We start from the raw sequence: 57,671 nt of genomic DNA, 5'->3' as shown, positions 1-57,671 counted from the left end.
CGGCCCGACGGCAACCAGAACTTCGACATCCCGACCGGTGCCATCGAGGTCAACGCGACCAAGCTCGAGGTGCTCAACGAGGCTGCGCCGCTGCCGTTCCAGCTCGACGACCAGGCCGGTGAGGAAGCGCGCCTGAAGTACCGCTACCTCGATCTGCGTCGCGAGGGACCGGGCAAGGCCATCCGCCTGCGCAGCAAGGTCAACGCCGCGGCCCGCGCGGTCCTGGCGCACCACTCGTTCGTCGAGGTCGAGACGCCCACGCTGACGCGTTCCACGCCCGAGGGCGCCCGCGACTTCGTCGTGCCCGCGCGCCTGCAGCCCGGCAACTTCTACGCGCTGCCGCAGAGCCCGCAGCTGTTCAAGCAGCTGCTCATGGTCGGCGGCATCGAGCGGTACTACCAGATCGCCCGCTGCTACCGCGACGAGGACTTCCGCGCCGATCGCCAGCCCGAGTTCACCCAGCTCGACGTCGAGATGGCCTTCGTGACCCAGGAGGACGTGATCCTGCTGGCCGAGGAGATCCTGCACGCCCTGTGGCGGCTCGTGGACTTCGAGCTCGAGACCCCGATCCCGCGCATGACCTACGCCGAGGCGATGCGCCGGTTCGGTTCCGACAAGCCGGATCTGCGTTTCGACATCGAACTCGTCGAGTGCAAGGACTTCTTCAAGGACACCACCTTCCGGGTGTTCCAGGCCGAGTACGTCGGCGCCGTCGTCATGCCGGGCGGCGCCGGCCAGCCCCGCCGCCAGCTCGACGCCTGGCAGGAATGGGCCAAGCAACGCGGCGCGAAGGGCCTGGCCTACGTCCTGGTCGGCGAAGACGGCGAACTGTCCGGTCCGGTGGCCAAGAATCTCACCGACGCCGAGCGCGCCGGCCTCTGCGACCACGTCGGCGCGAAGCCCGGCGACTGCATCTTCTTCGCCGCCGGCCCCACCAAGCCGATGCGCGCCCTGCTCGGTGCCGCGCGCGGCGAGATCGCCCGCAAGCTCGACCTGATCGACCCCAAGGCGTGGGCGTTCGTGTGGATCGTCGACGCGCCGCTGTTCGAGCCCGCCGCCGATGCCACCGCGTCCGGCGACGTCGCGCTCGGCTCGTCCGCGTGGACGGCGGTGCACCACGCGTTCACCTCGCCGAAGCCGGAGTTCCTCGACACCTTCGACACCGATCCCGGCTCGGCCCTGGCCTACGCCTACGACATCGTCTGCAACGGCAACGAGATCGGTGGCGGCTCGATCCGTATCCACCGCCCCGACGTGCAGGAACGCGTCTTCAAGGTCATGGGCATCTCGGAGGAGGAGGCGCAGGAGCAGTTCGGCTTCCTGCTCGACGCCTTCAAGTACGGTGCCCCTCCGCACGGTGGCATCGCGTTCGGGTGGGACCGCATCACAGCCCTGCTCGCCGGAGTGGACTCGATCCGCGAGGTCATCGCGTTCCCGAAGTCCGGCGGCGGCGTCGACCCGCTGACCGACGCGCCCGCCCCGATCAGCGAGGCCCAGCGCAAGGAGTCCGGCATGGACTTCAAGCCGGAGCCGAAGAAGGACGCGCCGAAGAAGGACGATTCGGCCGTCTCGACCCAGTAGGACCGACCGGTCCGCACCGGGACCTTCGGCCGTGCCGCCGGGACCTCCGGTCCGGGACCCATCGGGACCTGCCGGTCCGTGGCGTGTCGACGACCTGCGCCGACACGCCACGGATCCGGGCGATCCGGGCTCGGCCGGACGGATCCCGCTCCTTCGCGCGCCGGACCGTCGACCGTGACGGACCTGCGCAATCATGCGTCCGTTCCGTGTCCTTCGAACCGAAGGTCCTAGTCGGATCGAGACTTCTGCAGGACCTGCTCGGGCCTCACACCAGGTAGATTGTGAGGCGATGACTGCAACATTGGCGGACCCCATTTCAGAGGTTGTTCAGGCGGCGGAGAAGCTGCTCACCCGGCGTACCGGTGCACCGGTGACCCTCGCCGATCCCGTGGACCTGGGTGGTAGCGGCCTCTCCACCGTGCTCCGCGTGCGTGTCGCGGCCAACCCGTTCTCCCTTCCCCGGACCCTGGTCCTCAAGCAGCTGCCCCGGACCGGCGGTGTCGGGCACGTCGACTTCCGCGGCGCCGAAACCGACGAAGAGGTCGCGTTCCTGCGGGAGGCGGTGTCCTACCAGTTCGCGACCGCCCTCGCGAAGGACAACAGGCCCGGTGCCGAACTGCTCGCCTACGATTTCGAAACCCGCCTGCTCGTTCTCAGTGATCTCGGCGACGCGACCCCGCTCGCGTCGCTGCTGCGCAGCGGCGACGCAGACACCGTCGGCAACACCCTGATGGCCCTGGCGCAGGCGCTCGGCCGAATGCACGCCGCGACCGTCGGCCGCGAAGAGGACTTCGCCGCCCTGCTGCGGCGCGCCGACATCGGCAATGCCGCGGACGTGATGGCCCAGCAGGCGGTGCAGGCCATCCGCGCCGTTCCCGAACTGCTCGCCCGCGACTTCGGGCTCACCGTCCCGCAGTCCGTGCTCGATCGCGCGGACCGGGCCGCCAACCTGTTCACCGGCGGACGTTTCCGGGCCTTCAGCCCGTCGGAGCTGTGCCCCGACAACATCGTCGTCGGCGACGACGGCGTGCAGTTCCTCGACTACGAGTGGGGCGGCTTCCGGGACGCCACCCTCGACATCGCCTACGCGCTCACCTCGTTCCCTGCCTGCCTGTGCACCGCACCGCTGACCCCCGACCGGGTCCGGGCGATGGCGGACGCGTGGCGCGCCGAGGTCGTGGCGATGTGGCCGCAGCTGGCGTTCGACGAAGTGTTCGTCACGCGCCTGCTCGACGCGCAGCTCGCCTGCGTATGGCTGAGTACCGAGCTGTACCTCCCCGAGGACCACGCCCGGATCGCGTCGGTGCGGACACACCAGCTGTCGGTACACCGGCTCGATGCGCTCGAGGCGCGGTGGTCGCTGCTCGCCGGTTTCGCCGCCGCTACCGGACACGACGACGTCGCCGAGCACGCGAACGACGTACTGGCCTGCATCCGGGGTCGTCGCGAGGACGCCTAGACAGGCACGTTCGTCAGGCGCTCGTCAACGCACCGACGCTGCGCTCACCGCACGACACCGCCCAGAGGGGCCGCCGGCTCGACGCGAGCCGACCCGGCGGCCACCCGCATGCTCGCGCCGTGCCGCGCGGGGGTCGCCGGATCCGCCGGATCCAGCACGTACATCCAGTCCATCTGCACCGCGTCGGGCGTGACGTCGAGGACGGCGAAGCCGTGTGAGTCGAGCTCCACATAACGGACGTGGCGGTTGAGATCGCGGATCGCCGACTCGATGCCGGGGGAGGACGTGCGCGGCGGGATGCCGAGAAGGCCGTCGATGTTCTGCGAGGTCACCGACGTCACGACCAGCTCGGTCGCGACGGTGCCCGCCGCCGGATAGGCGGCAGGATCGACCGGGACGTCGCACGCCCACGACGTGTGGATGTCACCGGTGAGGAACACGACGTTGCGGCGCCCGGACGCGGTGACTGCGTCGAGCAACCGCCGGCGGTCGGCGGCGTACCCGTCCCATTGGTCCAGGTTGACGGGAAGTCCGGTCGAGGGGACGCCCACGAGCTCGGTCAACGCAGCCGTGGTGTGCGGATCGAGCGGGGGTACCAGCAGCGGTGAGAACATCACCGGATTGCCGACGAGCTGCCAGCGCGTAGGGGAGCTGCTGATCCCGGCGGTCAGCCACGCCATCTGCTCGGCACCGGTGATCGTGCGGGCCGGGTCGTCGACCGCCCGCACGCCCGAACCGAAGTGGACCTGCGCGGATCGGTAGCTGCGCAGATCCAGCATCGACAGCTCCGCCAGGTCACCGAACCGCAGCCGCCGATACAACCGCGGGTCCGCGCCGGAGACCCGCACCGGCATCCATTCCAGGTACGCGCGGCGCGCCGCGGCGATGCGATCGGCCCAGGGACCCTCGATCGCGGGCTCGTGATTCTCGGCGCCACCGGCCCAGGAATTGTCCGCGGATTCGTGATCGTCCCACGTGACGATCCACGGCAGCAGCGCGTGCAGCGCCTGAACGTCCGGATCGGTCTTGTACTCGCCGTGCCGGATGCGGTAGTCGGTGAGCGTGACGGTCTCGTGCAGCGGAGCATGGCGTCGCACGGGTCCGCTGCGCGGCGCGAACTCGCCGGTCGCGTACTCGTACAGATAGTCGCCGAGGTGCACGATCGCGTCGAGATCGGTGCGGGCCGCGAGGTGCCGGTACGCGGAGAAGTAGCCGTCCTCCCAGTTCGCGCACGAGACGACACCGAACCGGAGCCGATCGGGGCTGGCGTCGTCGGCGGGAGCAGTACGGGTCCGCCCGGTCGGGGAGACCGCACCGGACCCGGGCACGGTGAACCGATAGAAATAGGTGGTGTCCGGGTCGAGGCCGGTCGCGTCGACCTTCACGGTGTGATCGTCCGCCGCGGTCGCGGTGACCGTGCCGGAGGCGGTCACCGCGCGGAAACTCTCGTCGGACGCGACCTCCCAGCGCACCGCGGTGTCCGGGCCCGACCCGGAGCCGGGCGTCGCCTCGGGGGACGGGGTGACCCGGGTCCACAGGATCACCCGGTCGGGAAGCGGATCGCCGGAGGCGACGCCGTGCGCGAACGCGGCCGGGACTGCCGACGCGGGAACGGACGTCCCGAAGGCGGCGACGCCGACGGCGATGGCGCCGGAACGTAGGACGACCCGCCTGGGAACCCGCGGGCCTGGCGAAGTAGGGGGCACCGGCCGATCCGACCACACCCTCGGGCCGAGGTAAAGACCGACACACGGGCGTTCCGGTTGTTCACGCGCGGTGGCGGCCCGTGCCGCGTGTCCGCCGGGCCTTGTAGCGTCGTGGGCGTGAGTGATCTTTTCGGGGCGGACGATCCTGCCGCTTCTCCGGATGCCCTGTTCGAGGCGCCGACGGCGCCGGAATCGGAACCCGAGCCGTCGATCCGCCGCGCGAACCTCGGGCCCAGCGGCCCGGGCGCACCGCTCGCGGCTCGGATGCGCCCGCGCAGTCTCGACGAGGTCGTCGGGCAGCAGCATCTGCTTGCGCCGGGTGCGCCGTTGCGACGGCTGGTGGAGGGCTCGGGTGCGGCGTCCGTCGTGCTCTACGGGCCACCCGGCACCGGCAAGACCACACTCGCCTCGCTGATCTCCGGGGCCACCGGCCGCAGATTCGAGGCGCTGTCCGCTCTGTCCGCCGGCGTCAAGGACGTGCGCGGCGTGATCGAACTCGCGCGGCGTCGTCTCGCCCAGGGCGAGCAGACCGTCCTGTTCATCGACGAGGTCCACCGGTTCTCGAAGACCCAGCAGGACGCCCTGCTGGCCGCCGTCGAGAACCGCATCGTGCTGCTCGTCGCTGCCACCACCGAGAACCCGTCGTTCTCCGTGGTCGCACCGCTGCTGTCGCGGTCGCTGGTGCTGCAGTTGCAGCCGCTCTCGCCCGAGGACATCCGCTCCCTGCTCGAACGTGCTCGCACCGATCCGCGCGGGCTCGCCGGCACGGTCGCGATCACCGACGATGCGCTCGACCACCTGGTGCGGCTCGCCGGCGGTGACGCTCGGCGGGCACTGACGGCACTCGAAGCGTCGGCCGAGACAGCCGTGGACCGGGCTGCCGGCGGCGACGCGGTCATCGATCTGCCGACCGTCGAATCGAGCATCGACAAGGCCGCGGTCCGCTACGACCGCGACGGCGACCAGCACTACGACGTGGCCAGCGCCTTCATCAAGTCGCTGCGCGGCTCGGATGTCGACGCGGCGCTGCACTATCTGGCGCGGATGATCGTCGCCGGGGAGGACCCCCGGTTCATCGCGCGACGGCTGATGATCCAGGCGAGCGAAGAGGTGGGCATGGCCGATCCGACCGCCCTGCAGACCGCGGTCGCTGCCGCGCAGGTCGTGCAGCAGGTCGGAATGCCCGAGGCGCAACTCGCCCTGGCGCAGGCCACGATCCATATCGCGACGGCACCGAAGTCGGGTGCCGTGACCGCGGCGCTCGGCGCGGCGATCGCGGATGTGAAGGCGGGCCGGGCCGGGACGGTGCCGCCGCACCTGCGCGACGGCCACTACAAGGGGGCGCAGGGGCTGGGCAACGCGATCGGCTACCGCTATCCGCACGATCATCCCGACGGGGTCCTGGCGCAGCAGTATCCGCCGGACGAACTCGTGGGCGTGGACTATTACAAGCCCACCGCGCACGGCGCCGAACGGGAACTGGGAGCTCGGGTGCCGAAGCTTCGGCGCATCGTGCGCGGCTAGAGGGCGGTCACGCCCGCGCGTGCCGGGCGGTGATGTCGAGCTGCGCTACGGTGTCGTTCCAGCCGGCCACGATCTCGGTGAGCCGCTGCAGTTCCTGCTCCGGGATGCGCCGGGTCGTCTCGATGTGGTCGAACAATTCGTCGAGCGAGGCGGCGAGTGCGTCCGCGAGGGTTCGGGCCCGGTCGGCGACCCCCTTGTCCGTCTCACGCGTGTCCGTGCGGTGCGCATTCTGTCCAGACACTGATGCTCCAATCTTCGGCACCGACAGTCCGTTATGTCTCTCTTGCCCGAAAGAATAGAGAGTCGGCCTCTCGGGGGAAAAGGCAGTCCCGGTGAGGGGACCGACGGTGCCGTCGGAAGTCGCGATAAGCTGAACGATGGCCGATTCGTCGGAGTCGGCAGCCCCTACCGCGGGCACACACCACACCGCCAGACCCCGAAGGACCATGACGTGCAGACCCACGAGATCCGCAGGCGCTTTCTCGACCACTTCGTGAAGGCCGGCCACACGGAAGTGCCCAGCGCCTCGCTGATCCTCGCCGACCCGAATCTGCTGTTCGTCAACGCGGGCATGGTCCCCTTCGTCCCGTACTTCCTCGGTCAGCAGACACCGCCGTTCCCGCGGGCCACGTCGGTGCAGAAGTGTGTGCGCACCCTCGACATCGAAGAGGTGGGCATCACCACCCGCCACAACACGTTCTTCCAGATGGCGGGCAACTTCTCCTTCGGCGACTACTTCAAGCGCGAGGCGATCACCTACGCGTGGTCGCTGCTCACAGGCTCCGTCGACGAGGGCGGCTACGGCATCGACCCGGAGAAGCTCTGGGCGACGGTGTACCTCGACGACGACGAGGCGTTCGGTATCTGGCGCGACGAGGTCGGTGTGCCCGAGGAGCGCATCCAGCGGCGCGGGATGAAGGACAACTACTGGTCCATGGGCATCCCCGGCCCGTGCGGTCCGTGCTCGGAGATATTCTACGACCGCGGCCCGGAATACGGTGTCGAGGGCGGCCCGGAAGCCGACGAGGACCGCTACATCGAGATCTGGAATCTCGTGTTCATGCAGAACGAGCGCGGCGAGGGCGGTGCCAAGGAGGACTACCCGATCCTCGGACCGCTGCCGAAGAAGAACATCGACACCGGCATGGGCGTCGAGCGCGTCGCCTTCCTGCTGCAGGGCGTCGAGAACGTCTACGAGACCGATCTGCTGCGTCCCGTCATCGACAAGGCCGAGGAACTGACCGGCAGCCGCTACGGCGCCGAGCACGCGTCCGACGTGCGCTTCCGGGTCATCGCCGACCACGCTCGTACCGCCGCGATGCTCATCGTCGACGGCGTCAACCCCGGCAACGACGGCCGCGGCTACGTGCTGCGCCGCCTGCTGCGCCGCATCGTGCGCTCGGCGCGCCTGCTCGGCGCGACCGCCCCGACGATGGCGCAGTTCATGGCCGTCGTGCGCGACACGATGGCCCCGTCCTACCCGGAGCTGGCCACCGACTTCTCGCGTATCGAAACGGTCGCGGTCGGTGAGGAGACGGCGTTCCTCAAGACCCTCGACACCGGCTCGAAGCTGTTCGAGGGTGCCGTCGAGGCGGTCAAGTCCGAAGGTCGGACCGTGCTGGGCGGGGCCGAGGCGTTCACGCTGCACGACACCTACGGCTTCCCGATCGACCTGACCCTGGAGATGGCGTCCGAAGCCGGCCTGTCCGTCGACGAAGAGGGTTTCCGGTCGCTCATGGCCGAGCAGCGCCAGCGCGCCAAGGACGACGCCCGTGCCCGCAAGCACGCGCACGCCGACCTCACCGTGTACAAGGAACTGCTCGACCGCGGACCCACCGAATTCACCGGATTCTCCGAGCTGGTGTCCGAGGCGAACGTCCTCGCCGTCATCACCGGCGGTGAACGCCTGCACGCCGCGCAGGCAGGCCAGGACGTCGAGCTGATCCTCGACCGCAGCCCGCTCTACGCCGAAGCCGGCGGCCAGATCGCCGATATCGGCACCATCACCGCGACCGGACTGCGCATCAAGGTCAACGACGTGCAGAAGATCGCGAAGCAGCTGTGGGTGCACAAGGTCACGGTGCTCGAAGGGCAGGTCACCGAGGGCGACACCGTCCTCGTGCAGGTCGACCCCGATTGGCGGAAGGGTGCCACCCAGGGCCATTCGGGCACGCACCTCGTGCACGCTGCGCTGCGGCAGGTTCTCGGCCCCAACGCCGTGCAGGCCGGATCGCTGAACAAGCCCGGCTACCTGCGCTTCGACTTCTCCTGGCCGGGCGCCCTGTCGGAGCAGCAGAAGCAGGACATCGAAGCCGTCACCAACGAGGCCGTGGTCGCGAACTTCCCGGTCAACACCTTCGTCACCGACCTGGACAAGGCCAAGAAGATGGGCGCGATGGCGCTGTTCGGTGAGAACTACGGCGACGAAGTGCGCGTCGTCGAGATCGGCGGACCGTTCTCGATGGAACTGTGCGGCGGCACCCACGTGCAGCACTCGTCGCACGTCGGCACCGTCACCCTCCTCGGGGAGCAATCCGTCGGCTCCGGCGTCCGTCGCGTCGAGGCATATGTCGGTCTCGATTCCTACCGGCACCTCGCGAAGGAACGCGCACTGCTCGCCGGTCTGTCCTCGACCCTGAAGGTGCCGTCCGAGGAAGTGCCCGGCCGCGTCGAATCGCTCATCGAGCGTCTCAAGGTCGCCGAGAAGGAACTCGAGAAGACCCGCGCCGCCGCAGTCCTCGCGTCTGCGGGCACCTTCGCCGATAAGGCCCAGCGGATCGGCGATGTCCTGGTCATCGCCGAAAAGGCACCCGAGGGAGTGGCGGGCAACGACCTGCGCAGCCTCGCTACGGACGTGCGCGGCCGCCTCGGCAGCGAACCCGCTGTCGTGCTGCTGCTGGGCAGTGCCGACGGCAAGGTTCCGTTCGTCGTCGCCACCACCAAGGCCGCCCAGGAGAAGGGCATCAAGGCCGGCGAGCTGGTGTCCAGCTTCGGACCGGCGATCGGTGGCCGCGGCGGCGGCAAGCCGGACATGGCCCAGGGTTCGGGTTCGGATGCCTCCGGAATCCCCGCGGCGCTCGATGCATTCCGGGCGCGACTGCGCGAGCTGGCCGGCTGACCGTGGCGGCAGTCGCCGGCCCGGATCGCCCGGGCGACGACGACCCCGGACGCGGCCGCCGCATCGGCATCGATGTGGGCAGCGTCCGGATCGGGGTCGCCTCGAGCGATCCCGATTGCATCCTCGCGACTCCGGTGGAGACGGTCCCGCGGGCCAAGGACCGCGGGCCCGACGCGCCCGACATCCGGCGCATTATCCAAATCGTTATGGAATACGAAGCCGTTGAGGTTATCGTCGGTCTGCCGCAGACGCTGCGCGGTGAGCCCGGCAAGGCTGCGAAACTGGCGAGCGACTTCGCGCGCCGGCTTCGGCGGCAACTTCCCGACGTTCCCGTACGGATGGCCGACGAACGCTTCACCACGGTCACTGCGGCGCGAGCCCTCCGCGAAAGCGGAGTCAGCGCGCGCGGTGCACGGCCGGTCATCGACCAGGCCGCGGCCGTCGCCATCTTGCAGGGTTGGTTGGACGAGCGGAGTGCAGCTTTGAACGTGGCCGAGGACGGCGACCAGGGGGGTGGCCGGTGACCGGACGGTCCGACGACGACAACGAGGCAACACAGCAGCATTTCTTCGGTGACGGTTTCGGGGAAGAACCCGTGGACGGTCGCCGGAAGGTCGGTGGCGCCTTCGACAGGATCCGCTCGGAGCCGGAACAGGACCTCCGACCGAAAACACGCCCCGACGACGAGCCGACGACGGTGCTGCGCTTCGAGGAGGGTGTGTTCGACGGCCCGCCGCCGAGCACCGGGACCGCCGACGCTGGTTACCAGGTCGGCGCCGACGGGGTTGGCTACCAGGTCGGCGCCGCCGACGGTGGCTACGCCGCTGAGGGGGGTTACGCCGCTGAGGGTGGTTACGCCGCTGAGGGTGGTTACGCCGCTGAGGGTGGTTACGCATTCGGTACCTCCGACGGTGGCTATGCGGCCGGCGCTGCCGAGGGTGGCTATCCGGTCGGCACCGCCGAGGCCGACTACCGCGGTGACGGGTACGACTACGACCACAGCGGCGACGGCTACGACGACGACGAGTACGTCGGCGGCTATCGCTATGCCGATCGCGCCGAGGTCTACGGCCGGGGAGACAGTGCCGGCGAGGAAGCCGGCTATGCCGACGAGGACCCCTACGCCGCGCCCTACGAATCCGAACCCGCGCTCTGGCCCGACGCCGAGCGCGCCGAACCGGTCGCGGTGGGTGTGTCCCCGGCGCGGCAGGCACACGAACGGGAAGCCGGTGCACGGAAGAAGCGCGGGCGGGTCATCGGTTCGCTCGCCGTGGCGCTGCTGCTCGTCCTCGCCGTCGGCGGCGGCTTCTTCGTGTACAAGAAGATCGTGGGCCCCGACCTGCCCCCGGACTTCACCGGCCCCGCCGGCCCGGCCGTCATCGTGCAGGTCCGCTCCGGCGAAACCGCCGACGATATCGCCGTCGAACTCGCCGAGAAGGGCGTCGTCGCCAGCGCGTCCGCGTTCTTCAATGCCGCCGTGCAGAACACCGGGATGAACTCGCTGCAACCCGGCTTCTACGCCCTCGCGACGAACCTCCCGGCTGTCGAGGCCGTCACCGATCTCGTCGATCCGACTTCCCGGGTCGGTGCGCTGGTTGTGTCCGAAGGCCGCCAGCTGCACGACATTCGCGACGTCAACACCGGTGCGGTCCGCAAGGGGATCTACACGCTGATCGCGGAAGCGAGTTGCTACGAGGACAGCGGAACCACCCACTGCCTGACCTACGACGAACTCAACCAGGCCGGGGCGAGCACCGATCTCGCCGCGCTCGGGGTTCCCGCGTGGGCACGCCAGGCGGTCACCGGTGTGCCGGACCGCGATCGGCAGCTCGAAGGGCTCATCGCGGCGGGAAGCTGGGATTTCGATCCGTCCGCCAGCGCAACCGAGGTGCTCGCCGAGCTCGTGTCGGCGAGCGCCGAGCAGTACGACCGCACGGGGATCGCCGAGGCTGCCGCCAAGGCCGGGCTGTCGCCCTACGAACTGCTCGTCGCGGCGTCCCTCGTCGAACGTGAAGCGCTCCCTCCGGATTTCACGAAGGTCGCGCGAGTGATCCTCAACCGGCTCGCGATCGACATGCCGTTGCAGTTCGACTCGACGGTCAACTACTCGCTCGACGAAACCGAACTGGCCACGACCGATGCGGACCGCGAGCGGGTGACTCCGTGGAACACCTACGCGAGCCCAGGCCTGCCGGCGACGCCGATCTCGTCGCCGAGCATCGGTGCGCTGCAAGCCGTGGAGAACCCGGAGCCGGGCGAGTGGATCTACTTCGTGACCATCGACGCGCAGGGCACGACCCTGTTCGCCGACAACTACGAGGAGCACCTCGTGAACACCGACCGAGCTCTGGAAAGCGGAATTCTCGACAGTGGTAGATGACAATCCGACCGGTGCCCGTAAGGCCGCGGTCCTCGGCAGCCCGATCCAGCACTCGAAGTCGCCGCTGCTGCACCTGGCGGCCTACCGGGCTCTGGGCCTGACCGACTGGACATACGACCGCATCGAGTGCACCGGCGAGCAGCTTCCCGCATTCGTCGACTCGCTCGGCGCGGAATGGGTCGGCTTGTCGGTCACGATGCCCGGGAAGTTCGCGGCCCTCGCCTACGCCGACGAACGCACCGACCGAGCGGTGACCGTCGGCTCCGCGAACACCCTCGTCCGCACCGAGACCGGTTGGCGTGCCGACTGCACCGACGTCGACGGCGTGACCGGTGCGCTCGGCACGATCGGCGTCACCGACCTCACCGGCCGTTCCGCTGTCGTCGTCGGTAGCGGCGGAACGTCCCGGCCGGCGATCGTCGGACTGGCGTCCCTCGGCGTTCGGGAGATCACCGTCGTCGCACGGTCGGAGGCTCGCGCCACCGAAACGTTCGACTGCGCCGAAGCCGTCGGGGTCACGCCCCGGTGGGTCGCATTCGACGATCCCGGCCTCGGCGACGTGTGTGCCGAGGCGGGGGCCATGGTGTCGACCGTCCCGGCTGCGGGCGCCGCACCGTTCGCCGACGTTCTGGCCCGCGCCCCGTACATCCTGGACGCGATCTACGACCCGTGGCCCACACCGCTCGCGGCGGCGGCGCAGGCCCGGGGCAGCATCGTCGTGTCCGGTCTGTACATGCTGCTGCACCAGGCGTTCGGCCAGGTCGAGCAGTTCACCGGGCGTCCGGCACCGCGCGCCGAGATGGCGCAGGCCGTCGGCCTGTAGGGAGCCTCACGACGGTTGCGCGGTCCTCGGACCCGCGGAATCGTCCGACACGGGCTTCTGCCACGGCCAGCGGCCGTCGATCTCGAGTTGCAGGGACCAGCTCAGGAACGTGCGGATCAGCACGATGATCGCGAGCACCCCGACGGACGTGAAGGTGGGGGTGACGGCGACGGTCTTGATGATGTCGGCCGCCACCAGGAATTCGAGACCCAGCAGGATCGACCGGCCCAGATTACGGCGATACGCGACGTAGATCGGTGCACCGGGTGTGCGCCGGCGGGTGTCGTACGCGATCCAGCTGGACACGAGCGCACCGACGACGATGACGGCCACCCCGACCATGTCGATGACCGAGCCGACCGTGTCCATCACCTCGGCGATGTCCATGCACACTCCCTCCGGCGCTGCCGCGTGTCCGGATCATTGTGACCACGACAGCCCGGACGCGGGCGGGAAGCGCGCTACGTCACCGACTCTCGGGCGGTGTTCGTGTCGTCGACGGTGCGCGCGTCGTCCGCCGATGCCTGTGCACGCGCCCACCGGTAGTCGGCTTTCCCGGCCGGGCTGCGGGCGATCTCGGAACGGAACACGACGGCCTTCGGCAACTTGTACCGGGCGATCGACCGCGCGGCATGCTCGATGACACCGGCGGCGTCGAGTTCGGCGTCCTCGGCGGGAACGACGATCGCAACCACCTCCTGTCCCCACCGTTCGCTCGGGCGCGCCGCGACCACGACGTCGACGACCCCGGGATGGGAAACGATCGCGAGTTCGACCTCCTCGGCGAAGATCTTCTCCCCGCCGGAGTTGATGGTCGCCGAGTCGCGGCCGAGAAGTTCGATGCTGCCGTCCGCCAGGTGACGGGCCCGATCGCCCGGCAGGGCGTACCGGACCGACCCGATGACGGGGAAGGTCGCCGCGGTCTTGGCGGCATCGCCCTTGTAACCCAGCGGTGCGAAACCCCGCTGCGCGAGCCAGCCGAGACCGTCGTGACCGGGTTCGAGGACACCGTCGAGATCCTCTGCGACGACGCAGGTGTCGGGGCCGCCGCGGAACGTGCCCGTCGCCACGGCACCCGTCATGGACGTGTGCTGCATCTGTGCACCGGTCTCGGACGACCCGACGCCGTCGAGCACGACGACCCCCGGCACCGCCGCGATGAGACGTTCCTTGGCAGTCGGACTCAGCACCGCGCCCCCGTTCCCGACGAGGACCAGCGACGACACGTCGGCGTCGCCGTCCTCGATCGCCGCGGCGAGCGGTCGTGCCATCGCGTCGCCGACCACGGTCACGACGGCGACCTTCTCCCGTTCGATCGTGCGGACCACCTCGGGACCGTCCAGATGATCCGGCACCGTCGAGAAGATCACGGTCTGTCCGGTGAGGGCCGCGGTCAACGCGGCCCACTGCGCGGCCCCGTGCATGAGCGGCGGCAGGATCATCATCCGCAGCCCCGGATTCGCGACCGCGTTCGCGGCGATGCGCTCGTATGAGTCGACGAGTTCCCCGTTGTAGATGTTCCTGCCGCCGCAGCCGGCCATGAGGATGTCGTGCTGACGCCACAGCACACCCTTGGGCATGCCGGTCGTGCCGCCGGTGTAGAGGACGTACAGGTCGTCGGGGGTGGATCGTATCGGCAGTGGTTCGGGAGAACTCTCGGCGAGCGTGGTCTCGTAGTCGACGGCGCCGTCGAGCAGTTCGTTGCCGGAGTCGTCGGCGATCTGGATGAGCACGCGCAGCGACGGCAGGCTCGACCGCACCGCCGCGACCGTCGGGGCGAACGCCGCGTGATAGAGCAATGCCGTCGCCTCGGAGTCGGCGAGAAGCCGAGCGAGTTCGTTGCCGGTGTAGCGATAGTTGACGTTGAACGGCGCGACGCGGGCGCGGAATGCACCGAGCAGTCCCTCGATGTACTCGTTGCCGTTGTAGGCCAGGCATCCCAGCAGATCCTGGCCGACCTCGTGCGGGGCGAGGTCGGCGCGTTCGGTATGGCAGCCCAGTCCCTGCGAATGCAGGAACGACGCGAAGCGTCGCGCACGCTCGTCGACCTGTGCGAAGGTGAACCTGTGGTCGCCCTGCACGATCATCTCGCGGTCGGGGATTGCGGCGGCGACGATGCTTGCAGCTCTGTCGAGGGTGAATTCGACTGGTATCGAGCCCGATTCGGTCCCGTTCGTGTGTGGCACTGCAACTCCTCGGATGGATGCCGGCGAATGCGCTACAGCAGCGTGGTGCCCCACGCTGCGGTCCCCCCGAACGGTGAACCGTCGGTCGTACAGTTCCTCGGACGATACCGCAGGCGCGGGTGGTGGATGGGTGGATTCACGCAGGTAGGGGCCGGATTCATCAGCGGATCCGCGGTGCCCGGCCGTCGCCGTCCGGGGCGTCCGCGAGCTGGGCCCGGCCGAGCGGGTTGCCGAGGCGGGTGTAGATCAGGCCGTGGTCGAGGGCGGCGCGATAGGGCTTGTCGAGCGATTCCCAGATGGCTCTGACGGTGCCCTGGGTCGCGGCGGGCGGATTCGCGGCGATGGTGGTCGCGATCTCGTGGGCGCGCTGCCACAGACATTCCGGCGCAACCACTTCCGATACCAGCCCGATCCGCAGTGCCGTGTCGGCCCCGACGCGTTCGGCGTTGCCCGTCAACGCTATCCGCAGCGTCTCACCGAGACCCACGCGGCGCATCAATCCGACCGGCTCGAGCGCCGACACCAGGCCGGTCGAGACGTGCGAATCGAAGAAGGTGGCGTCGGACGAGCAGATCACCACGTCGGATTCGTTGACGAAGTAGAACCCACCGGCGGTACACATGCCCTGCACCGCGCACACGACCGGCTTCCACATCTTCTGCCACTTGGGGCTGAGCAACTCGCCCGGATCCTCGTGGTGCCACACGCTGTTCGGCTGCCCGTAGCTCGATTTGATGTCGAGTCCGGTGCTGAACGCCCGGGTGCCGGCCGCCCGCAGCACGATCGCGTTGACGTCGTCGTCGAGCTTGACCAGGTGCCATGCGCGAGCCATCTCCTCGCACATCCGTCGGTCGAACGCATTGAGGCGGTCGGGCCGGTTCAGGGTGATCGTCGCGACCTTGTCCTCGGGTGCGACGTCGAGGCGAATGGTCTCGAATACGGTGTCCACGGCTGCCCCCTGCGTCATCGACCCTCGAACTCCGGATTGCGCCGCTGCCGGAACGCGGTGAGGCCTTCCTTGAAATCGCTTGTTCGACAAGCCAACTCCAAGTCGAACAGCTCCTGGTTCATCGACTCGGTGAGGGTCGCGTGTTGACCGTACGCCAGCGCTTGTTTCGTCAGGCCCAGCGCGACGGTCGGCCCGGAAGCGAGGCGGTCCAGCAGTTCGCCCGCCGCGCTGTCGAGGTCGCTCGCCGGAACCGCGTCGTGGATCAGGCCCCAGTCGGCGGCGGTACCGCCCGGGATCTTCTCGCCGAGCAGCAGCATGCGACGGGCCCGGGCAAACCCGACGAGCCGGGGCAGCAGCCAGGTCGCCCCGGAGTCCGGGCTGAAGCCGCGTGCGACGAACGGCTCCCAGAACACGGCATCGTCGGCCGCGACGGTGAAATCGGCGGCGAGCGCCAGGTTGCAGCCCAGACCGGCGGCCCAGCCCCGGACGCTGCACACGACCGGTAGGTGGACGGTGTGCACGAGTTCGATCACGCGGTGCGCGGCGTGGGGGATGCGGCGAACCAGATCGCCTGCGCGCGGGCGTGTTCCGTCGGTGTTGCGGGAAACCCAGTCGACGCCTGCACAGAAGTCGTCGCCGGCCCCGCGAATGTGGATCGCGCGCAGGGAATCGTCGGATGCGGCGTGCGTGAGGTGATCGACGAGGGAATCGATCATGTTCGGGCTCAGCGAATTTCGACGGTCGGCGCGATCCAGCGTCAGGTGCAGGACGGCGTCGTCGCGGTGCGCGGTCACGGCGCCGTCGGTGCCGGGCCCGGTATCTCGGTTCGCTGTGGTCACATCCGCCCCCGGATCAATACTGTTTGTATTACGGTAATTGATACCGTTACTCCGTCCGAAGATAACAGGGGGCGGTGTCGGAGGGAAGGAAATTCATGGGTGAGCACCAGGGCCGGGTCGTGGAGGCCGGTCGGATCTCCTATGGGGCGCAACCCCTGCCGCAGCAGCTCGCGGTCGCGCCCGCGCTGCGCCGTCTCGTCGGACTCGTGATGTCGCTCGAGGACCCGCACCCGGTCCTGGACGAGATGGCCGCGCGACTCGCCGACTGGGAGGGCGTCCTCGCGTCCGTGGCGCCGCCGGACGAGCGGCCGCGAATCGGTCCGGACGCCGACGACTCCCGCCGCGTCTACGTCGACCACGCATACGACATCGGTGCGTTCAATCCGTGCTTTCCCGAGTACGTCTTCGACCGGCTCGACGCGGATCATGCCGAGGGCCGTGTCACCTTCCCGCTGGCTTTCGAAGGTCCGCCCGGGCTGGTCCACGGGGGCTTCCTCGGGGTGTTCTTCGACTCCGTCACCCAGCACCAGAGTTGTGCGGTCGGTGTTTCGGGCAAGACGCGATCGTTGACGGTGACCTACCGGCGGCCCACGCCGCTGGCGACGGAACTGCGCTTCACCATCGAACGCACGGTGGGGGAGCGCGGCATCGACTCCACGGCGCGGTTGCTGCTCGACGGCGAGGTGTTGTGCACGGGCGTCGTCAACACCGTTGCCGCCGACGTCGGAACACTTGCCGGGACGCGGTACGGCAAGCGGCGGAACGCGACCGGGTAGGGATTCGTCGGAGGCGGCGACGGCCGGGGTGCACTGCACCCCGGCCGCCGTGCCGTCGAACTCGTTGTCTGCGTGCTCACCTGGGGGGCGGGCAGGGCGAGTTGCCGGGAACACCACACATCTCCACGTGGAGATAGCTCGGTACCGACGGCGGAGTGGTGTCGGCGTGCTGGTTGACCAGGTTGTAGCCGAGGTTGAACACCAGCATGATCGCGTTGATCACCGCGGTCAGCGCGAGGATGCGGATGATGCTCACGCCCCGCTTGGTCCGGAGCCGCTCGATCCCGGCGTCGGAGACCAGCCCGCCGTCCTTGCGGCGGAAGATGTAGATGCAGATCGACAGGACCATCACGATCGAGCCGAACACGACGTTCTCGTAGAGGGGGAACTGGTTGATGGTGCCGGTGAAGAGCGACCACGTCTCGTTGACCCGGAAGTACGTCCACAGCCCCTGGCGTTGCAGCAGTTGCTCGCCGACGGTGTCCAGGACGAGGAACAGCAGCAGCAACCCGGCGACGATTCCGGCCTTGTTCAGCCGTGGCCACCGTTTGCGGGCACGCTCGACCAGCGCGTTGATCCCGAGGACGGCCAGCGGGAAGAACAGGAAGTAGTCCCCGAGCGTGTAGAGGATCGGTGCCGGGGTTTCCGGACCCTTGCTCACCCAGCCGGGTACGAACTCGGCCCAGGTACCCATCTGGAAGAACTCGGTGTTGTAGCCGAACACCGGGCGAACCGCGTTGACGCCGACGTCCTGCCAGGCGGCCAGCAGCCACGCGACCAGGAACACCCCGATGGTGGGGAATCGGCCTTCCCGGCGGGTCTTGCGGACCAGCCAGACGATCGACGCGATGGTGCCGACGACGCAGATCCCCTCGGCGATCTTGATGATCCAGATGGTGTGCGTCGGCACCGGATCGGCACCCGCCGGCGTCGGCGTGAATCCGTCGGAGAGAATCCACCGGATGTAGATGACGGCCTGGAGCGCGACGATCAGCGCGCCCACCCGGGCCAGCCAGACGATCGGGGGAGAATCGCGCCCCGTGGGGCTGCTCTCGAGCGTGGTCGTGGCAGCGGGTGCCTCGACGGTGTCCTCGCTCGTCGTCTTGCCTGTCGAATTCACCATCGTGCTGGTTTCCCTCCTGTACGAGTGGGGTGAGGGGGAGCCGTGGTGACGCTGCGGTCGACGGTGATCGTCATCGCGCGGCCGGCCACTGGATTGTCTTGTGCTGCAGGAATTCCGAGAGCCCCGCCGCGCCGAACTCGCGGCCGATACCGCTGCGCTTGTACCCGCCGAAGGGGCCGTCGGGACTCAGTCCGCCGCCACCGCCGTTGACGACGACCATGCCGGTGCGCAGCCGTCGCGCGATGCCGTGAGCGCGGAGCGGGTCGGACGACCACACACCGCCCGCCAAACCGAAGGGGCTGTCGTTGGCGATCCGGACCGCGTCCTCGTCGTCCCGGAAGGGGATCACCACACCGACAGGGCCGAAGACCTCGGTCTGCGCGATGCGCATCGAATTGTCGACGCCGACGAACAGGGTGGGCTCGACGAAGAAGCCCCTGTCCAATCCGGCGGGACGGCCACCGCCGTAGGCGATTTCGGCGCCCTCGTCCTGGCCGACCCGGATCAGGTCCTCCACGCGCCGGCGCTGTGTTTCACGGATGAGCGGTCCCATCGTCACCGTGGGATCGGCCGGGTCGCCGACCGTGACGTAGTCGAGTGCCATCTTGACCCGGGCGACGAGTTCGTCGTGCAGGGACTCGTGGACGAGGATCCGTGTCAGCAGGGCGCAGCCCTGTCCTGCATGCGTGATGAAGCCGCCGAGCACGCTCTGCATCACGTCGTCGAGGTCGGCGTCGTCGAGGAGGATGTTCGCGGACTTGCCGCCGAGTTCGAGCACGACCTTCTTCAGGCTCTGGGCGCTCTGCCCGTAGACCTTGGTGCCCACGGTGTCGCTGCCGGTGAAACTGACGATGTCGACACCGGGATGTGTGGTCAGTGCCTCGCCCGCCTCGACGTCGCCGGTGATGATGTTCAGCACGCCGTCGGGAAGACCCGCGGCCTCGGCGACCTCCCCGAAGACGAGTGCTTCGAAGGGGGTGTAGGGCGAGCACTTGAGCACCGCGGTGCATCCGGCTGCGAGTGCCGGTGCCACCTTGAAGACGTTGAGGAAGAACGGGAAGTTGAACGGCGTGATCAGGGCGGCGACGCCGTAGGGCTCCCGGACCACCGTGCCCTGGCCGATGCCGTTGCCGAGCATCGGCGGCATCGGGGACTCGAACGGGAAGGCGCCGATCACGCGGTCGACGAGGTCGGCGAGTTGGTCGATCGGTGTCCCGACCTGGATGAACTCGGCGAGCGTGCGGGTCGAGCCCGCTTCGGCGATGCTGAGGTCGACGAGTTCGGCGCGTCGGCGCTGGAGTTCGTCGACCATCCGCCGGAGGGCCGCGGCCCGTTCACGCGGGCTCATCTGCGGCCACGGTCCCTCGTCGAAGGCGGTCCGCGCCGCACGGACCGCGTCGTCGACGTCCGCGGCCGTGGCCTGGGGCACGGTGCCGATCACCGCCTCGGTCGCCGGATTGACGACCGTGAGCGTTTCCGTGCCCCGGCCGTCGACCCATTTGCCCCCGATGTAGAGCTGCCCTGCTCGCTCACCCGCCATGCGCGCACCCCCGCAATTCTGCAATTGAGTTATCTGATTCAACCGTACAATGGTGCAGTTGATCCGAGTGCCGAAACGGCGAAGTGGAGTGACGTCCGTCGGTGTTAGGCTGATCCGGCTTGCTGGTCAGGGAATTCGGAAGGCGTTGAGAAATTGTCGAACCGCTCCGTCGATGAGAACGAACTTCCCCGCCGGATCCAGGTGCCGAAGACCGCCGAGGTGATCGCCCAGCAGCTTCGCAGCCAGATCGTGCGCGGCGTCCTCAAGCCGGGCGACACACTTCCGCCCGAAACCGTGTTGGGGCAGCGGTTCGACGTCTCCCGGCCCACCCTGCGCGAGGCGTTCCGGATCCTCGAGAACGAATCATTGATCGTGGTGCGGCGCGGTTCGCGCGGGGGTGTGCAGGTCGTGTCTCCGGACGTCGCGGTGGCAGCGCGGTACGTCGGGTTGCTCTTGCAGATCGAGGGCACGACTCTGGCCGATCTGTACGAGGCGCGCACCGTACTCGAGCCGGCCGCGGTGCGGATGTTGGCGACCCGGCGCAGCGAAGAGGACGTCAAGGACCTCACTGCCATCGTCGACAAGCTCGCGATCCTGGTCGACGCGGGTACGGAGGGGGCCGATCTCGACCAGTGGTCCGCGACGGTCTTCCGCTTCCACGACCTCATCCTCGAGCGTGCCGGCAATCGGACGCTCGGTCTGATGGGCCGGATCATCGGTGACGTGGTGTCGACCCATATGTCCCGGGTGGTGTCGCGCACGACCGATACGGCCGAGGTCGAGGCGCAGTTCAAGCGCACCATCCGGGTGTTCCGCAAGACCGTCAAACTCGTCGAGGCGGGCGATGCCGATGCGGCGGAACAGAATTGGCAGAGGCACATGGCCACGTCCGCCAAGAAGATGCTCTGGGGCCGGTTCGCCTCGGAGTCGGTCGTCGACCTCTTCACCTGACGGCCGACTCCAGCCGTACGCGGATCTTCTTGTAGAAATGCAGCTTTCATGTCGTCGGTGCGCTCGGCCCGACGCCGGAGCGTGAACTCCTCGCTCACGCCTCCTGGCTTCGGGTCGCACGCAGGGCGTTCATCAACTTCGTCCAGTGGGACCGCGTCCAGCCGTCCTGGTCTTCGCCCCAGCCGATCTCGCCGTCGAACTCCCACCGCATGAGCGCGTTGCTGCCTCGTCCGCCCTCGCACATGTGGGCCACGGAGAAGCCTTCGGCGGTCATGGTGCGTCCTGTGAGATCCGTCAGGTCGACCTCCATGTGCGCGCTCCAGCCGGTCCGAGGATCACGGAAGTTGCGCATCCGCGACGCCGTCTTGTCGAGTCTCTCGAACCGGCCGTCCCGCAACAACCATCCGTGGTTGAGGGGTGACCAGCCCGCCGCGTCCCCGTCCTGGGGGCGGACGAATCCGAGGAACCCGGTGTTCGGTCCGGAGTGCCCGAAGATGTACTGGATCCGGCCGCGTCCGCGTTCGCGTTCGATCTCACGCCATCGGGGACCACCCGGATGCAGCACGCGATGCTCTCCGCGCTGATAGGCCGGCTTGCGGCTCCGCATGTGGTGGCCGCCGCGGGGACCCCACGTGCGGTCCCGGATCGAGTAGGAGTCGATGGTGATCGCCTCGCCGCGCAGGACCAGCTCGCCGACCTGGTGCCCGAGTTGATCCAGGTGGGGGCTGTACATCGCGGGTGGTTCGCCCGGGGTGAACCGGCGGGGCAGGTGGACGGCCCTGTGCTCGAACGCGACGGCGAAACCGTTGTCCGGATCGGTGTAACCGATCTCGTAGCGCATCAGCGGTTCGACCATCTTCACCGAGAACCCCCCGCCGGGGAACGTGATGTCCCGCAGGTCAGGGTGCTCCGGCATGGGCTGATCGACGCCGGTGCGATAGTAGGCGAGGCGACCGAGGTCGGCGCCGCTGGGGTCCCACACGAACACGCGCCAGGTGACCACTCCACGGTTGACGTCGAACCGCGCATGCAGCCACCCGCCGATGTGGCGTTCGGGGATGTTGAAGGACCACCAGTTGGTCTCGACCCAGTACGGATCGTCGTCCGGCGGTTGGTGATACATGTCGTCGGCGGGTGTGAAGGGGGTGTCGGCGGTGATCTCGTCCGGGCTCGGGACATCGTCTGTCACCTAGCCGACCGTAGCAGCGAGCCGACTGATTCGGAGCCTTTTCGCGACCCCGAATCAGATAACTCATTGCACTGCTGAATCACGTGCGGGCACGGCAGCGGGCAACCGTCGGGCGGGCCGTCGTCGCCGAGGGTCGCCGGAACCGGGGGTCATGCTCCGACGCTGTCCGTCTTCGTCCGAGCCCCGGCAAATCCGGTGATCAACGCGTCGACGGCGGCGTCGAATCGAGCTGTCGGCCCCCGTCCGGCACTGTCCTCGGCTGCGGCGGTCAGGAGGGGGTAGTCCTCGGGCGACAGTTCGGCGAGGCGGCTGGTCTGGCCTTCCTCACCGTGCGGCTGCGGGGAATCGGACCCGGCGCGTATGGCACCGTGGACCACGATCAGCGAGTTGAGCGCGTACAGCAGGTCCAGCGCGGTGCAGGGATCGAATCCCGCCCGGGTCAGAACCTGGAGCAGCGTCTCCATCACCTGGTTGTTTCCGGCCGTGGTGCCGGGCCGGGACAGCATGAGCGGAACCAGATTCGGGTGGGCTGCCAGGGTGTCCAACCCGGATCGGGCGTAGCGACGCAGTCCGTCCTGCCAGTCCGTGTCGGTCCCGATCGGCAGCTCTGCCGCGGAGACCAGCCGTTCGACGATGCCGTCCAGCAGTGCGGCCTTGTTCGGGAAGTAGTGGTACAGCGTCATCGCCTCGACCTCGAGCGCGGCGCCGAGGCGTCGCATCGACAGTGCCGCGAGTCCCTGCGAGTCGGCCAATTCGATGGCCGCGTCCAGGACGACCTGAGCATTCAGTCCCGCATGCTGTCCGTGGGGGCGGTGACCTGGCATTGCGGCTCCTTGATCCGTTGACATGTTTTACGGCGTAAGTCTACCGTGGGTGGAGTAAGACTTACATTGTAAGACTAGGCGTCGGAAAGAGCCTTCGTCATGAACACCACACGCATTTCCCGATCCTCGACAGTGGCCCTGCTCGTCGGTTGCGTCCTCACGGTTGTCGCTGCGATCGCCGTCTACGGCGGCCAGACGGCCTCCGGCATCCTCACCGCACACGTCCGCGCGGGCTACCCCTCCTTCACTCAGGACCACATCGATGCGGCAACCGACATCTATCTGACCTACCTGATCGTTCTGGGTGTGCTCGGCGCCCTCGGCTGGCTCACAACCCTCTGGGTGGCCCGCCGGAGCACATCGTGGGCGCGACTGCTCGCCACCGGCCTGTGGGTCGTCGCCACCGGCATCGCCCTGTTCGACCTGACCGTCCGGGACACCTCCGGCGACACCGCGCTGCCCGCAACCGTCGGGTGGATGGGACTGGCGCCCTGCGTGGCCGGACTCGTCGCGGTCGTCCTGCTGTGGCGCCGCCCCTCCCACGAAAAGGAAGCACTCCGATGACCGATCTCATCCGAACCGACGCCTTGGAAGCCACTGTCCTGGACGTCACCGTCCTCGAAGACGCTGCCGCTGACGTCTGCGCTGCCGGCATCCCGGGGATTTTCGCCGAAGTCCGTGTGGGTGACGATGTGTGGCGCGGTGCCGCAGGCGTCGCCGATCTCGTCACGCGCGCACAGGTGACCCCGGGGATGCGTCACCGCGTCGGTAGCATCTCCAAGACCTTCGTCGCGGCCGCCGTCCTGCAACTCGTCGAACGGGGTGCCGTCGAACTCGACGCACCGATCCGCCGGTATCTGCCGAACCTCGTCCCCGGCGACCGCGGTGATGCCATCACGGTGCGGATGCTGCTCGATCACACGAGCGGTCTCGCCGACTACCTGCCGACGGCCTATACGTCGCTGGCCGCGTTCCCGGTGGTGGCCCGCACCTCACCGCGCAGCATCGACGACAATCGATTCACACGATTCGACCCGCTGGACCTGATCGAGATGGGTGTCCGCGCACCGGCGGCTGCCGCTCCCGGCACGTCACCCGGCCGCTATTCCAACACCAACTACCTTCTGTTGTGCCGACTCATCGAGCTGATCACCGGTGTATCCGCCGAACAGCACATCGACGCCGCCGTCATCGCCCGGGCAGACCTGGCGGACACCGGATTCCCGTCCGGTCCCGAGGTGGACGGACCGCATTCACGATTGTACGAGTCGTGGTTCGGCATGAACCCTCCACTGAGCGACTACAGCGTCTTCGACATGTCCTGGGTCGGACCGGCCGCATCGTTGATCTCCACCACCGCCGATCTCAACCGGTTCTTCGCCGCCCTGCTCGCCGGTGACATCATCGGCCCGGAGATGCTGACGCAGATGCAGCAGACCGTGCCCGTCGTCTCGTTCGAAGGCACGATCGTCGACTACGGACTCGGCCTGCACCGCAAGGACGTTCCCGGCCAGGGGACGTTCTGGGGCCACGACGGCTCCGTGTGGGGCGGCGGCGCGATCACGATGGCGCGTGCCGACGGGAAGAGGCAGATGACGGTGGCGATCAATCGGCAGCGCTGGAGCGAACTCGACGACTCCGGCAGGCCCACACCGCATCCCATCGACCGAGCGCTCGACGCGTTCCACCGGGTGGCCTTCGGCGCCGAGGCGTCGATGCGGAATGTCGAGCCTCCCCGCTGATCGGACAGGCTCGGCAACTCCTCCGCGATGAGGACCGGAGGTGGTGCGCGGTTCGGCGATGATATTCGGTCCGGTGCAGCAGACTCGGGTCATGGCCTCTGTGTCCCCTCAGCTGTCCCCGATGTTGGCGACCCTCGGTGAACCACCGAGCGGCAATTGGGTGTTCGAGATGAAGTGGGACGGCCAACGCGTCCTGATCAGCATCGAGAACGGACAGTGCCGGTTGACCAGCCGCGCCGGCAACGACATCACCCGCACCTTCCCCGAGCTTCCGGATCCGCTGCTCGCCGCGGTCGGGGGCAGGGACTGCATCGTCGACGGGGAGATCGTCGCCCTCGACGCCGAGGGGCGGCCGTCCTTCGCGCGGCTGCAACGCCGCATGCATGTCCAGCGCCCCACCGAACAGTTGCGCGCTGATGTGCCGGTCATGGTGTACCTGTTCGACGTGCTCGCCGTCGACGGTGACTCCACGATCGATCTGCCCTATCTCGAACGGCGGGCCGTGCTCGACGACCTGATCACTCCCGGGGCCCGGGTGCAGCTGTCGCCCTATTGGCGCGACGTCGACGCCGCGACCATGCTCGAGGCGGCGCGTGAGAACGGTCTCGAAGGCATCGTCGCCAAAGACCCCGACAGCCCGTATCTGCCGGGCACGCGCGCTCCGAGCTGGATCAAGACTCCGCTGCGCCGCACTACAGAGGGGGTGGTCGTCGGTTGGACCCCAGGGGCGGGCAAAGCCGCCGGAGGTATCGGCTCGCTGCTGCTCGGGGCGTACGACGACGAGGGCCGGTTGGTGTTCATCGGTCGTGTCGGCACCGGGTTCGCTGCCGCGACCCGCCGGGAGTTGCGGTCCCGGTTGCGTCCGTTGGAGCGGTCCACCAGCCCGCTGTCCGTCGCACCGCCGAAGCGGGAGACCCACGGTGTCCATTGGGTGGAGCCGACGTTGGTGGGGGAGGTCGAGTACCGGGAGTACGCGGGCGGGAGCCTGCGGCATCCGAGCTGGCGGGGACTACGCGCCGACAAGACGGTGGACGAGGTCGACCTGCCCGGCCGGCACTGACTCCGGCACTTGTTCCTCGGCCCTGGAGCATCGCCACGGCGCCGATCCGGATCGGAATCCGGAGGCGTTCCGGTGTCGACACCCGCGAGGGTCAGGTTCGTGTCGGTCCGGGGCGACTGTTCGAGGTGCGGAGCCGGAACAGCGACTCCTGTGCGAGATTCGCGACGAGCACCTGATCCTCGTCGTAGATGTGCCCGGTGTACATGCCTCGTCCGTGCGAGGTCGACTCCGGCGCCAGATCGAGCAGCAGCCACCGGTTCGGATCGCAGCCACGATGGAGCCACACGCTGTGGTCGATGCTCGGCAGGATGCCGACCTGCTTGACGAGTGGGGCCTTCGACAGCCCGGTACACATGTCGGAGACGAACACCAGCCCGCAGGCGCGGAGGTTCGCATCGTCGCGCAGAGATGTCTTGATCCGGACCCACAGCCGCGTCGGCCATCGGTGATAGGCCTCGTCGTCGTGAGGGATGCGGACGTCGAGGTCGAGCATCCGCGGGTCCTGGCGGACGGACGGCAACGCCTCCGGCGGAGTCGTATCGGGCATCGCCTCCGCCTGGTAGTCGGCACCCGGCTGGATCTGCTGGAACGACGCCTCGAGGTTCAGGATCGGTACGTCCTCCTGGCTGGCAACGACCCGCCGAATCGAGAAGCGGCCTCCGTCGCGCTCTCGGCCGACCGTGTACGTGATCGGCTTGGTGGCGTCGCCGGGAGCGAGGAAATAGCTGTGCAGCGAGTGCGCCAGTCGCTCGTCGGGAACGGTATGGGACGCTGCGCGCAGCGCCTGCGCGGTGAGCCTGCCCCCGTAGAGTCCGCGAGGATCGTCGGCGCCGGCCCTCGCCGCGACGAAGGTGTCGGGTCCGGTCGCGGTGAGCATCAGTGCCTCGGCGACCGTTGCCGCCAGCGGGCCGGACGCGGCCACCGAGTGCGACCGCGCCGTCGAGGCGGTGCTGCGGTCGGCCGTCACCGGAACACCCGCGTGTGGACGCCGCCTGCGCGGGTGGCGGCACCGGTCGGTGCGGGCGGTGTGGCGACGCATGTTCGAGAGTCACTCATGCAGGTGCTTCCTTCTCTCGGTGGGTCGGATCAGACCTGGCGGCCGCTCGAAGCCCAGAACTCTTCGCGGAGAGTGCGTTTGAGCAGTTTTCCGGTCTCCGTCCGGGGCAGGGACGTTCGGAACTCGACACTGCGAGGGCACTTGTATCCGGCGAGGCGGGTGCGGCACCAGGCGATCAGCTCGTCGGCCAGCTCGTCCGTGGCTGTCGCGGGTGCGGCGAGCTGGACGAGCGCCTTGACCTGTTCGCCCCACTCGGGGTCCGGGACGCCGATCACCGCGGCATCCGCCACGGCCGGATGTGCGGAGAGGACGCCCTCGACCTCGGAGGGATAGATGTTGACGCCGCCGCTGATGATCATGTCCTTCGCGCGATCGCAGATGAACAGGTATCCGTCCTCGTCGAGGTAGCCGACGTCACCGATCGTGAACGCCTTGCCCCGGTAGGCGGAGCGGGTCGCCACCGGGTCGCCGCGGTACTCGAAGCTCGGTGTCTGCGGTTCGAGGTAGACGTTTCCGATCTCGCCGGCCGGCAGCTCGGTCCCGTCGTCGTCGAGGATGCGCACCGTCATGCCCGCCACCGCACGCCCGACGGTGCCCGGTTTCTCCAGCCAGCGGTGCGGTTTGGCGATGGTGGCGGCGCCCTCCATGCCGCCGTAGGTCTCCCAGATCACCGGACCCCACCAGTCGAGCATCTGCCGCTTCACGTCGAAGGGGCAGGGAGCGGCGGAGTGCACGACCACCTTCAGGCTCGAGTGGTCGTACCGGTCGCGGACCTCGTCGGGGAGCCTCAGTAACCGGACGAACTGGGTGGGGACCATGTACGCGGTCGTCACCCGGTGCTCCTCGATCATCCGCAGAGTCGCCTCGGGATCGAACTTGCCCCCGATGGCCAGTGCCTGCCCGACGTTCAGCGCGCCGAGGTAGAAGCTCTGGCAGCCACCGTGATTCATTCCGGTGGAGACCAGGTGGACGCCGTCGAAGGGAAGGAAGGTGAACGCGCGCCCGAAGGTGGACATGGCATTGGCGGCCGCCGACGGCTCCAGCGGCGGCAGCGGCCGGAGAATTGCCTTGGGCTTCCCGGTGGTCCCCGACGAGTAGGTGATCGCGCCGCCCAGGGTGCGATCCGCCGGCACGGTGTCGGGATGACCGGCGACCAGGTCCTCGTACCGCACGAACCCCGGGATGTCCCCGCCGACGGCCACGGCCGGCCGGATGGTGGGGATGTCGTTCACACTGCCCATCCGGTCCGCGTAGTCGGGGTGCACGACGACAGCGGCCGCACCGGAGTGGGTCAGGATGTCGGTGAACTCGGCGTGCGAGAGGGCGGGGTTGAGCGCGAGGTACCGGATGCCGGTCTCCAGCGCGGCGAGCTGCCAGATGATCGGCTCCACACCGTTGGGCAGCGCGTACGCCACGATGTCTCCGGCGCCGACGCCGTGCGCCTGTAACGCGTGGACCAGACGGTGCGCGGCCGCGGCGAGCTCGCCGAAGGACATGGACCGGCCGTCGGGCGATGCCACGATCGCCGGGCGGTCCGGGTGATCCTCGGCGATCCACCAGAACCCGAGTCGCCGATCCCATAGGTGTTCCACGTGAGCCTCCGCCTCGGTTCCTACCGAGTTTCTCCGGATCAGATCTGTCGGTTGTCGGTGCACGAGTCCCCGGCGAGGCCGGATCACCGGTAGGTCGGGGGGTCGTTCCGGCGCGGCGTCGCACGCCGCTCGGCCACCGGGGGATTGCCGATGTGGGTGTATGCCATCCCGTTCTGCAGCGCGGTGCTGCGGGTCATGTCGAGCGACTCCCAGATCGCGCGCACCGTTCCCTGCACCGCCACGGGGTTGCGCGCCGCGATCGACGCCGCGATCTCCCGCGCGCGGCTGCGCAGCCGATCCCGCTCCACCACCTCGGTGACCAGGCCGAGTCGCAGTGCGGTGTCCGCGGTGATGCGTTCCTCGGTGCCCATGAGCGCCCACCGCAGTACGTCGCCCAGCGGGACGCCGCGGGCCAGCATCCCGATGGGTTCGAGAGCGGAGACGATGCCGCCGTTGGCATGGGGATCGAAGAACACCGCGTCCTCGGACGCGAGGATGATGTCCGACTCGTTGAGGAAGTACTGGGCGCCGCCGGCGGCCATGCCGTGCACGGCCGTCACCACGGGCTTCCAGACCCGGTGGTGGAGCTTGGGGGAAAGGGTCATGCCCGGGTCGAAGGTGTTCCACACGTTCGACTTGGCGAACCAGGACGCGGACTTGATGTCCGCGCCGGTGCAGAAGGCGCGATCGCCGTTGGCCTGCAGCACCACCGCGTGGATCGAGTCGTCGTCGCGGATCGTCCGCCACGCCCACTCGATTTCGGCCGCCATCCGGTCGTCGACGGCGTTGAGGGCGTCCGGCCGGTCGAGCGTGATCGTGGCTACGTGGTCATCGGCCACCTCGAACTCGATCGTTGCCAGGTCCGGAGTGGTGATGTCGATGCTCACGAATGTCCTCCTGCAGTTGCGTGATGCGGTTCACTTCCCATTGAGCGTATGGTAGAAATCATACAAATCAGTTTACTGTTGGCGCGCGGAATCGGGATATCGACGCGAGCAGGGGGAGTGGTGGAGAACCTTTGCCGGAGAAGTAGCGGGTGCCGGTGGTCGTCCCGCACGCCGCGCTCACGACGGTTTCGAGCGGTCTGCGACCGTCCTGCCGGACACGAACGAGAGGTAATCCGATGACGCGAACCGCGGCCGCCCCGATGTCCGTGACCAACCTGGCCGACCCGGTGATGTACTACAACCCCTACCCGCGATACGCGTATCTGCGTGAGCACGAACCGGTTTCGATGGTCAAGGCCCCGATGATGGTACGAGGCACCGGCTACATGGTGACCCGCCACGCCGATGTCCTCGCACTGCACTGCGACAACCGGTTCTCCACCGACTCCTCGAAGCACGGGGGCTCCTCCCGGTTCAACCGGCTACTGCCGCAAACCCTCAAGCTGCTCAGTGAAACGATGGTGTTCAAGGACGATCCGGAACACAAGCGGCTACGGACACTGGTGCACCAGGCGTTCACCCCGAAGCTGGTGGCGGGCATGGCCGACCAGGTCACCGAGATCGCGGCCGAACTTGCCGACGAACTGGCCCGCAAGAAGGACGTCGACCTGGTCGAGGACTTTGCGGTGCAACTTCCGTTGCGGGTCATCTCCGTCATGCTCGGTGTCGGCGACGCGGACCGGGAGCGCTTCCACTACCTCGTCGGCAAGGTCACCGAGGACTCCGGTACCGGCCCGATCGGAATGATCAGGCGGATGCCGATGGCGAACAAGCTGCTCGCCTTCATCCAGCACCTCGCCGACGACGCACGCGCCCACCCGGACGACGGGTTGATTTCGGCGATCGTGGAGGCACGCGAGGACGGTGACCGGCTCACCGAACGCGAGATCCTGGGCATGATCTTCCTGCTGTTGCTGGCCGGGCACGATACGACCTCCAACCTGATCGGCAGCAGCATGCTCGCGCTGGCCCGTAACCCCGAGCAACTGCAACTGCTGCGTGAGGACGAGTCGTTGTGGCCCTCCGCGATCGAGGAACTGCTGCGGTACACCACGCCGGTGGCGTGTGCAGCACCACGGATCGCCGTGGAGGACGTGGAATTCGCCGGCGCACGAATTCCGCAGGGCAGCCAGGTGATCGGGATGATCATCTCTGCCAACCGGGACCGGGAATGTTACGAGGACCCGGAGTCGCTCGACCTGACCCGCACCCCCAACAAGCACATGTCGTTCGCATTCGGCGCGCACTACTGCCTGGGACACCACCTCGCGCGCCTGGAGGGCCGCATCGCGCTGCAGACGCTGCTGGAACGGTTCGACCGGCTCGAGGTGACCGCCGCCGACACCGACCTGCGATACAAGGCGACGCTGTCGCTGCGGGGATTGAAAGCGCTACCCATGCGGGTCGGCTGAGACCGGGGCCGGGTATGACGAGGGGGACGGAATGACGGGGGAAGCGCACGGCCTGCCCGCGGAACTGCACGCGTGGCTGTCGTCCGCCACCGGCGCGGACGAGATCACCGCGAAACAGGTCCCCGGCGGCGCCAGCAGACAGGCGTGGTTCGTCGACGCCCACGGGGTGCCCGACGGCGGACTGTTCCTCCGTTACGATCCGCGACCACCACAGCCCGACAGCGCCTTCCACCCGCTGCAGGTGGAAGCGGAGATCATGCGTGCGCTGTCCGATGCCGGTGCGTGCGTGCCTGCCGTGGTCGCCGTGCACCCGACCCTGCAGGCGGTTCTCCTCCGGCGGGTCGAGGGTGAGACCTGGTTCTATCTGATCGAGGACCCCGACGAGCAGGTGGCGGTGGCGCGAGATTTCATCGGTCATCTCGCAGCGATCCACCGGATCGAACCCCGGGATCTGGCGATCGATTCTCTCGGGCCGGTCCGATCGGTCCGTGAGCACCTCGCCGACGAACTCGCCGGGATCCGGCGGCGCATGGCCCGCAAGAAGGGCCCGACGCCGCTACTGTCGTTCTGTGTCGACTGGCTCGAACGCAACATGCCCGACGACGACGGTCCGGTGGTGCTGGTGCAGGGTGACACCGGTCCCGGCAACTTCATGTACCGCGACGGCCGCGTCACCGCGATCGTGGACTGGGAACTCGCCCACTTCGGTGACCCGATGGACGACATCGCGTGGCTGTCGCTGCGGGCCGCGCAGGACCCGTTCACCAGCTTCCCGGACCGGCTGGCGGAGTACGAGGCGTTGTCCGGTCACCGGATCGACGAACCGAAGATCTGGTACTACCGGCTGCTGGCGGAGGCGAAGCTCGCGACCTTCCACGACGGCGCCGACGACCGTCGAGGTTCCGTCGCGGTGGGATCCCCGGACGCGGGCAACGGCCTGATCTACGGGATGCTGCACCGGCGCCTGCTCATCGAGGCGCTCGGCCGCGCGGTGGGAATCGACATGGAGCGTACCGAGTTTCACCCGGAACCGGACGGTCCCGGCAACGGCCACGTCTTCGACGCCACCTTGGCGGTGCTGCGCGCGGCGGCCGGACAGGCCGGTGACCCGCTGGCCGCCCGCTGGACCAAGGGTGCGGCGCGGCTGGTCAAGTACCTGCAGGAATGCGACCGGGTCGGTGCGGTGCTGGACCGCGACGAGATCGCGGAACTGGCGAAGTTGCTCGGCGAAACTCCGGCCTCCGTCGAGGAGGGGCGGGCCGCTCTGGCCCGGCGGACGATCGACGGGGAGATCCCGGTCCTGGACTACGTCGCCCAGATGTGGAAGGGCGTCCAACGGGACGACTACCTGATGCGGACCGCGTCCGGCGCCCTCTACGACCGCACCTGGCCACCGATCACCCACGGGACCGGACCCGCCGACAGCGGGGAGCCGAGCCTGCCCCGCGATCCGTCGGTGGGCTGGTGATCACCGGTGGAAGAGGGCGCGAATACGGGCACGTACACCCGGTCCGTGCCCTCACGCGTCCCCGCGGCCTCCTCGAAGGCGACGGTCACTCGCATGCCGATCTCCACGGACTCCGGTGGACACCCGACGATGCCGGCGGGGATGCGAAGCCCGGCTTGGTCGTCGAGTTCGACGAGGGCGATCACGTACGGAACCGCCACCTCGGGGTGGAACCGCTGGACGTTGACGGTGAACGTGTAGACCACACCGGTGCCGGACGTGTCGCGAAACCCCGCCGGCTCGTTGCAGTCCGGACAGGTGGCCGCCGGCGGAAAGAACCAGCGCGCACAGCCCTTGCAGAACGGCAGGCGCAGAACGGAATCGGCGCCACCAGCCCAGAAGGGCCGGTCGATGGAGGTGGGCGTCGGAACATACGGGCGGACCTGCTGGGTCGAGAGCTCCTGCATCGCTTCACAGTATCCGCGACCCCCACTCGGCCGCATCCGAACGGAGCCTCCGATGCACTTTCCTGAGCAGGACGCGATCATCTCGGGGATCGGCATCTCCGACATCGGAAGGAAAACGGGCACACCGGGACTCGACCTCACCGTGCAGAGTGCCGCGGCCGCGGTCGCGGATGCAGGCCTGACACCTGCGGACATCGACACGGTCCTCACGCTGGGGGACGTCCCGGCGGCCGAGGCTGCCCGTGCTCTGGGTATCGAATTGCCGGAACTTCCGGCGTTGGACGGTGACGCGGGGCTGCTCGCCCCCGTGCAACAGGCCGCGGTCGCGGTCGGGGAGGGTCGCGCCCGGCACGTCCTCGTCTACCGGACCGTGCAAATGATGGGAGGCACGGTCGATCGACCGCGCCGGTCCGGTGGCGGGAAGGGCGGTGGCCGGCCCCGTCGTGATCCGGGCCCGGCCATGAGCGATGTGCCGTACCTGCTGGCGGCCAACGCCTTCTCCGCGGCCAATTGGCTGGCGCTGCACTGCCGTCGGCACATGCACGAGTACGGCACGACCCGCGAGCATCTCGGATGGGTCGCGATCAACGCGCGCCGCAATGCGGCGCTCAACCCATCGGCGGTGTTCCGGGACGAGATCACGATGGCCGACTATCTCGCGGCCCGGCCGGTGTCGACGCCGTTCGGACTGCTCGACTGCGACGTGCCCGTCGACGGGTCGATCGCGGTGGTCGTCTCCCACCGCGATCACGCCGCCGACATGCCGCACCCGCCGGTCCGCATCGCGGCGATCGGCGGGGCCGCCGGAACCGGGGGATGGACCCAGCGACCCGACTATCCCCGGATGGCCGCCACGGATGCTGCGGCCCGGCTGTGGAGCCGCACCGAACTCGTCCCCGCCGACGTCGACATCGCGGAACTGTACGACGGATTCACGTTTCTCACGATCGCCTGGCTCGAAGCGCTGGGGCTGTGCCCGGAGGGCAGCGGGGGCGACTTCGTGGACGGCGGTACCCGGATCGCGCGCGACGGATCGCTGCCGCTCAACACCTACGGGGGGCAGCTGTCCGCCGGGCGGATGCACGGTTACTGGGTGCTGCACGAGGCGTGTGCTCAACTGCGCGGCACGGCGGGGGACCGGCAGGTACTCCGTCCACCCGAGGTGGCGGCGGTCTCCGTCGGGGGCGGGCCGATCGCCGGATGCATGCTTCTCACGCGGTAACCGGTGGTCGAGTTCGAATGCCCCTCAGTAACACCGCTTACGGCGTTCGGTGTACCGAAATTCCGGTACGCCGACCGTCATCTCCGTGCGCGGATCGAGTGCCTCGTCCGGGAGCCGGATGTGAGCGGAGTCGATCCGGCGAAAGCGCGGAACACCGTGAAGGCAATACATTAAATTGGGTTATATGAATGAGGGGATGGTCCGCGCAGGCGTGGGGGATCGCGCGGATCGCTGATCGGATTTCTGTTCGTCGCAACCGGACGGAGTTCAGGTGACTGAAGACGAGATTCCAGGCGGGGTAAGGGATCACGTGGAAACAACAGGGGGCGCGGCCGACGAGATCGCCGACTGGTCGAGGGGATACCTCGACCGGCATCTCGGCCGGTCGCTCGTCACCGTCGGGGAACAGATCAAGCTGGGCATCGAGGCGATGCGATACCTCGTTGTGGACCTCGTGCGTGGCCGGTTCCCCTTCGAGTACTTCGTTCGTGAGTCGGTGTTCATGGCGAATACCGCGCTGTTGCCGAGCTTCTTCGTCGCCATCCCGATCGGTGTCACCCTGTCGATTCAATTCGGATTGCTCGCCGGGCAGGTCGGTGCCACCTCCCTCGCCGGTGCGGCCAGCGGTCTGGCCGTGATCCGGCAGGGCGCGCCTCTGGTGACCGCGTTGATGATGGCCGCCACCGTCGGATCCGCGATCTGCGCGGACCTGGGGTCGCGGACCATCCGCGAGGAGGTCGACGCGATGAAGGTGATGGGTGTCTCGCCGGTCCGGCGGCTGGTGGTTCCGCGCCTGGCGGCGGCGGTCGTCGTCGGTACCGCGCTCACCGGAATGATCACCTTCATCGGCTTCCTCGCCGGCTACCTGTTCAACGTCTACGTCCAGGACGGGGCGCCGGGCAGTTTCGTCGCCACATTCGCGTCGTTCGCCACCGTCGGCGACCTGGTGCTGGCGATGGTCAAGGCGGTCGTGTTCGGTGCCATCGTGGCGATCGTCGCCTGCCAGAAGGGACTGTCCACCCACGGGGGTCCGGCGGGGGTCGCGAACTCGGTGAACTCCACCGTGGTCGGGTCGATCATGCTGCTGATGGTCGTCAACGTCCTGTTCACCCAGCTCTACGTCATCGCGTTCCCGAGGGCGTCGTTCTGATGGCATCGCCGTCGGCCTACCACCCCCCTGGCGTGCGTTCGCTCACGCTTGCGTACGGGGCGCTCACGCGACCGATCCGGTTGATCGGGCACCTGTTGTCGTTCTTCTGCCGCGCCGTGGCCGGCCTGCCCGCGATGCTCCGGCACTACCACCGCGAGTTCCTGCGCCTGCTGTCCGACGTGACCTGGGGGAACGGCTCCCTGGTGGTCGGCGGCGGCACGGCCGGCGTCATCCTGGTGCTCGGTGCCAGCGCCGGTGCGATCGTCGGGATCGAGGGCTACAACGCCCTGCGTCTGCTCGGTCTCGGCCAGGCGACCGGGCTCGTCTCCGCCACCGCGGCGACCCGCGAACTCGCGCCGATCATGGCGGCGCTCGCCTTCGCTGCGCAGGCGGGCTGCCGGTTCACCGCGCAGCTCGGTGCCATGCGCATCTCGGAGGAGATCGACGCCATGGAATCGCTGGCCATCAGACCGATTCCGTACCTCGTCACGACCCGTCTGCTGGCGTCCACGATCGCCGTCATCCCGCTGTTCGTCTGCTGCCTGGTGCTCACCTACGTCGTCGTGCAGCTGGTCGTCGCGCTCGCCGGCGGCGTGTCCATCGGCACCTACCAGCACTACTTCCACCTGGTCATGGCCGGCCCGGACATCGTGTACGCGGTGATCAAGGTGGTGGTGTTCGTGACCATCACCTCCACGATCCAGTGCTACTACGGCTACTACGCCCGGGGCGGCCCGCAGGGCGTCGGAGTGGCCGTGGGACGAGCGATGCGGTCCGGTATCAGCGTGATGATCCTCGTCAATCTTCTGCTCACCCTGGCCTTCTGGGGGGTCTCGGCCGGTTCGAAGCTGGGGGGCTGAGGATGCAGACGATCTCGCTGGAATCCGAGGCCGGTGCACCGACCGACCGCATGCTGCTGATCCGCGGTCTCATCGGTCTCGTCGTCATCGCGGCGGTCGTCGCCGTCCTGCTGCTTCGCTCGACCGGGTCGCTCGACGACCGGGTCGCCGTCACCGCGCTGCTTCCCGACGTCGGCGACGGGATCCCCGCGAAATCGGACGTGAAGTTCCGTGGTCTCGTCGTCGGCATCGTCACCGGCGTCGAACCGGGCCGCGACGGCCGACCCAACGAGGTGTCGATCCTGCTCGAACCCCATGATGCACAGGGCATTCCCGACACCGTGACCGCGCGGGTGGTCCCGAGCAATGTGTTCGCGGTGTCCTCGGTCCAGCTGGTCGACAACGGTGCCGGAGCCCCGCTCACCGACGATGCGGTGATCCCCGCCGACACGAGCCGGCCGACCGTCGAACTGCAGACGGCCCTGACCAAGATGCGGGACATCGTCGCAGCGGTCGGCCGGGACCGCCGGGACGCCACCGTCGGCGTGCTGACCGCGCTCGCGTCGGCGACCGAGAGCCGCGGGCAGGAGATCCGCGACGCCGGGGGACAACTCGTCGACATGACCAGCGCGCTCAACGCCGCCGTCGACGACGGTTCGGACCGGTCCCAACTGGTCGACCTCGCCACCGCGCTGCAGGGACTTCAGGAATCCGCTCCCGAACTGCTCGACGCCGTCCACAACTCGGCCGTACCGATGCTGACCGTGGCCGAGAAGCAGGCCGCGCTCACCGACCTGCTCGCCGCCGGCCAGTACACGATGGGAACCACCGAACGGGCACTCGGCAACAACGTCGACCGGATGATCACCATCACCCGCCAGATGGCGCCGGTGCTGGACCTCGTCGCCGCGGGTGGCGCGGCCTTCCCCGGGATCGCCACCGACATCGCGGTCGTATCGCGCCGGTTCTCGACCGAATTCTGGGACCCTGCCCGGCAGCGCGGCACCGGACACTTCGTGTGGACGCTGACGCCGCACACGGTCTACGGTCCCGCGGACTGCCCCCGCTACGGCGACCTGGCCGGTCCGTCGTGCACATGGCCGGCTCCGGCCGGCTACGTGCAACCGGTGCTGCCGGCGAGCCTGGACCCCCGCAACTACCGGCCGCCCGCGGCGCTGTCGGGCGGCAACGTCGGGCCGGTCGGCGGCCCCGCCGAGATGGAGGCCCTACGCGGGTTGCTCGGTGAACACGCGACCACCGCCGCCTCGCTGATCCTCGGACCCCTGCTGCGCGGGGCGAACGTGAACGTGGATCCGGTGCCTGCAGCGGAGGGAGGACGATGAGCTACCGGCGCTCGATCATCTGGCTGACGGTGTTCCTGGTGGCCTCCGTCGTCCTCACCTGGACGATCCTGAACACGCTGCGGCGCGGGGTGAGCGGCTCGACCCACACGTACTCCGCGGTCTTCACGGACGTGTCCGGGCTGCGTTCCAGCGACGACGTCCGGGTCGCCGGCGTCCGCGTCGGCCGCGTCGACTCGATCGATCTCGACGGAAATCTCGCCCGAGTGCACTTCCAGGTGGACCGTGCCCACACCCTCAGCGGCGACACCCGGGCAGCGGTGACCTATCAGAATCTCATCGGCCAGCGTTATCTCGCGCTCTCGCTCGGCGACTTCGGCACGCCGACGCCGCTCGAACCCGGCGCCGAGATCCCCGTCGACCACACCGAGCCGTCCTTCGACATCTCGCTGCTGCTCAACGGTTTCGAACCGCTGTTCAGCGTTCTCGATCCGGACAGCGTCAACGACCTCTCCGAAGCGCTCGTCGGCGCCCTGGGAGGCGATGCCGGGTCGATCACGCGGCTGCTCGCGCAGACCTCGGCCCTCGCGGAGTCGATCGCCGGCCCGGACGAGGTTCTCGGGGACCTGATCACCCAACTCGGAACCGCGCTCACCGCGCTGTCCCGGCAGTCCGGCGACCTGCAGGACGTCATCACCCGATCTCAGGTGATCTTCACCGACCTCGCGTCCCGCAAGAGCGAGCTGGTCACATCCGCGGAGACGATCACGCGGGTCGGGGACCGGGTCGCCGAGATCGCCGCGGCCACCCGGCCCGAGATGAGCGAGTTCCTGGAACGGGAACCGGGATTCTCCTCCCATTTCAACGCGGGGAAGGAAGATTTCGGCTACCTGGGCGCCAACTCGCCCTTGCTGCTCAAAGGCCTCGCCCGGATCAGTCAGGAGGGCAGCTTCCTCGGTGCCTACGTGTGCGACCTCAACCCACTCGGGTTCGCGCCGTTCCTGGTGCCGTTGGTTCCGCAGTTGGTCGCCGACAACACGCCGGGCGGCGAGGCCCGGTACTCGCCGATCTGTCAGCCATGAAAAGCCGGGGGGTGCACACGATGACGAGGAAACCGGTCGAGGAGTGGGATTCGCTGCGGCTCGGAATCGCCGGGGTTGCGGCCCTCGTCGTGGGCGTCCTGGCGATCGTCGGAGTCAGCTCTCTCGAGCCCGGCCGCGTCGAGATCGTGGCCGAGTTCGCACAGGCCGCCGAGATCCGCGTGGGTGACCAGGTGACCGTGGCCGGTGTCGCGGTCGGGGAAGTCGCCGGAGCCGAACTCGCCGGCGACCGGGTGAACGTGACGATGAAGATCGACCGGGACGTCGCGCTCGGTGCCGGCACGCGGGCATCGATCAAACTCACCACGCTGCTCGGCTCGCGCTACGTCGCGCTCACGCCGGCAGGATCCGGAACCCTCGATGACGGTCGGATCCCGCTGTCCCACACCGAGGTTCCCTACGATCTGCAGGAGACGATCGAAGGAGCGACCGGCACCTTCGAGCAGGTCGACGCCGCGGAGGTCGCCGACGCCATGACCACACTGACCCACCAGCTGGAGGGTGCACCCGAGGTCGTGCCGCAGGCGCTCGCCAACGCCGGCACCCTCGCGGAGATCGTCGCCGCCCGGCGCACGCAGATCGGCGATCTCATCAGCGGCACCGAGCGGATCACGTCGGTGATCCGGACGCAGCAGTCGAACATCGGGTCCCTGATGGTGCAGGGCCGGGACCTGATGTCGGAACTGGACCGGCGCCGGGAGTCGGTGGTCGGCATGTTCGCCGCGACGACCACCCTGGTCGACGAGCTGCACCGGACCGTCGTCGGCGACAGCCCCGAGATCCAGGAGCTGATCACCGAACTCGACAGCATGCTCGGATCGCTGGCCCGGCACGACGACCTGCTCCGCAACATCCTGGAGGTGGCGCCCCTGCCGGTGCGCAACTTCACCAACGCATCGGGGTCCGGCAACTACGTCGACTTCACCGGGCCGGCCGGCGTCCTGGTCGACTCCTGGATGTGCGCGCTGAGCGGGCGCGCCGAAGAAATCGCGGCGAACCCGTATTTCCAGGAATGCCGATGAATCGCCGGTGGATCGGGCTCGCGGCGGCGTTGGTGCTCGCGCTCGTCGTGGTTGTGGCGGTGGCCGCGTGGCCGGGCGAGAAGCCGCGCACCATCGTCGCTCAGTTCGCGAGCGGCGCAGGACTGTACGAGGGCAACAAGGTGACCGTGCTCGGAATCACCGTCGGTCGGATCGTCACCATCGAGCCGCGCGGGACCGCGGTCGACATCACGCTGGAGGTCGATCCGGAGGTGCCCGTCCCGGTCGACGTGCAGGCGGTCGCGGTGTCGTCGTCCGTGCTGACCGATCGGCACATCGAACTGTCGCCCGCCTACACCGGCGGTCCGACGTTGTCGGACAACGCTTTCCTGCCGGTGGACCGGACCCGGACGCCGATCGAGTTCGACCGGTTGCTGTCGGTGGTGGATACCCTGTCGCGGGAACTGGGTGGTGACGGCGGGGGCGAAGGCCCGGTCGGGGAGATGCTCGCCGTCACCGCCGATTCGCTGGAGGGCAACGGCCCGGCGATGCGCGAGGCCCTCGGCCGGTTGTCGGACGCGCTGCGGACGGGGGAAGACCCGAGCGCCACCCGGGACTCGATCGTCACTCTCGTCGACAATCTGAACGCGCTCACCCAGGCGGCCGCCGACAACGACGCCACGATCCGGGAATTCGGTGGGAGCCTGCGCCGGCTCAGTGACATGCTCGCCGACGAGGCCCTCGGTCAGGGCGACACCGGTTCCAAACTGAACGAAATCCTCACCCGGACGGAAGAGATGCTGGCACAGAACAGAATCCCCATTCAGGGCACGGTCGCCAGCACCGAGACCCTCACCCGTGCGATGAGCGACTACGAGCGGGAGATGTCCGAGTTCCTGAACGTGGCCCCGTTGCTGCTCGACAACGCGTACAACGCGATCGACCGCACCAACGGAGTGGTGCGCGTGCACACCTTCGCCGACCGGATTCTGTTCGACCACCAGATGCTCAAGGAGGTCTGCAATCTCGCCGGACTGCAGGAACTGGGTTGCGCGACCGGCAAGCCGCAGGACTTCGGACCCGACTTCGGCATCACCGCGATGCTGGCGACCGTGGCGGGGGTGGTCCCGTGAGGTCGGCCGGGCGGTCGCGGGTGCCTGCAGCACGGCAGGCACAGCAGTCACGGCTGTCGCCGATCGCGGTGGCCGTCGTCTGTGTGCTCTGCTGGGCACTCGCCGGCTGCTCGGTGGGGCTCGGCCAGCTCCCGCTGCCCGCCCCCGGGACAGGTGGCGACGGTTTCGTCGTCACCGCGATCTTCCGGAACGCGCTGAACCTGCCGGCGAAGGCGAAGGTCCGGGTGAAGGGCGCCGACGTCGGATTCGTACTGGACATGGAGGTCCGCGACTACCTGGCGGTGGTGCGGATGCAACTCCGGGACGGAACCCTGCTGCCTCAGGGCACGCGGGCAGAACTGCGTTCCGCGACACCGCTCGGCGACGTCTTCGTCGCGCTGGAACCACCCGTCGAACCCGATCCCGGAGGCGCGGTGTTGCAGGACGGCGACACCATCCCGGTGGAGTCGACGTCCGCGGGCGCGACGGTCGAGGAGGTGCTGTCGACGGCGGCGATGCTGGTCAACGGCGGTGCCATCCGGAATCTGACGAAACTCGTCAACGGTCTCGGTGAATCGGTCGGTGACGGCGGCGACGAACTGGGTGCGCTGATCCGCGAGTCCAGCACGCTGGTCGCGTCGCTGTCCGAGCGGACGGCGGAGATCGAAACGGTGCTGGGTTCGGCGAACCTCCTCGCCGCGACCGTCGTGGAGCGGCAGCAGAGCATCGATTCCGCGCTCGCCGCAGCCGGACCGGCCCTCGGGGTGGTCGCCGACAACACTCAGGCGGTCCTCGGCATGGTCGACCAGCTCACCCGGATCACCCGGCAACTGGAGCGGTTCCCGTCGATCCACGGGACGGGCGCGGGTGGGATGGTGCAGGACATCAACGAGATCGCCGCATGGCTGAACGCGGCAGCGACGGCGCCGGGCGCCAGCATCGACGACGTCAACCGGATTCTCGGCCCGATCATCAAGCTCACCAGCGGCACTTCCGGCCATGTCGACGTGTCGATCTCGCAGTTCGCGCTCGGCGCGTTCGACGACCCGAACTACCACGCGGATCCGGGATCGAGGCTCCCGGACGCGGGGGACTGGGAGCGTTTCGCCGGGTCGCTCGCGGTGACGATGTTCCGTCTCCAGCAACGGCTCGAGGGTCCGCGATGAGCACCCGGGTCGACGTCGTCGAGGTCTCTGCGCGGGGAGTGCTGTCCGGGGTGCGGTGGGGCCGGCGACACCGGACCGCGCTGTCGGTCCTGGCTCTGGTCGCGCTGCTCGTCGGCGGCGTCGCCTACCTGTTCCTGAACACGTTGGACCGCAATCCGGCCAGGGCGATGATTCGGGTGGAGGTCCGCCTCGCGCAGTCGGGTGGGCTGCTGCCGGGGCAGGACGTGACCTTGCGCGGGGTGTCGGTCGGCCGGGTCGAGTCGGTGGATATCGACGGCACGGGTGTCCGGGCGCTCGCGGTGATCGACGCCGCCGTGCCGATCCCGGCGACCGGGCAGGTCCGGGTGTCCAGCCTGTCCCCGGCGGGCGAACAGTTCCTGGATTTCCAGCCCACCACCGACGACGGCCCCTACCTCACCGACGGCTCCGTCGTCGACGAATCGAACACGGCGACCCCCGTCCCGATGGCGACGCTGCTGGAGAACATGGAGCCGATGCTGGCGCAGATCGACCCCGACGACCTGGCCGTGATCAGGAAGGAACTCGGGACCGGTCCCGAGGGGGTACGCAAACTGCGCGACATCGTGCACGGAGGGACGTTCCTGGTGTCCACGCTGCACGCGGTGCTGCCGCAGACCCTGGGAATCCTGCGCACCGACAAGGTCGTTCTGACCACCCTGTCCGAGACGGCGCCCGGTCTGGCCGCGACCGCGACGAATCTCGACGGCACCCTGCGCGGGGTCAGCGCGATGGACGGCGGCCTGCGGCAGTTGCTGGAGCAGACCCCGGCGACCGTGAGCAGCATCGACGCCCTGTTCGCCGACAACTCGCCGACGATGGTGCAGCTGCTGGGCAACCTGGTCACCGTGACGCAGATGGTCAACGTGCGCCTGCCGGCGCTGCAGGAGTTCTTGTTCCCGCAGCAGCGCGACGGGTCGACACTCCAGTCGATCGGGACGGTCTTCCGCGACGGTGGAATCTGGGGTGCGGTCGACGTCTTCCCGAGGGTGCCGTGCGACTATCCGCTGCCCCGGTCGGCCCCCTCCCGGCCGGACTTTCCCGAGCCGTTCCTCAATACGCATTGCCCCGATCCGCAGTTGCTTCCCCGCGGCGCGGCGGCGGCGCCGCGACCCCCGGGAGACGACACCGACAAGCCGGCGCCGGGCAGCGACCCGCTGGGCCGCACCAGCCCGACACCGCAAGGGCCGCAAACCCTGCCGACCCCGTACGCGGGGCCGCCGATCCACTTCAACTGAACCCGACCTGGAGGTAACCGTGAGCAGCGTCGAATATCCACTGCTGGAGGACGACCCGGACACCGTGACGGCAGAGGCCGACCGATCCGAGGCCGACCGATACGGTTCGGGGAACACCGTTGTCCCCGAGTCGGACACTGCGGCACCTGCCGCGGGGACGGCGCCGCGCCGTGTCCGCCCGGTGCTCGCCGGTGTGCTCGCCGCCGCGGTGTGTGCCGGAGCGGGGTTCGCCGGCTGGCGCATGTATTCCGACGCAGCGGTGGACCGCGCCGCGTCGGAGGCGCTCGAGACCGCGAGCAACTACGCCGTCACCCTCACCAGCATCCAGGCCGGTGACATCGACCGGAACTTCTCCGACGTCCTCGCCGGAGCGACCGGGGAGTTCCTGGACATGTACTCGCGGTCCAGCAGCCACCTCAAGCAGATGCTGGTGGACAACAACGCCACCAGCACCGGGACCGTGGTGGATGCCGCGGTGCGATCGGCAACCGCCGACGAGGCCGTCGTCCTGCTCTTCGTCGACCAGACGATCACCAACACCGCCAGCCCGGAACCGAGGGTCGACCGCAGCCGCGTGGTGATGACGCTCGACAAGGTGGACGGCCGCTGGCTGGTGAGCAGGGTCGACCTGCTCTGATCGCGCCGGCTGGCGCGATCACGCTCCGGGTAATGCCCGGAAACCCGTGTGGGTGATGACGATCCGAGCCGGGCCGTCGATGGTTTCCGGCCCACGGTCGATCGTTTGCTGCACGCCGCTGGAGCCGGATGCGCCGGGCGCCTCGCCGATCGCTGGGTCGACGAGATTGCGCCACTGGAAGTACTCGAGGCCGACCGGCGTCGACCGTTCCGCGTTGTCGTGCATGTGCCGCATGTAGAAGGGCAGATAGCCTGCTCGTTCGCTACCGCATTCGGGCACATCATGATCGACGATTTCGCCGTATCGGCGTTCGCCGCTTCCAGTCGAACGGTCAGGGTGGCACGCAGACCGAGTGTGGGCGTCGTCGGGATTGCCGAGGTGAGCTGCCAAGGCGACACCGGCTCCGAGCACGGTCAGTGCGGTTGCCGCCGCAATCGCGGCCATTGCTCGTCGGTGACTGTCCATGCTTCCCCCTGTGACTGTTCTTCGGTGCCGGTCGGCTCTCCGGCCGTGGTCACAGAATGGGATGCGGTGGGGAAGAGGAAATGTTCCGCGGATCGTCTGTTCGGTCGACAAGACCGGGGGAAGAAGCTCTCCGGTATCCGGACGTGCGCATGTCGGCGGGGCACTTCGCCGCCGTGGGATTTGTGGCTCGTCAACGCGACCGGAGCGCCGGCCGTCGTCGGCCGGACCTCAGTTGGTGACCGGTGCTGCGTTGCGCGCCTTCCCGGCGGATGACTTCGGGGTCTTGCCCTCGGCCTGCCGGGCCTCGAGCAGGCGGCTGGCCTGGTCGAGAATGCAGTCGAGACCGTATTCGAAGTTCCGGTCGTTGGGCGCCCCGCTCTGCAGTCCCTTCGCATTCGCCTCGGCGAGCAGCGGAGTGGTGTCACTCGAGATCGGAAGGAGTTCGTAGTACGCACCCGATGGCGCCTCGGACTGGCGGTTCTTCTCCTGCAGGCGCTGCAGCACGATCATGCCGTGCACGTGCAGCTGCACCGCCGAGTAGACGTCGACCGCGTCCTCGAGCGTGAACCCCGACTCGACGAGATTCGCGATGACGCTCTCGGTCTGCTTCGCGCCGAGCTGGGCGGCCTTGGGGCTCAACGCGGATCGGATCAGGATGAGGTCGCACAGAATCGGGTTCTTCACGAACGTCTCCCGGACGGTCCGTGCGTGGTTGCGCAAGGTGTCGCGCCAGTTCGAGGCCTCGACGAACGGCATCGCGTACGCGTACTCGCGCAGTGCCCGGTCGGCCATCGCGCTGAGCAGGTCGTCCTTCTTGCGGAAGTACCAGTAGATGCTGGTGACGCCGACATCGAGGTGCTTGCCGAGCATCGGCATGCTGAGATTGTCGATCGAGACTTCCTCAGCGAGTTCGAACGCGCCGTCGAGAATGTCGTCAGGGTTGAGGGAACCCCGTTCGCGCCGTGGCCGTTTCGCCATGTCACACTCCCAACTCTGTCGCGCCGCACCGTAGTGCCACCCGTCCGCCGAACCGGGTTCGATGCCGCCGGTCCGCCCGTACATGCCACCGCAAATGATACCGACGGGGGAACGGTCGGCTCGGCGGCGACCCTTCCCGACATCCTTACCGATAGTAATACAGTAACATCGTCGACAGTGATGTGAGGTGGGACGAGAGGCGGGACGTCGTGGATCTGGGACTTGCGGACGCGGCTGCGGTGGTCGTCGGTGGAACCCGCGGTATGGGCCTGGCCACCGCTCGATGCCTTGCCGAGGAAGAGGCGCGCGTCGCCGTCGTCGGCCGCTCGGAGGCTGCCGTCACCGCCGCGGCGCAGGACCTGACCGAGCGCGGCAGTCCGGCGGTGATCGGCCTGGTCGCCGACGTACGCGATGCCGCGCGTGTCGCATCGGTGTTCGCGGAGTTGGACCGACGATGGAACGGCCAACTCAACGTGCTGGTCAATGCGGTCGGACCGAACGTGCAGGGCAGTTTCGAGATACTGACCGACGACCAGTGGTACGAGGCGGTCGACGACGGCGTGCTGTCGATGGTCCGATGTGTCCGCGCAGCCCTGCCGATGCTGCGGCGCGCCGAGTGGGGAAGGATCGTGAACTTCTCCGCGCAGTCGACACAGCGGCAGAGTGTTTCACTCGCGGCCTACACCGCGGCCAAGGCGATGGTGACGAGCGCGTCGAAGAACCTGTCGCTGTTGCTCGCCCGCGACGAGATTCTCGTCAACGTCGTCTCACCCGGAACGGTGGTCACCCCGGCGCTGGTCGGCTGGGCCGCGTCGGTGGGTGTCGAGTCGGAGGATCCCTACCGGTTGATGGAACTCATCGCCACCGAATACGGCCACGCCGCGCAACTTCCGCGCGCCGGGAGGCCCGCGGAGATCGGTGCCGTCGTCGCGTTTCTGGCCTCGCGGCGCAATTCGTACATGACCGGGGCGAACGTGAACGTCGACGGCGGCTCGGATTTCACCTGAACCGAACCGCCGCCCGACGTTCCGGGGGGACCGATATCGGGGTGGCCGTCAGCGCAGGGAGATCGGCATCCGCTTGATGCCGTGCACGAAATCGCTGTGCACGTACTCGGGTTCGCCGACGCTGATGTCCGGCAGCCGCGTCAGGAGTTCGTGGAACAGATGCCGCAGTTCCATCTTCGCGAGCTGCCGCCCCAGGCACGAGTGCGGACCCGGCGCGCCGAAGCCGACGTGTGGATTCGGGGTTCGGGTGATGTCGAACTCGTGGGGCCGGTGGAACACGGACTCGTCGCGGTTGCCGGAACAGTAGAACAGCACGACCTTCTCGCCGGCATCGATCCTCGTGCCCGCGACCTCGGTGTCCTCCGTCGCGTGCCGGGCGAAGTGGATGACCGGAGTCGACCAGCGCACGAACTCTTCGACGGCACCGTCGATGCGTGCATCGAAGTCCGCGAGCAACCAGTCCCGCTGCTCCGGGTGGTCGACGAGCGCGGCGAGGGCGTGACTGCTCGCCTGCTTGGTGGTGTCGTTGCCCGCGGAACCGAGCAACACCATGAACGCGCCGATCTCCTCGTCGGTCAGGCGGTGGCCGTCGACCTCGGCGTTCACGATGTTGGTCATCAGATCGTCGCGGGGATCCTCGCGACGCGCAGCCGCCAGTTCGGTGCCGACGCCGGCGAGGATGGCGAGCTGGGTCATCAGGTGCGGCGCGCGTTCCTCGAGGGAGGAATACTCCTCGTCGCTGGCGCCGAACAGGCTCTCCACCGCATCGGCAATCTTCTCGCGATCTTCGGGAGCGACGCCGATCATGTCGGAGATCGTGCGCATCGGCATCTTGCGTGAGTACTCCGCAGCGAAATCCACCGTGCCGTTCGCCTCGAGATCGGCGACCAGTTCGTCGACGATCTCACGGGCACTGGTACGGATCTGGTCCTCGATCAATCGGATCTGTCTCGGGGTGAACGCGATGTTGATCAGGCGGCGATACCGGGTGTGCTCGGGCGGATCCATGGCGAGGAAGAAGGTCATCGCCCGCTGGATCTCGGCCGGCATCGGGTCCATGCTCACGCCCTGGCTGGAGCAGAACAACTCGTGGTTGCGGCTGACGTGCTGGATGTCGCTGTGGCGGGTGACAGCCCAGAATCCGGTCTCCGCGTGCGGGAAGATCGACGGGGTGGGCGGGTGCCAGCTCAGTCCGTCCTCGGCGCGCAGTGCGGCGAACGTGTCGTCCCGGGTGCGGAAATCGTTCTTCCAGAACTCGGGCGCCGAGATGTCGAGTCGGTGAAAGGGGCGCGGTGAGGTGGGAGCGTCGACGGTCATCGGGACACCTCCTGCGAACCGTTGGAAAGTGCTGCATGGGTGCGCAATTCGATGTAGTGTCGGCCGGTCACGGAATCCCCCTGCAGTCGAATTTCCGGTAGTGTGGTCGGTATTACAGTTGATGTTACGGGATCGGTATCCGCCGACGGGTCGAAGTTCGTGCGGTCGGCGTCGAGCCTGCTGATCCGACAGGACGGGGAAGGCTGAGCGAATGAGCACCGGCATCACCGACAATCCCGCCGACCTCCACCCGGCACCGGACCTCGCCACGCTGCTCGACGAGCAGCGTCGAGCGTTCCTGGCGGAAGGTCCGCCCACCGCGGCGGTCCGGCGGGACCGGATCGACCGTCTCGTCGCGATGGTCCTGGACAACCGCGACGCCTACGTCGACGCGCTGTCCGACGACTTCGGGACGCGTTCGCGCACGGGGACGCTGTTCACCGAGATCATGGGCATGCTCTCGGTGATCGAACACACCCGCGCACACATCGACAAATGGATGAAACCGCGCAACCCGAAGCCCGGCGCCCGGCTCTACGGAATCCGCGCCGAGGTGCAGCCCACCCCGCTCGGGGTCGTCGGCATCATCGGACCCTGGAACTTCCCGCTCAACCTCGTCGTACTCCCCGCAGCGGCCGCGTTCGCGGCCGGCAACCGCGTGATGATCAAGATGTCCGAGATCACCCGTCGCACAGCCGAACTCACTCGTTCGCTGGCGGCGTCCTATTTCGATCCGGCCGAACTCGCGGTCGTCACCGGCGGCGCCGATGTGGCCGCGGAGTTCTCCGCGCTGCCGTTCGATCACCTGTTCTTCACCGGCTCGACCCGTGTCGGGCAGCTCGTGCAGCGGGCCGCTGCGGAGAACCTCGTACCGGTGACCCTCGAACTCGGCGGGAAGAACCCGGTTGTGGTCGCACCGGACGCCGACGTGCACCGATCCGCCGAGCGCATCGCCCGGGCGCGAATGGTCAACGGCGGTCAGGTGTGCGTGTGCCCCGACTACGTGTACGTACCCGCCGACCGGATCGACGCGTTCACCGTCACGCTGCAGTCGACGCTGCGCGCGATGTTCCCGACCGTCGTCGGCAATGACGACTACACCGCGTGCGTCGACGCCGCGAACTACGAGCGGATCCTGGCCCTGCTCGACGACGCACGGGCCCGGGGTGCACGCATCGAGTCGGTCGTCCCTGCGGGCGAAGTCCTGCCCGACCCGGTAACCCGCAAGATCGCGCCGACCGTCGTCCGCGATGTCACCGACGAGATGCGCATCGCGAGCGAGGAGATCTTCGGACCGGTCGTGCTCGTCCGCCCGTACACCGCACTGGACGAGGTGATCGACCGGGTCAACGCAGGCCCGTCGCCGCTGGTCGCCTACTGGTTCGGTCCCGACGGTCCGGACTTCCGCCGGTTCGTCCGCGGCACCCGCACCGGAGGTGTCGCCCGAAACGACTTCGCGATCCACATGTTCCCCGACGATGCGCCGTTCGGCGGGGTCGGGCACAGCGGCATGGGTGCCTACCACGGCAAGGCCGGGTTCGATACGTTCAGTCACCACCGCACGATCGTCGGCACCGACCTGCCGTTCGTCGTCACCGCGATGGCGGCACCACCGTTCGCGGCCACGACCCGGAAGATCGTCGATCTCGCACTCAAGGCAGCCCACCGCCGTTCGCGGCGCCGTACCCGGGGCCGCCTTCCGCACACTCCGACGGACGGGCCGGCGCCCTCCGGACGCCTCGTGCCTTGACCGCAGCGGCTCAAGTGTTCCTGCTGGATTCGCGGGCCAGTGCGCGGACCGCGCCGAGATCGGCCTTGCCGGAGGGGGTTCGGGGAAGCGCGCCGACGACCACGATCCGTGCCGGAATCTCGTACGGCGCCAGCCGGGTTCGCAGGAACTCGACGAGCTCGCCTGCGCCGACCGATGCCTCGTAGCGCAGTTCGACGACTGCAACGGGCACCTCACCGAGCCGATCGTGCGGTGCCGCCACGACCGCGGCACCGGCAACCCAGGGATGCTGTTCCAGTGCGGCACGCACGTCGTCGGGCAAGATCTTGAAACCGCCACGAATGATCGCCTGATCGGCGCGGCCCAGGATCCACACGAACCCGTCCTCGTCGATGCGGGCGAGGTCGGTGGTGCGGATCCATTCCGACGTCGGACCGAGCTGGCCCGGTTTGACCTCGAGCAGACCGGGACGGTCGGCGGGCAGGACTGCACCATCCTCGTCCACCACCCGCAGTCGTGCCCCGCCGCTCGCTCGGCCGACGCTGCCGCGTTTCGTCTGCCAGTACCGGCGATGCTCGGGCAGGGTCCAGCCCGCAACGCCACCGCCGAACTCGGTCGCGGCATACGACGTGAGTACCGGTATCCCGAACTTGTCGTGGAAGGCATCCGCGTCGTCGGCGGACAGCGGTGCGGTGCCGGACGTGACGACCTCGATGGAGGCGAGGTCCTCGCGGGCGAGGTCGGAATGCAGCACCGCTCGCAGCGCGGCCGGCACCAGCGAGACCGCGCGCGGCCGGTGCGCGCGTACCGCGGCGATCCACCGCTCGAGCTCGAAGCGGGGGAGCAGCACGAACGGTCGGGCTTCGGTGACGCACTGCAGAACCCGGAACACCCCGCCGATGTGGACGAGCGGTGCGTTGACGACGGCGACACCGGTGCGCGGCCGGGTCGGTGCGGGGGCGCGGCTCGGGTCCGGTCCCAGGACGCTGCGAGCGAGCATGTCGTAGGTCAGGTCGATGCGCTTGGGAGGTCCGGTGGTGCCGCTGGTGAGCATCCGGACCGCCACACCGGTTCGGCCGGGGACTGCCCGGTCGACAGCCGCGGGCGTGAGGTGCGGTTCCGAATCGAGACCACGCAGTTCGAGAACTGCGGTGTCGGGTGTGGGTTCGACGAGAGCGTGCAGATCGTCGGGACCGCCGATGATCAGCGGCAACCGCAGTGCGGCGATGTCGGACCGTGTGCGATCGTCGCCGCGCACGGGGTTGATCACCACGACGGTGCCGCCGGCCGACAGGACGCCGAGCAGCGCGGCCACGAACTCGGGGCGGTTGCGCAGCAGGATTCCCACCTCGCCGTCGGTGCCGGGGGCCGACGCGATCCGCCGTGCCGCGTCGCGCATCCGTCGCCGCGACATCCATTCGTCGTCGAATTCGACCATCGGTGAATCCGGCGTGAGCGCGAAAACCGCGGCGATGCGGTCGGTCAAGGCGTGCGAGGTCACCGGCACTGCCACACGGGTGCTCGCTTCTCGACGAACGCGCGCGGGCCCTCGAGGGCGTCCTCGGTGCGGGTCACGCGTTCGCGGAACGACTCGGCCAGCATCTCCGCCTCGTGCAGCGGGACGTTCAAGCCCTTGACGATCGCCAACCGTGTTCCCCGAACCGCAAGGGGTGCATTGGAATTGACGATATCTGCGATCTCGTGGGCGCGGTCCAGAAGCCGGTCGTGCTCGACGACCTCGGTGACCATCCCTAATTCGTAGGCACGCGCGGCGCTCATCCGCTCGTGTTTGCCCATGAGTGCCATGCGCAGGGCAACCGACCGGGGCAGCACCCGCGACACCCGGACCACCTCGCGGCCGGCGACCAGGCCGATGCTCACGTGGGGATCGAAGAAGGTGGCCTTCTCCGAGGCGATCACGATGTCGCCGGTGGTGACCCAGTCGAGTCCTGCGCCGCAGCACAGGCCGTTGATCGCGGTGACGATCGGCTTGGTCATGGTCCGGAACGGTGGCGTGCCCTCCTGCGGCGCCTCCCACTGTTCGTAGGTGGACAGGTACGGGCGTTCGTTGACCACCTTGCCGTCGCCGGGGATCTCCTTGACGTCGGCCCCGGTGCAGAACGCGCGGCCGGCTCCGGTGACGACGAGCGTCCAGACCTTGTCGTCGTTCTCCGCCTCGGTGTACGCGGCGCGCAGTTCGGTGATCATGTGCGGGCTGAGCGCGTTGAGGGCTTCGGGCCGGTTCAGCGTGAGGGTGGCCGTGTGCCCGTCGACTTCGTACTCGATCGTGTCGAACGGCATGTGTTTCCTTCTGCGGAGATGACAGCCATACTGGTATATCTACAGTATCCCATACCGTTATGTATGATCCAGCGAAAGCGGAAGAGAGACAACGATGACGAGCTCCAGTGCCGCGGACGGACGTGTCCTCTTCGACGTGGATCCGGATCGCCGCATCGCGACCGTCACCCTCAACGACCCCGGGCGCCGCAACTCCTACGACGCGCCCATGCGCGACGCCCTTGCCCGGTATCTCGACGACGCTGCGCAGGACGACGACATCACGGTCGTGCTGCTCCGGGGGGCCGACGGCGTGTTCAGCACCGGGGCCGACATGAACAACGCGTACGGCTGGTACGGCAAGGACGATGGGGACCGTCCGCGGAAGACCCGGCCCAGCCAGCGGCGCCGTCTCACCGTCGACCGCAAGACGTTCGGCTTCTACCACGAGTTCCTGGGCTATCCGAAGGTTACGGTCGGTGAGATCAGCGGCTACGCGCTCGGCGGCGGGTTCGAGATGGCGCTGATGACCGACATCTCCGTGATTGCGCGTGACACACGCATCGGGATGCCCGCGACCCGGTTCCTCGGCCCCGCGCTGGGCAGCCTGCACATGTTCTTCCACCGGCTCGGCCCGGTACTCGCGCGCCGGTTGCTGCTGACCGGCGACATCGTCGAGGCCGCATCCGTCGAACACCTCGGAGTGTTCACCGAGACGTGCGAGCCCGGCGCGGTCACCGCACGCGCCCGGTACTGGGCGGAGAAGGCCGCGAAGATGCCGGCCGACGGTGTGGTGATCGCGAAGGAGGCGTTCCGGCTCGTCGAACAGAGCCAGGCCTATCAGGGCGAGGAGGTCGCGAGCTACCTGTTCCACGCGTTCGGCACCAACCTGCAGTTCGGGCCGGGTGAGTTCAACTTCGTCCAGACGAGGGCCGAACACGGGACCAAGGAAGCATTCCGCCTGCGCGACGAGCACTTCCACGTCCCCGATCCCGGCGGCTCCGCCACCGGTGTGCACTAATGGCGGTTGGGGCCGCCACAAGTGCACACCGAGGGGATGCGGTACAGTGACGGTGCTTCACGAGTTGCCGTCGCAAAGCCCCGACTTGACGGCACGCCAACCCCACGCTCGCGGGTGGCTCGGGTGACGAAGCGGTCCGAGACCGACCGGCTCGGACAGGAGCGCCCCGTCCCGGGGCTTACCCGGAGGAACACGATGATCCTTGTCGCCCGCTCGATCGTCCGCGCCGCCACCACGTGCGGCTCGTACCACGACGGCCATCACGTCCATCACATCCGTGCCCGTCGCGCCCTCGCGGACCGCGACCTCGCGGTGCACGTGCTCGTCGAGATCGTCGACGGCGATACAGTCCGATTGTCCTGGGATGGAAACAGATTCGAGTTCCATCACCACGACGTCGACGCGATCGCCCAGGCTCTCGACCTCGGCGGTGACGTCGGCGAATGGATCCCGCGATGGCGCGTCCTCGTGCTGCCCGGCCGGGAACCGGACGACCGCACGGTGTTCACGCTGAGCGATTCGGAACACTGGACCGACTGCACCTCACCGAAACTGCCGGAACACCCACGCTCGCGTCCCGTGCACCGAAGCGAACCGCGGCGCCGCCGGAGCTCCGCGGGGCACCGGTCACGGTAGATCACCGGTCCGATCGACGGGTCGCCGATCATCCGCCCGATCCCGCTCGATTCATCGGTGCGACCGATCAGCGGTTCACCGGCAGCAGCAGTTCCGGCGAATTGTTGCGCGGATTGTTCACCGCGGTACTCACCTCGTACGGGTCCAGATGCGGCTCCGGGATCGAGTTGAGCAGCGCCTCGACGTCGTCACGGTCGGTGAGGGTCGCGTCGAGCCAGGGATCGATGAACGGCTCCGGCAGCAGCACCGGGGAACGGTCGTGGATGTGCCCGGCCGCGTCGGTCGCCGGCCGGGTGAGTACCGTGCACGTCCACAGCCACCGGTTCGGATCGTCCTCGGGCAGCTCCGGATTCGGCCACAGTTCGTACAGACCGGCCATCGCGAGCGGTTTGTCGGCGTGGAGGAAGAACGGGATCTTCTTGCCGTCCTCGTCCTTCATCCACTCGTAGTAGCCGTCGGCCGGCAGAATGCAGCGCCGCCGCGCCGCGGCCGCCTTGAACGCGGGTTTGCTCGTGACGGTCTCGGACCGCGCGTTGATCATGCGGGAACCGATCTTCGGGTCCTTCGCCCACGACGGCACCAGACCCCACTTGACCGTGCTGTTGAGCTGCCGCACCGGCTCGGCATCGGGTTCCTCGCGCGGGGCGCGTTCGAGCACGACGTTCACCCGCTGGGTGGGTGCGATGTTGTACGACGGGGGCAGTTCGTCGCCGACCGTGGCTGCGGTCTCGTACGCCGCGATCAGATCGTCGCGGGTGCTCGTGCTCGCATAACGTCCACACATCGGGCACTCCTTCCCGTGGTTCGGCTCACGTCCCATCCTGCCGGAACGGTGGACGATCGGTGGCGATGTCGTCCGGGGCGCGCCGCGCCGTGCAAGACTCGGCGGGTGACCGGATCGACGACGCGCAGCGTCTCCATCGTCCTGTTCGACGGCTTCGAACTACTCGATGTCTTCGGACCCGTGGAGTTGCTGAGCAGGCTCCCCGATTCGGTCGACGTGCTGATGCTCGGGCCGCAGGAAGGTCCGGTCCGCAGCAGCCAGGGAACCGAGGTCGTTGCGACCGCGAGTCACCGCGACGCCCCGGAACCGGACATCGTGATGGTGCCCGGAGGGATGGGCACGCGTTCCCTGGCGTGCGACGAACGGTTCCTCACCTGGCTTCGTGAGTGGGCCTCGACCGCGACGATCGTGACATCGGTGTGCACCGGTTCCGCACTGCTCGCGGCCGCCGGGCTGCTGGACGGGTATCGAGCGACGTCGAACAAGCTCGCTTTCGAGTGGGTAGCCGGTCACGGCACCGATGTCGAATGGGCACCGAGCGCCCGATGGGTGCACGATCGCGACCGGTGGACCTCGTCCGGGGTGGCCGCCGGCATGGACATGACGGGTGCTCTGCTCACCTACCTGTTCGGCCGCGAGGAGGCCGAACGTGCCGCGCGCGAGATCGAGCTGGGGCTGCACACCGACCCCGACCGTGATCCGTTCGCCGTGGCGCACGGACTCGAATAGCCGAACTCAGTGTTCGACGACGTCGAGCGCCCGGGTGAGGTCGGCGATCAGATCGTCGGCGTCCTCGAGCCCGATCGACAGGCGGATCATCGATCCCGTGATCCCGCGCCGTTCACGTTCTTCGGGCGTCAGGTCGTAGTGGGTGGTGGTGACCGGTTGCGTCACCAGGCTTTCCACCCCACCGAGGCTCGGCGCCAACGCGAACAACTCGAGCCGGTCCACGACCTGCACGGTCGTCTCGGCGTCCGCCGCGACCTCGATGGTGACGACCCCGCCGAAGCCGGACATCTGCTTCGCTGCCAGCAGGTGACCGGGAAAGCTCGGCAAACCCGGGTACAGCACTCGCGACACTCGCGGATCGGCCTCCATCGCCTCGGCGACCGCCTGCGCGTTGGCATTGTGCTGACGCACCCGGAGGACGAGGGTGCGCAGGCTGCGCGACAGCATCGACGCCGTTTCCGGCGCGATCGTCGAACCGAAACTCTTCCGCCAGGCCTTCAGCGGTTCGACGAGTTCGGTTGCGCCGAGCACGAATCCGGCGGTGACATCGGAATGCCCACCGAGGTACTTCGTCGCCGAATACGAGACCAGGTCGGCACCCAGCTCCAGCGGGCGCTGATTGACCGGCGAGGCGAAGGTGTTGTCGACCGCGACCTTCGCGCCGTAGCGGTGGGCCAGGCCCGAGATCGCGGCGACGTCGTAGATGCCCAGCGCCGGGTTGGTCGGAGTCTCGAAGAACACCAGTTTCGCTCCGGCGCTCAGCACGTCCTCGAGCCGGTCGAGTTCGTCGCCCAGCAGGAACGTGGTGGTGATACCGAGCTGCGCGAGCTGATTGCCGAGCAGTTCCATCGTGCCGCCGTAGGCGTCGCCCACGCACACGATCCCGTCGCGGCCGTAGTGCGCGAACAGCGCGGTCTCGGCCGCCATGCCCGAGCAGAACGCCAACGCGATCTCGGCGCCCTCGATCGAGGCCATCGTCTCCTCGAGGGCGAAGATCGTCGGGTTCAGGCCGTAGCGGGTGTAGAGCGGGCCGCGGACGCGTCCGTCGGCGACGTCGAGCAACGCCGCGGTGTTCTCGAACGCGAAGGTCGTGGTGTTGTAGACCGGCATGTGCGGCGCACCGTGGGCGTCGGTGACGGTGGTGCCGTGAATGGCCCTGGTAGACCGACCCGCTGATGCATCCTTCACGCCTTCGCTCCGTTCGATGGGACTTCTCGGACGTAACCGAGTATCGCGGATGCACGGTTCGGCCCGTCGAGCCGCCTTCCCGGGGGACTTCCGTCGACAACGAGAGGACCTCTGCCGACAACGATGGGGCCGTGCCGACCATGGGCGCGGCGTAACGTCTCCGCTGTCTGTGTCACCGAGACGACGGGACTGGGCGATGACTGCGAGCGATCCTGCACCGAACCCGCTCGGAACCGGCGGCGAACCGGACGACCGGCCGGAACCGTTGCCGCTGCGCACGGCGCTGCCGCGTCTCGGGCGCTGCGCCGGACGCACCGCGTCGCTTCTGGCCCACCGGCGTCTGCATCTCCCGACCGGCAACAAGGGCCGGACGATGACCTTCGCCGACGGAACGTCCGCGGTGATCTACCGGGAAACCGTGGCGGATCGCGACGAGCCGGCAGAACCGGTGATCCTGGTGGTCACATTCCGGCTACGGGGTGTGCGCGGCCGTGGACACGCGCTGTTCCGAGCGGAAAGCCTGCTCAACACACCCCTGTTCGCAGGCTTTCCCGGGTTCGTGTCGAAGCTGTGGCTCACCGCGGACGAGGCCGGCCGGTACCGGGGCTTCTACCAGTGGGACGGTGCCGACAGCGCGCGCGACTACGTCCGCGCCCTGTGGTGGCCGCTCGCGCTGGTCAGCGACCGAGCCTCGATCCGCTACCGCGTGCTGCCGGGTCTGTACTGCGACGACGTTCTCCCCGCCGCCGGGCGGGACCGCACAAGCGCCACCGACGCCGGCGAGTGGTGGCGGCCGAGCAGGATTTCGTGAGGTCGCCGGAGGGACCTGCCACGGGAGGGTGACACATGAAGGTGCTGGTCGGATACGCGACCGCGAAAGGATCCACACGGGGAATCGCGGAACGCATCGCCGCGGCATTCGAGCGGGCCGGTCATACCGCAGACGCGAAGGAGCTGTCGGGCATCGACTCGGTCGACGGGTACGACGTCCTCGTCGTCGGCAGCGCGATCCACAACGGACAGTGGCTTCCCGAGGCAGCGGCCGCGCTCGACCGGCTCGGCCCGGACCTGACGGGTCGTGCGGTGTGGGCATTTTCGGTGTCGTCGGTGGGCGCGACGAGCAGCCTCCTGGCGTCCGGGGTCGCGCGATACCTGCGGCGGGTGACACCCGAACCGAAGGCAGTGGAGACGCTGCAGTCGACGGCGGACGTGCGCGGGCACCACTTCTTCGCCGGCTCCATCGCGCCCGGCGACTGGCCGGGCCTCGGCCGGATCCTGTTCCGGCTGATGGGCGGGCGCTACGGCGACGCCCGGGACTGGGCCGACGTCGACGGGTGGGTCGCCACCGTCCGGGCCGGGACCGACGATGACGTCCGGTAGTGCACCGACGGAAACCTCGGGGACGGGCCGACTCGAGGGGCGCGGGCTGACGGTGCGGCGATGGATCGTGCTGTGCGCGTGCGCGGAAACGATCGGGATGACGGCGTCGTCGCTCGCCGCGAAGATCGCACAACGAGTCCTCGGCGACGATCCCCACGGCGCGGTGTTCGCGGCGGCACTGGCCGTGGTGGTCGCGGGCGGACTCGTCGAGGGTGGGGCGCTGGGCGCTCTGCAGGCGCGGGGTCTGCGGCGGCGCCTGCCGCGGCTGAACGCGTGGGCGTGGTTCGCGGTGACGACCGCCGTGGCCGGTGTCGGCTGGGCGGTGGCGTCCGCGCCGGGAGTGCTCTCGACGGACGAGGGAGGCCCGGAACCGCCGCTGCTCCTCGTGCTGGCCGGTGCTCTCGCGCTCGGGGCGGTCATGGGTGCGGTGCTCGGCGGGGCGCAGGCGGCGGTGCTGCGCCGCGTCGTCGATCGGCCTCCGCGGTGGATCCTGGCCAACACGCTGGCGTGGCCGCCCACCATGGCGGTGATCTTCCTGGGAGCGACGACGCCCACGAGCACGTGGTCGGTACCGGCGGTCGGGGCGTCGGGCGCGGTGACCGGCCTCGTCGCAGGAACCGTGCTGGGCGTCGTGACCGGAAGGTATCTGCCCGGCGCGTCGTCGGCGCCGTCGTCCGAACGAATGTACCGCTCGTCTCCTTG

At 68.5% G+C, this 57,671-nt stretch carries 53 protein-coding genes and 1 riboswitch (1 of these 54 running past the window's edge); of the genes, 32 read left to right on the top strand and 21 right to left on the bottom strand.

Going from position 1 to position 57,671, the window contains the following annotated elements; translation table 11 throughout:
- A protein-coding gene (gene aspS / locus ACN675_RS09150) for an aspartate--tRNA ligase (RefSeq protein WP_420750553.1) crosses the window boundary here: on the top strand, nt 1-1,581 show its 3' portion. The gene continues 228 nt to the left of window position 1, outside the view; only the last 1,581 of its 1,809 coding nucleotides appear in the window; its start codon lies off the left edge, out of view; it ends in the stop codon at nt 1,579-1,581.
- A 289-nt stretch (nt 1,582-1,870) separates the two neighbouring features.
- The gene (locus ACN675_RS09145) at nt 1,871-3,040 is read left to right on the top strand and encodes a kinase (RefSeq protein ID WP_420750552.1); all 1,170 of its coding nucleotides are present in this window, start codon (nt 1,871-1,873) and stop codon (nt 3,038-3,040) included.
- 44 nt (nt 3,041-3,084) lie between these two features.
- On the opposite strand, the gene ACN675_RS09140 is transcribed toward ACN675_RS09145, so the two are convergent.
- Nucleotides 3,085-4,746, bottom strand: a complete 1,662-nt coding sequence (locus ACN675_RS09140; RefSeq protein WP_420750551.1) for an alkaline phosphatase D family protein — start codon at nt 4,744-4,746, stop codon at nt 3,085-3,087.
- A gap of 117 nt (nt 4,747-4,863) precedes the next feature.
- Between ACN675_RS09140 and ACN675_RS09135 the strand changes: the two genes are divergently transcribed.
- On the top strand, nt 4,864-6,270 hold the full coding sequence (locus ACN675_RS09135) for a replication-associated recombination protein A (protein WP_420750550.1): 1,407 nt from the start codon (nt 4,864-4,866) through the stop codon (nt 6,268-6,270).
- A 7-nt stretch (nt 6,271-6,277) separates the two neighbouring features.
- On the opposite strand, the gene ACN675_RS09130 is transcribed toward ACN675_RS09135, so the two are convergent.
- Nucleotides 6,278-6,511, bottom strand: coding sequence for a hypothetical protein (locus ACN675_RS09130; RefSeq protein WP_420750549.1), 234 nt, complete (start codon nt 6,509-6,511; stop codon nt 6,278-6,280).
- 210 nt (nt 6,512-6,721) lie between these two features.
- Between ACN675_RS09130 and alaS the strand changes: the two genes are divergently transcribed.
- Genes alaS through ACN675_RS09110 form a run of 4 tightly spaced genes read left to right on the top strand, consistent with a single transcriptional unit; the run spans nt 6,722 to nt 12,591 of the window.
- A complete protein-coding gene (gene alaS, locus ACN675_RS09125; RefSeq protein WP_420750548.1) occupies nt 6,722-9,388 on the top strand; it encodes an alanine--tRNA ligase in 2,667 nt (888 codons plus the stop codon).
- A gap of 2 nt (nt 9,389-9,390) precedes the next feature.
- Nucleotides 9,391-9,912: a Holliday junction resolvase RuvX gene (ruvX, locus tag ACN675_RS09120; RefSeq protein ID WP_420750547.1), complete on the top strand. Its 522-nt coding sequence runs from the start codon at nt 9,391-9,393 to the stop codon at nt 9,910-9,912.
- Nucleotides 9,909-11,768, top strand: coding sequence for an endolytic transglycosylase MltG (locus tag ACN675_RS09115; RefSeq protein WP_420750546.1), 1,860 nt, complete (start codon nt 9,909-9,911; stop codon nt 11,766-11,768). Before ruvX ends, ACN675_RS09115 begins: the two co-directional genes overlap by 4 nt.
- On the top strand, nt 11,758-12,591 hold the full coding sequence (locus ACN675_RS09110) for a shikimate dehydrogenase (protein WP_420750545.1): 834 nt from the start codon (nt 11,758-11,760) through the stop codon (nt 12,589-12,591). Before ACN675_RS09115 ends, ACN675_RS09110 begins: the two co-directional genes overlap by 11 nt.
- A 6-nt stretch (nt 12,592-12,597) precedes the next feature.
- Here ACN675_RS09110 and ACN675_RS09105 read toward each other — a convergent pair whose 3' ends face one another.
- The 4 genes from ACN675_RS09105 to ACN675_RS09090 form a co-directional block, all read right to left on the bottom strand.
- Nucleotides 12,598-12,978, bottom strand: a complete 381-nt coding sequence (locus ACN675_RS09105) for a DUF1622 domain-containing protein (protein ID WP_420750544.1) — start codon at nt 12,976-12,978, stop codon at nt 12,598-12,600.
- A 74-nt stretch (nt 12,979-13,052) separates the two neighbouring features.
- On the bottom strand, nt 13,053-14,744 hold the full coding sequence (locus ACN675_RS09100) for an acyl-CoA synthetase (RefSeq protein WP_420750557.1): 1,692 nt from the start codon (nt 14,742-14,744) through the stop codon (nt 13,053-13,055).
- Nucleotides 14,745-14,937: 193 nt separating this feature from the next.
- Entirely contained in the window at nt 14,938-15,726 is a 789-nt protein-coding gene (locus ACN675_RS09095; RefSeq protein ID WP_420750543.1) for an enoyl-CoA hydratase/isomerase family protein, read from the bottom strand.
- A 14-nt stretch (nt 15,727-15,740) separates the two neighbouring features.
- A complete protein-coding gene (locus tag ACN675_RS09090; RefSeq protein WP_420750556.1) occupies nt 15,741-16,583 on the bottom strand; it encodes an enoyl-CoA hydratase/isomerase family protein in 843 nt (280 codons plus the stop codon).
- A gap of 77 nt (nt 16,584-16,660) precedes the next feature.
- Between ACN675_RS09090 and ACN675_RS09085 the strand changes: the two genes are divergently transcribed.
- Nucleotides 16,661-17,341, top strand: a complete 681-nt coding sequence (locus ACN675_RS09085; protein ID WP_420750542.1) for a hypothetical protein — start codon at nt 16,661-16,663, stop codon at nt 17,339-17,341.
- Between the two features lie 76 nt (nt 17,342-17,417).
- Here the strand turns inward: ACN675_RS09085 and ACN675_RS09080 are convergent, their stop codons facing one another.
- Together ACN675_RS09080 and ACN675_RS09075 are read right to left on the bottom strand one after the other, a co-directional pair.
- Nucleotides 17,418-18,464, bottom strand: a complete 1,047-nt coding sequence (locus tag ACN675_RS09080) for a spirocyclase AveC family protein (RefSeq protein WP_420750541.1) — start codon at nt 18,462-18,464, stop codon at nt 17,418-17,420.
- Nucleotides 18,465-18,534: 70 nt separating this feature from the next.
- A complete protein-coding gene (locus ACN675_RS09075; protein ID WP_420750540.1) occupies nt 18,535-20,004 on the bottom strand; it encodes an aldehyde dehydrogenase family protein in 1,470 nt (489 codons plus the stop codon).
- 153 nt (nt 20,005-20,157) lie between these two features.
- On the opposite strand from ACN675_RS09075, the gene ACN675_RS09070 reads away from it, so the two are divergent.
- Nucleotides 20,158-20,955, top strand: a complete 798-nt coding sequence (locus ACN675_RS09070; RefSeq protein WP_420750539.1) for a FadR/GntR family transcriptional regulator — start codon at nt 20,158-20,160, stop codon at nt 20,953-20,955.
- 94 nt (nt 20,956-21,049) lie between these two features.
- Here the strand turns inward: ACN675_RS09070 and ACN675_RS09065 are convergent, their stop codons facing one another.
- Together ACN675_RS09065 and ACN675_RS09060 are read right to left on the bottom strand one after the other, a co-directional pair.
- Nucleotides 21,050-22,144: a hypothetical protein gene (locus ACN675_RS09065; RefSeq protein ID WP_420750538.1), complete on the bottom strand. Its 1,095-nt coding sequence runs from the start codon at nt 22,142-22,144 to the stop codon at nt 21,050-21,052.
- 149 nt (nt 22,145-22,293) lie between these two features.
- The gene (locus tag ACN675_RS09060; RefSeq protein ID WP_420750537.1) at nt 22,294-22,968 is read right to left on the bottom strand and encodes a TetR/AcrR family transcriptional regulator C-terminal domain-containing protein; all 675 of its coding nucleotides are present in this window, start codon (nt 22,966-22,968) and stop codon (nt 22,294-22,296) included.
- A gap of 99 nt (nt 22,969-23,067) precedes the next feature.
- Between ACN675_RS09060 and ACN675_RS09055 the strand changes: the two genes are divergently transcribed.
- The 3 genes from ACN675_RS09055 (at nt 23,068) to ligD (ending at nt 25,770) form a co-directional block, all read left to right on the top strand.
- Nucleotides 23,068-23,532 (top strand): hypothetical protein, encoded by a 465-nt coding sequence (locus tag ACN675_RS09055; RefSeq protein WP_420750536.1) that lies wholly within the window; start codon nt 23,068-23,070, stop codon nt 23,530-23,532.
- Complete coding sequence (locus ACN675_RS09050) at nt 23,529-24,710, top strand: serine hydrolase domain-containing protein (RefSeq protein WP_420750535.1); 1,182 nt, start codon at nt 23,529-23,531, stop codon at nt 24,708-24,710. Before ACN675_RS09055 ends, ACN675_RS09050 begins: the two co-directional genes overlap by 4 nt.
- A 91-nt stretch (nt 24,711-24,801) precedes the next feature.
- Entirely contained in the window at nt 24,802-25,770 is a 969-nt protein-coding gene (gene ligD, locus ACN675_RS09045) for a non-homologous end-joining DNA ligase (RefSeq protein ID WP_420750534.1), read from the top strand.
- Nucleotides 25,771-25,861: 91 nt separating this feature from the next.
- Here ligD and ACN675_RS09040 read toward each other — a convergent pair whose 3' ends face one another.
- The 3 genes from ACN675_RS09040 to ACN675_RS09030 all read right to left on the bottom strand — a co-directional run bounded on the left by ACN675_RS09040 (nt 25,862) and on the right by ACN675_RS09030 (nt 29,306).
- On the bottom strand, nt 25,862-26,737 hold the full coding sequence (locus tag ACN675_RS09040) for an acyl-CoA thioesterase (protein WP_420750533.1): 876 nt from the start codon (nt 26,735-26,737) through the stop codon (nt 25,862-25,864).
- A gap of 119 nt (nt 26,738-26,856) precedes the next feature.
- On the bottom strand, nt 26,857-28,419 hold the full coding sequence (locus ACN675_RS09035; RefSeq protein ID WP_420750532.1) for an AMP-binding protein: 1,563 nt from the start codon (nt 28,417-28,419) through the stop codon (nt 26,857-26,859).
- A gap of 83 nt (nt 28,420-28,502) precedes the next feature.
- Nucleotides 28,503-29,306, bottom strand: coding sequence for an enoyl-CoA hydratase/isomerase family protein (locus tag ACN675_RS09030; RefSeq protein ID WP_420750531.1), 804 nt, complete (start codon nt 29,304-29,306; stop codon nt 28,503-28,505).
- 236 nt (nt 29,307-29,542) lie between these two features.
- Here ACN675_RS09030 and ACN675_RS09025 point away from each other — a divergent pair, with 236 nt between their 5' ends.
- Together ACN675_RS09025 and ACN675_RS09020 are read left to right on the top strand one after the other, a co-directional pair.
- Nucleotides 29,543-30,778 carry a cytochrome P450 family protein gene (locus ACN675_RS09025; protein WP_420750530.1) on the top strand — a complete coding sequence of 412 codons (1,236 nt, stop codon included), beginning with the start codon at nt 29,543-29,545 and terminating at the stop codon, nt 30,776-30,778.
- A gap of 31 nt (nt 30,779-30,809) precedes the next feature.
- Entirely contained in the window at nt 30,810-32,246 is a 1,437-nt protein-coding gene (locus tag ACN675_RS09020) for a phosphotransferase family protein (protein WP_420750529.1), read from the top strand.
- Here ACN675_RS09020 and ACN675_RS09015 read toward each other — a convergent pair.
- Nucleotides 32,153-32,692: a Zn-ribbon domain-containing OB-fold protein gene (locus ACN675_RS09015; protein WP_420750528.1), complete on the bottom strand. Its 540-nt coding sequence runs from the start codon at nt 32,690-32,692 to the stop codon at nt 32,153-32,155. The genes ACN675_RS09020 and ACN675_RS09015 overlap by 94 nt on opposite strands.
- A 52-nt stretch (nt 32,693-32,744) precedes the next feature.
- Here ACN675_RS09015 and ACN675_RS09010 point away from each other — a divergent pair, with 52 nt between their 5' ends.
- The 10 genes from ACN675_RS09010 (at nt 32,745) to ACN675_RS08965 (ending at nt 43,455) form a co-directional block, all read left to right on the top strand.
- Nucleotides 32,745-33,914 carry a thiolase family protein gene (locus ACN675_RS09010; protein ID WP_420750527.1) on the top strand — a complete coding sequence of 390 codons (1,170 nt, stop codon included), beginning with the start codon at nt 32,745-32,747 and terminating at the stop codon, nt 33,912-33,914.
- Between the two features lie 310 nt (nt 33,915-34,224).
- The gene (locus tag ACN675_RS09005; RefSeq protein WP_420750526.1) at nt 34,225-35,064 is read left to right on the top strand and encodes an MlaE family ABC transporter permease; all 840 of its coding nucleotides are present in this window, start codon (nt 34,225-34,227) and stop codon (nt 35,062-35,064) included.
- Nucleotides 35,064-35,924: an ABC transporter permease gene (locus tag ACN675_RS09000; protein WP_420750525.1), complete on the top strand. Its 861-nt coding sequence runs from the start codon at nt 35,064-35,066 to the stop codon at nt 35,922-35,924. The genes ACN675_RS09005 and ACN675_RS09000 overlap by 1 nt, the downstream gene beginning before the upstream one ends.
- Before the next feature lie 2 nt (nt 35,925-35,926).
- Entirely contained in the window at nt 35,927-37,246 is a 1,320-nt protein-coding gene (locus ACN675_RS08995) for an MlaD family protein (protein ID WP_420750524.1), read from the top strand.
- Entirely contained in the window at nt 37,243-38,286 is a 1,044-nt protein-coding gene (locus ACN675_RS08990; RefSeq protein ID WP_420750523.1) for an MlaD family protein, read from the top strand. The genes ACN675_RS08995 and ACN675_RS08990 overlap by 4 nt, the downstream gene beginning before the upstream one ends.
- Nucleotides 38,287-38,306: 20 nt before the next feature.
- Nucleotides 38,307-39,326, top strand: a complete 1,020-nt coding sequence (locus ACN675_RS08985) for an MCE family protein (protein ID WP_420750522.1) — start codon at nt 38,307-38,309, stop codon at nt 39,324-39,326.
- Complete coding sequence (locus tag ACN675_RS08980; protein ID WP_420750521.1) at nt 39,323-40,417, top strand: MCE family protein; 1,095 nt, start codon at nt 39,323-39,325, stop codon at nt 40,415-40,417. The genes ACN675_RS08985 and ACN675_RS08980 overlap by 4 nt, the downstream gene beginning before the upstream one ends.
- Nucleotides 40,418-40,437: 20 nt before the next feature.
- The gene (locus tag ACN675_RS08975) at nt 40,438-41,562 is read left to right on the top strand and encodes an MlaD family protein (protein WP_420750520.1); all 1,125 of its coding nucleotides are present in this window, start codon (nt 40,438-40,440) and stop codon (nt 41,560-41,562) included.
- The gene (locus ACN675_RS08970) at nt 41,559-42,818 is read left to right on the top strand and encodes an MlaD family protein (protein ID WP_420750519.1); all 1,260 of its coding nucleotides are present in this window, start codon (nt 41,559-41,561) and stop codon (nt 42,816-42,818) included. Before ACN675_RS08975 ends, ACN675_RS08970 begins: the two co-directional genes overlap by 4 nt.
- Before the next feature lie 19 nt (nt 42,819-42,837).
- Nucleotides 42,838-43,455 carry a hypothetical protein gene (locus ACN675_RS08965; protein ID WP_420750518.1) on the top strand — a complete coding sequence of 206 codons (618 nt, stop codon included), beginning with the start codon at nt 42,838-42,840 and terminating at the stop codon, nt 43,453-43,455.
- Nucleotides 43,456-43,473: 18 nt separating this feature from the next.
- Here the strand turns inward: ACN675_RS08965 and ACN675_RS08960 are convergent, their stop codons facing one another.
- Together ACN675_RS08960 and ACN675_RS08955 are read right to left on the bottom strand one after the other, a co-directional pair.
- On the bottom strand, nt 43,474-43,899 hold the full coding sequence (locus ACN675_RS08960; protein ID WP_420750517.1) for a hypothetical protein: 426 nt from the start codon (nt 43,897-43,899) through the stop codon (nt 43,474-43,476).
- Nucleotides 43,900-44,148: 249 nt separating this feature from the next.
- Entirely contained in the window at nt 44,149-44,898 is a 750-nt protein-coding gene (locus tag ACN675_RS08955) for a TetR/AcrR family transcriptional regulator (protein WP_420750516.1), read from the bottom strand.
- 209 nt (nt 44,899-45,107) lie between these two features.
- Here ACN675_RS08955 and ACN675_RS08950 point away from each other — a divergent pair, with 209 nt between their 5' ends.
- On the top strand, nt 45,108-45,905 hold the full coding sequence (locus ACN675_RS08950; protein ID WP_420750515.1) for an SDR family NAD(P)-dependent oxidoreductase: 798 nt from the start codon (nt 45,108-45,110) through the stop codon (nt 45,903-45,905).
- A gap of 48 nt (nt 45,906-45,953) precedes the next feature.
- Here the strand turns inward: ACN675_RS08950 and ACN675_RS08945 are convergent, their stop codons facing one another.
- Nucleotides 45,954-47,222, bottom strand: coding sequence for a cytochrome P450 (locus tag ACN675_RS08945; RefSeq protein WP_420750514.1), 1,269 nt, complete (start codon nt 47,220-47,222; stop codon nt 45,954-45,956).
- 211 nt (nt 47,223-47,433) lie between these two features.
- Between ACN675_RS08945 and ACN675_RS08940 the strand changes: the two genes are divergently transcribed.
- The gene (locus tag ACN675_RS08940) at nt 47,434-48,972 is read left to right on the top strand and encodes a coniferyl aldehyde dehydrogenase (protein ID WP_420750513.1); all 1,539 of its coding nucleotides are present in this window, start codon (nt 47,434-47,436) and stop codon (nt 48,970-48,972) included.
- A 10-nt stretch (nt 48,973-48,982) separates the two neighbouring features.
- Here the strand turns inward: ACN675_RS08940 and ACN675_RS08935 are convergent, their stop codons facing one another.
- Nucleotides 48,983-50,452: a class I adenylate-forming enzyme family protein gene (locus ACN675_RS08935; protein ID WP_420750555.1), complete on the bottom strand. Its 1,470-nt coding sequence runs from the start codon at nt 50,450-50,452 to the stop codon at nt 48,983-48,985.
- Nucleotides 50,449-51,252 carry an enoyl-CoA hydratase/isomerase family protein gene (locus ACN675_RS08930; protein ID WP_420750512.1) on the bottom strand — a complete coding sequence of 268 codons (804 nt, stop codon included), beginning with the start codon at nt 51,250-51,252 and terminating at the stop codon, nt 50,449-50,451. Before ACN675_RS08930 ends, ACN675_RS08935 begins: the two co-directional genes overlap by 4 nt.
- Before the next feature lie 94 nt (nt 51,253-51,346).
- Between ACN675_RS08930 and ACN675_RS08925 the strand changes: the two genes are divergently transcribed.
- Together ACN675_RS08925 and ACN675_RS08920 are read left to right on the top strand one after the other, a co-directional pair.
- Entirely contained in the window at nt 51,347-52,252 is a 906-nt protein-coding gene (locus tag ACN675_RS08925; protein ID WP_420750511.1) for an enoyl-CoA hydratase/isomerase family protein, read from the top strand.
- A 55-nt stretch (nt 52,253-52,307) separates the two neighbouring features.
- Nucleotides 52,308-52,420, top strand: a riboswitch (SAM riboswitch).
- A gap of 27 nt (nt 52,421-52,447) precedes the next feature.
- Nucleotides 52,448-52,888 (top strand): hypothetical protein, encoded by a 441-nt coding sequence (locus ACN675_RS08920; RefSeq protein WP_420750510.1) that lies wholly within the window; start codon nt 52,448-52,450, stop codon nt 52,886-52,888.
- Nucleotides 52,889-52,955: 67 nt separating this feature from the next.
- Here ACN675_RS08920 and ACN675_RS08915 read toward each other — a convergent pair whose 3' ends face one another.
- A complete protein-coding gene (locus ACN675_RS08915; RefSeq protein ID WP_420750509.1) occupies nt 52,956-53,672 on the bottom strand; it encodes an SOS response-associated peptidase in 717 nt (238 codons plus the stop codon).
- A gap of 105 nt (nt 53,673-53,777) precedes the next feature.
- On the opposite strand from ACN675_RS08915, the gene ACN675_RS08910 reads away from it, so the two are divergent.
- Nucleotides 53,778-54,401, top strand: a complete 624-nt coding sequence (locus tag ACN675_RS08910; protein WP_420750508.1) for a DJ-1/PfpI family protein — start codon at nt 53,778-53,780, stop codon at nt 54,399-54,401.
- 6 nt (nt 54,402-54,407) lie between these two features.
- Here ACN675_RS08910 and ACN675_RS08905 read toward each other — a convergent pair whose 3' ends face one another.
- A complete protein-coding gene (locus ACN675_RS08905; RefSeq protein WP_420750507.1) occupies nt 54,408-55,589 on the bottom strand; it encodes a trans-sulfuration enzyme family protein in 1,182 nt (393 codons plus the stop codon).
- 196 nt (nt 55,590-55,785) lie between these two features.
- On the opposite strand from ACN675_RS08905, the gene ACN675_RS08900 reads away from it, so the two are divergent.
- The 3 genes from ACN675_RS08900 to ACN675_RS08890 form a co-directional block, all read left to right on the top strand.
- Nucleotides 55,786-56,400: a hypothetical protein gene (locus ACN675_RS08900; protein ID WP_420750506.1), complete on the top strand. Its 615-nt coding sequence runs from the start codon at nt 55,786-55,788 to the stop codon at nt 56,398-56,400.
- A gap of 35 nt (nt 56,401-56,435) precedes the next feature.
- Nucleotides 56,436-56,969 carry a flavodoxin domain-containing protein gene (locus ACN675_RS08895; RefSeq protein WP_420750505.1) on the top strand — a complete coding sequence of 178 codons (534 nt, stop codon included), beginning with the start codon at nt 56,436-56,438 and terminating at the stop codon, nt 56,967-56,969.
- Nucleotides 56,956-57,671: hypothetical protein (locus ACN675_RS08890; RefSeq protein WP_420750504.1), on the top strand; the 716-nt coding region annotated here is incomplete at its 3' end. The genes ACN675_RS08895 and ACN675_RS08890, both read left to right, overlap by 14 nt.

The organism is Rhodococcus sp. O3 (assembly GCF_048897285.1).
GTDB lineage: Bacteria > Actinomycetota > Actinomycetes > Mycobacteriales > Mycobacteriaceae > Rhodococcus.
The sequence above is the reverse complement of the archived record's forward strand: the minus strand, read 5'-3'. Positions and strand labels throughout refer to the sequence as shown.

What these genes read in the sequence shown, in the direction of transcription:
- ACN675_RS09145 (WP_420750552.1), top strand. Translation starts at nt 1,871, where the DNA reads ATGACTGCAACATTGGCGGACCCCATTTCAGAGGTTGTTCAGGCGGCG.
- ACN675_RS09105 (WP_420750544.1), bottom strand. Translation starts at nt 12,978, where the DNA reads ATGGACATCGCCGAGGTGATGGACACGGTCGGCTCGGTCATCGACATG.
- ACN675_RS09085 (WP_420750542.1), top strand. Translation starts at nt 16,661, where the DNA reads ATGGGTGAGCACCAGGGCCGGGTCGTGGAGGCCGGTCGGATCTCCTAT.
- ACN675_RS09080 (WP_420750541.1), bottom strand. Translation starts at nt 18,464, where the DNA reads ATGGTGAATTCGACAGGCAAGACGACGAGCGAGGACACCGTCGAGGCA.
- ACN675_RS09075 (WP_420750540.1), bottom strand. Translation starts at nt 20,004, where the DNA reads ATGGCGGGTGAGCGAGCAGGGCAGCTCTACATCGGGGGCAAATGGGTC.
- ACN675_RS09060 (WP_420750537.1), bottom strand. Translation starts at nt 22,968, where the DNA reads ATGCCAGGTCACCGCCCCCACGGACAGCATGCGGGACTGAATGCTCAG.
- ACN675_RS09055 (WP_420750536.1), top strand. Translation starts at nt 23,068, where the DNA reads ATGAACACCACACGCATTTCCCGATCCTCGACAGTGGCCCTGCTCGTC.
- ACN675_RS09050 (WP_420750535.1), top strand. Translation starts at nt 23,529, where the DNA reads ATGACCGATCTCATCCGAACCGACGCCTTGGAAGCCACTGTCCTGGAC.
- ligD (WP_420750534.1), top strand. Translation starts at nt 24,802, where the DNA reads ATGGCCTCTGTGTCCCCTCAGCTGTCCCCGATGTTGGCGACCCTCGGT.
- ACN675_RS09025 (WP_420750530.1), top strand. Translation starts at nt 29,543, where the DNA reads ATGACGCGAACCGCGGCCGCCCCGATGTCCGTGACCAACCTGGCCGAC.
- ACN675_RS09020 (WP_420750529.1), top strand. Translation starts at nt 30,810, where the DNA reads ATGACGGGGGAAGCGCACGGCCTGCCCGCGGAACTGCACGCGTGGCTG.
- ACN675_RS09015 (WP_420750528.1), bottom strand. Translation starts at nt 32,692, where the DNA reads ATGCAGGAGCTCTCGACCCAGCAGGTCCGCCCGTATGTTCCGACGCCC.
- ACN675_RS09010 (WP_420750527.1), top strand. Translation starts at nt 32,745, where the DNA reads ATGCACTTTCCTGAGCAGGACGCGATCATCTCGGGGATCGGCATCTCC.
- ACN675_RS09000 (WP_420750525.1), top strand. Translation starts at nt 35,064, where the DNA reads ATGGCATCGCCGTCGGCCTACCACCCCCCTGGCGTGCGTTCGCTCACG.
- ACN675_RS08995 (WP_420750524.1), top strand. Translation starts at nt 35,927, where the DNA reads ATGCAGACGATCTCGCTGGAATCCGAGGCCGGTGCACCGACCGACCGC.
- ACN675_RS08990 (WP_420750523.1), top strand. Translation starts at nt 37,243, where the DNA reads ATGAGCTACCGGCGCTCGATCATCTGGCTGACGGTGTTCCTGGTGGCC.
- ACN675_RS08985 (WP_420750522.1), top strand. Translation starts at nt 38,307, where the DNA reads ATGACGAGGAAACCGGTCGAGGAGTGGGATTCGCTGCGGCTCGGAATC.
- ACN675_RS08980 (WP_420750521.1), top strand. Translation starts at nt 39,323, where the DNA reads ATGAATCGCCGGTGGATCGGGCTCGCGGCGGCGTTGGTGCTCGCGCTC.
- ACN675_RS08970 (WP_420750519.1), top strand. Translation starts at nt 41,559, where the DNA reads ATGAGCACCCGGGTCGACGTCGTCGAGGTCTCTGCGCGGGGAGTGCTG.
- ACN675_RS08960 (WP_420750517.1), bottom strand. Translation starts at nt 43,899, where the DNA reads ATGGCCGCGATTGCGGCGGCAACCGCACTGACCGTGCTCGGAGCCGGT.
- ACN675_RS08955 (WP_420750516.1), bottom strand. Translation starts at nt 44,898, where the DNA reads ATGGCGAAACGGCCACGGCGCGAACGGGGTTCCCTCAACCCTGACGAC.
- ACN675_RS08945 (WP_420750514.1), bottom strand. Translation starts at nt 47,222, where the DNA reads ATGACCGTCGACGCTCCCACCTCACCGCGCCCCTTTCACCGACTCGAC.
- ACN675_RS08940 (WP_420750513.1), top strand. Translation starts at nt 47,434, where the DNA reads ATGAGCACCGGCATCACCGACAATCCCGCCGACCTCCACCCGGCACCG.
- ACN675_RS08930 (WP_420750512.1), bottom strand. Translation starts at nt 51,252, where the DNA reads ATGCCGTTCGACACGATCGAGTACGAAGTCGACGGGCACACGGCCACC.
- ACN675_RS08925 (WP_420750511.1), top strand. Translation starts at nt 51,347, where the DNA reads ATGACGAGCTCCAGTGCCGCGGACGGACGTGTCCTCTTCGACGTGGAT.
- ACN675_RS08920 (WP_420750510.1), top strand. Translation starts at nt 52,448, where the DNA reads ATGATCCTTGTCGCCCGCTCGATCGTCCGCGCCGCCACCACGTGCGGC.
- ACN675_RS08915 (WP_420750509.1), bottom strand. Translation starts at nt 53,672, where the DNA reads ATGTGTGGACGTTATGCGAGCACGAGCACCCGCGACGATCTGATCGCG.
- ACN675_RS08900 (WP_420750506.1), top strand. Translation starts at nt 55,786, where the DNA reads ATGACTGCGAGCGATCCTGCACCGAACCCGCTCGGAACCGGCGGCGAA.
- ACN675_RS08895 (WP_420750505.1), top strand. Translation starts at nt 56,436, where the DNA reads ATGAAGGTGCTGGTCGGATACGCGACCGCGAAAGGATCCACACGGGGA.